The 55,394-nt window shown below is 63.4% G+C and carries 58 protein-coding genes, 2 tRNA genes and 1 pseudogene (1 of these 61 running past the window's edge); 43 read left to right on the top strand and 18 right to left on the bottom strand.

Going from position 1 to position 55,394, the window contains the following annotated elements; all coding sequences use genetic code 11:
- From cmk to P2T57_RS07830, 6 genes are all read left to right on the top strand, one after another.
- Positions 1-171, top strand: the 3' end of a protein-coding gene (cmk, locus tag P2T57_RS07855) for a (d)CMP kinase (protein WP_276301931.1). 405 nt of this gene lie to the left of the window's left edge; 171 of the gene's 576 nt are visible here — the last part of the coding sequence; its start codon lies beyond the left edge, outside the window; its stop codon occupies positions 169-171.
- Positions 172-175: 4 nt separating this feature from the next.
- The gene (locus P2T57_RS07850; RefSeq protein ID WP_276301930.1) at positions 176-1,045 is read left to right on the top strand and encodes an RNA-guided pseudouridylation complex pseudouridine synthase subunit Cbf5; all 870 of its coding nucleotides are present in this window, start codon (positions 176-178) and stop codon (positions 1,043-1,045) included.
- A gap of 59 nt (positions 1,046-1,104) precedes the next feature.
- Positions 1,105-2,184, top strand: coding sequence for a succinylglutamate desuccinylase/aspartoacylase family protein (locus P2T57_RS07845; RefSeq protein ID WP_276301929.1), 1,080 nt, complete (start codon positions 1,105-1,107; stop codon positions 2,182-2,184).
- Between the two features lie 71 nt (positions 2,185-2,255).
- A tRNA-Pro gene (locus P2T57_RS07840) sits at positions 2,256-2,326 on the top strand.
- 491 nt (positions 2,327-2,817) lie between these two features.
- Positions 2,818-4,872, top strand: coding sequence for a DUF7827 domain-containing protein (locus tag P2T57_RS07835; RefSeq protein WP_276301928.1), 2,055 nt, complete (start codon positions 2,818-2,820; stop codon positions 4,870-4,872).
- A 296-nt stretch (positions 4,873-5,168) separates the two neighbouring features.
- Positions 5,169-6,236: a beta-keto acid cleavage family enzyme gene (locus tag P2T57_RS07830; RefSeq protein ID WP_276301927.1), complete on the top strand. Its 1,068-nt coding sequence runs from the start codon at positions 5,169-5,171 to the stop codon at positions 6,234-6,236.
- 32 nt (positions 6,237-6,268) lie between these two features.
- Here P2T57_RS07830 and P2T57_RS07825 read toward each other — a convergent pair whose 3' ends face one another.
- Positions 6,269-6,799 (bottom strand): hypothetical protein, encoded by a 531-nt coding sequence (locus tag P2T57_RS07825; protein WP_276301926.1) that lies wholly within the window; start codon positions 6,797-6,799, stop codon positions 6,269-6,271.
- A gap of 207 nt (positions 6,800-7,006) precedes the next feature.
- Here P2T57_RS07825 and P2T57_RS07820 point away from each other — a divergent pair, with 207 nt between their 5' ends.
- Complete coding sequence (locus tag P2T57_RS07820; protein ID WP_276301925.1) at positions 7,007-7,705, top strand: class I SAM-dependent methyltransferase; 699 nt, start codon at positions 7,007-7,009, stop codon at positions 7,703-7,705.
- A 101-nt stretch (positions 7,706-7,806) separates the two neighbouring features.
- Here P2T57_RS07820 and ilvD read toward each other — a convergent pair whose 3' ends face one another.
- Positions 7,807-9,519, bottom strand: a complete 1,713-nt coding sequence (gene ilvD / locus P2T57_RS07815; RefSeq protein WP_276301924.1) for a dihydroxy-acid dehydratase — start codon at positions 9,517-9,519, stop codon at positions 7,807-7,809.
- Positions 9,520-9,786: 267 nt separating this feature from the next.
- On the opposite strand from ilvD, the gene P2T57_RS07810 reads away from it, so the two are divergent.
- The 3 genes from P2T57_RS07810 (at position 9,787) to P2T57_RS07800 (ending at position 13,120) form a co-directional block, all read left to right on the top strand.
- Entirely contained in the window at positions 9,787-10,746 is a 960-nt protein-coding gene (locus P2T57_RS07810) for a glycosyltransferase (protein ID WP_276301923.1), read from the top strand.
- Positions 10,747-10,812: 66 nt separating this feature from the next.
- Positions 10,813-11,778 carry a beta-ribofuranosylaminobenzene 5'-phosphate synthase family protein gene (locus tag P2T57_RS07805; RefSeq protein WP_276301922.1) on the top strand — a complete coding sequence of 322 codons (966 nt, stop codon included), beginning with the start codon at positions 10,813-10,815 and terminating at the stop codon, positions 11,776-11,778.
- A 505-nt stretch (positions 11,779-12,283) separates the two neighbouring features.
- Entirely contained in the window at positions 12,284-13,120 is an 837-nt protein-coding gene (locus P2T57_RS07800) for an RAD55 family ATPase (RefSeq protein WP_276301921.1), read from the top strand.
- 9 nt (positions 13,121-13,129) lie between these two features.
- Here P2T57_RS07800 and P2T57_RS07795 read toward each other — a convergent pair whose 3' ends face one another.
- The 4 genes from P2T57_RS07795 to P2T57_RS07780 form a co-directional block, all read right to left on the bottom strand.
- A complete protein-coding gene (locus tag P2T57_RS07795) occupies positions 13,130-13,678 on the bottom strand; it encodes a hypothetical protein (RefSeq protein WP_276301920.1) in 549 nt (182 codons plus the stop codon).
- A 112-nt stretch (positions 13,679-13,790) separates the two neighbouring features.
- Positions 13,791-14,279 carry a double winged helix-containing putative transcriptional regulator gene (locus tag P2T57_RS07790; protein WP_276301919.1) on the bottom strand — a complete coding sequence of 163 codons (489 nt, stop codon included), beginning with the start codon at positions 14,277-14,279 and terminating at the stop codon, positions 13,791-13,793.
- A 25-nt stretch (positions 14,280-14,304) separates the two neighbouring features.
- Positions 14,305-15,237 carry a methenyltetrahydromethanopterin cyclohydrolase gene (mch, locus tag P2T57_RS07785; RefSeq protein ID WP_276301918.1) on the bottom strand — a complete coding sequence of 311 codons (933 nt, stop codon included), beginning with the start codon at positions 15,235-15,237 and terminating at the stop codon, positions 14,305-14,307.
- 150 nt (positions 15,238-15,387) lie between these two features.
- Positions 15,388-15,699: an MTH1187 family thiamine-binding protein gene (locus P2T57_RS07780; RefSeq protein ID WP_276301917.1), complete on the bottom strand. Its 312-nt coding sequence runs from the start codon at positions 15,697-15,699 to the stop codon at positions 15,388-15,390.
- Between the two features lie 202 nt (positions 15,700-15,901).
- Between P2T57_RS07780 and P2T57_RS07775 the strand changes: the two genes are divergently transcribed.
- A complete protein-coding gene (locus tag P2T57_RS07775; RefSeq protein ID WP_276301916.1) occupies positions 15,902-21,949 on the top strand; it encodes a S8 family serine peptidase in 6,048 nt (2,015 codons plus the stop codon).
- Between the two features lie 478 nt (positions 21,950-22,427).
- On the opposite strand, the gene P2T57_RS07770 is transcribed toward P2T57_RS07775, so the two are convergent.
- A tRNA-Gly gene (locus P2T57_RS07770) sits at positions 22,428-22,498 on the bottom strand.
- A 398-nt stretch (positions 22,499-22,896) separates the two neighbouring features.
- On the opposite strand from P2T57_RS07770, the gene P2T57_RS07765 reads away from it, so the two are divergent.
- From P2T57_RS07765 to P2T57_RS07650, 24 genes are read left to right on the top strand one after another with little or no spacing between them, the layout of a single operon-like run.
- On the top strand, positions 22,897-23,781 hold the full coding sequence (locus tag P2T57_RS07765) for an RNA methyltransferase (RefSeq protein ID WP_276301915.1): 885 nt from the start codon (positions 22,897-22,899) through the stop codon (positions 23,779-23,781).
- Between the two features lie 4 nt (positions 23,782-23,785).
- A complete protein-coding gene (locus P2T57_RS07760; RefSeq protein WP_276301914.1) occupies positions 23,786-24,802 on the top strand; it encodes a 50S ribosomal protein L3 in 1,017 nt (338 codons plus the stop codon).
- 3 nt (positions 24,803-24,805) lie between these two features.
- Positions 24,806-25,552, top strand: a complete 747-nt coding sequence (gene rpl4p / locus P2T57_RS07755; RefSeq protein ID WP_276301913.1) for a 50S ribosomal protein L4 — start codon at positions 24,806-24,808, stop codon at positions 25,550-25,552.
- Positions 25,549-25,803, top strand: coding sequence for a 50S ribosomal protein L23 (locus tag P2T57_RS07750; RefSeq protein ID WP_276301912.1), 255 nt, complete (start codon positions 25,549-25,551; stop codon positions 25,801-25,803). Before rpl4p ends, P2T57_RS07750 begins: the two co-directional genes overlap by 4 nt.
- Before the next feature lie 3 nt (positions 25,804-25,806).
- Positions 25,807-26,526, top strand: a complete 720-nt coding sequence (locus P2T57_RS07745) for a 50S ribosomal protein L2 (protein WP_276301911.1) — start codon at positions 25,807-25,809, stop codon at positions 26,524-26,526.
- A 2-nt stretch (positions 26,527-26,528) separates the two neighbouring features.
- Positions 26,529-26,954: a 30S ribosomal protein S19 gene (locus P2T57_RS07740; RefSeq protein WP_276301910.1), complete on the top strand. Its 426-nt coding sequence runs from the start codon at positions 26,529-26,531 to the stop codon at positions 26,952-26,954.
- 3 nt (positions 26,955-26,957) lie between these two features.
- Positions 26,958-27,419 carry a 50S ribosomal protein L22 gene (locus P2T57_RS07735; RefSeq protein WP_276301909.1) on the top strand — a complete coding sequence of 154 codons (462 nt, stop codon included), beginning with the start codon at positions 26,958-26,960 and terminating at the stop codon, positions 27,417-27,419.
- The gene (locus P2T57_RS07730) at positions 27,419-28,339 is read left to right on the top strand and encodes a 30S ribosomal protein S3 (RefSeq protein ID WP_276301908.1); all 921 of its coding nucleotides are present in this window, start codon (positions 27,419-27,421) and stop codon (positions 28,337-28,339) included. The genes P2T57_RS07735 and P2T57_RS07730 overlap by 1 nt, the downstream gene beginning before the upstream one ends.
- Positions 28,339-28,554 (top strand): 50S ribosomal protein L29, encoded by a 216-nt coding sequence (rpmC, locus tag P2T57_RS07725; RefSeq protein WP_276301907.1) that lies wholly within the window; start codon positions 28,339-28,341, stop codon positions 28,552-28,554. The genes P2T57_RS07730 and rpmC overlap by 1 nt, the downstream gene beginning before the upstream one ends.
- Before the next feature lie 2 nt (positions 28,555-28,556).
- Positions 28,557-28,940: a ribonuclease P protein component 1 gene (locus tag P2T57_RS07720; RefSeq protein WP_276301906.1), complete on the top strand. Its 384-nt coding sequence runs from the start codon at positions 28,557-28,559 to the stop codon at positions 28,938-28,940.
- Positions 28,931-29,308, top strand: a complete 378-nt coding sequence (locus P2T57_RS07715) for a 30S ribosomal protein S17 (protein ID WP_276301905.1) — start codon at positions 28,931-28,933, stop codon at positions 29,306-29,308. The genes P2T57_RS07720 and P2T57_RS07715 overlap by 10 nt, the downstream gene beginning before the upstream one ends.
- On the top strand, positions 29,308-29,706 hold the full coding sequence (locus P2T57_RS07710; RefSeq protein WP_276301904.1) for a 50S ribosomal protein L14: 399 nt from the start codon (positions 29,308-29,310) through the stop codon (positions 29,704-29,706). The genes P2T57_RS07715 and P2T57_RS07710 overlap by 1 nt, the downstream gene beginning before the upstream one ends.
- Positions 29,703-30,059 (top strand): 50S ribosomal protein L24, encoded by a 357-nt coding sequence (gene rplX / locus P2T57_RS07705; RefSeq protein ID WP_276301903.1) that lies wholly within the window; start codon positions 29,703-29,705, stop codon positions 30,057-30,059. The genes P2T57_RS07710 and rplX overlap by 4 nt, the downstream gene beginning before the upstream one ends.
- A complete protein-coding gene (locus P2T57_RS07700) occupies positions 30,056-30,757 on the top strand; it encodes a 30S ribosomal protein S4e (RefSeq protein WP_276301902.1) in 702 nt (233 codons plus the stop codon). The genes rplX and P2T57_RS07700 overlap by 4 nt, the downstream gene beginning before the upstream one ends.
- Positions 30,754-31,278: a 50S ribosomal protein L5 gene (locus P2T57_RS07695; protein ID WP_276301901.1), complete on the top strand. Its 525-nt coding sequence runs from the start codon at positions 30,754-30,756 to the stop codon at positions 31,276-31,278. Before P2T57_RS07700 ends, P2T57_RS07695 begins: the two co-directional genes overlap by 4 nt.
- A complete protein-coding gene (locus P2T57_RS07690) occupies positions 31,275-31,457 on the top strand; it encodes a 30S ribosomal protein S14 (RefSeq protein ID WP_135824251.1) in 183 nt (60 codons plus the stop codon). The genes P2T57_RS07695 and P2T57_RS07690 overlap by 4 nt, the downstream gene beginning before the upstream one ends.
- 2 nt (positions 31,458-31,459) lie before the next feature.
- Positions 31,460-31,852 carry a 30S ribosomal protein S8 gene (locus P2T57_RS07685; RefSeq protein WP_276301900.1) on the top strand — a complete coding sequence of 131 codons (393 nt, stop codon included), beginning with the start codon at positions 31,460-31,462 and terminating at the stop codon, positions 31,850-31,852.
- Positions 31,853-31,856: 4 nt separating this feature from the next.
- Positions 31,857-32,393: a 50S ribosomal protein L6 gene (locus tag P2T57_RS07680; RefSeq protein ID WP_276301899.1), complete on the top strand. Its 537-nt coding sequence runs from the start codon at positions 31,857-31,859 to the stop codon at positions 32,391-32,393.
- Between the two features lie 3 nt (positions 32,394-32,396).
- Positions 32,397-33,104, top strand: a complete 708-nt coding sequence (locus tag P2T57_RS07675) for a 50S ribosomal protein L32e (protein ID WP_276301898.1) — start codon at positions 32,397-32,399, stop codon at positions 33,102-33,104.
- Positions 33,101-33,541: a 50S ribosomal protein L19e gene (locus tag P2T57_RS07670; RefSeq protein WP_276301897.1), complete on the top strand. Its 441-nt coding sequence runs from the start codon at positions 33,101-33,103 to the stop codon at positions 33,539-33,541. Before P2T57_RS07675 ends, P2T57_RS07670 begins: the two co-directional genes overlap by 4 nt.
- 2 nt (positions 33,542-33,543) lie before the next feature.
- A complete protein-coding gene (locus tag P2T57_RS07665) occupies positions 33,544-34,095 on the top strand; it encodes a 50S ribosomal protein L18 (RefSeq protein WP_276301896.1) in 552 nt (183 codons plus the stop codon).
- Positions 34,096-34,098: 3 nt separating this feature from the next.
- Positions 34,099-34,743 carry a 30S ribosomal protein S5 gene (locus tag P2T57_RS07660; RefSeq protein ID WP_276301895.1) on the top strand — a complete coding sequence of 215 codons (645 nt, stop codon included), beginning with the start codon at positions 34,099-34,101 and terminating at the stop codon, positions 34,741-34,743.
- Positions 34,743-35,207: a 50S ribosomal protein L30 gene (gene rpmD, locus P2T57_RS07655; protein WP_276301894.1), complete on the top strand. Its 465-nt coding sequence runs from the start codon at positions 34,743-34,745 to the stop codon at positions 35,205-35,207. Before P2T57_RS07660 ends, rpmD begins: the two co-directional genes overlap by 1 nt.
- 2 nt (positions 35,208-35,209) lie before the next feature.
- Complete coding sequence (locus tag P2T57_RS07650) at positions 35,210-35,698, top strand: uL15m family ribosomal protein (protein ID WP_276301893.1); 489 nt, start codon at positions 35,210-35,212, stop codon at positions 35,696-35,698.
- 193 nt (positions 35,699-35,891) lie between these two features.
- Here P2T57_RS07650 and P2T57_RS07645 read toward each other — a convergent pair whose 3' ends face one another.
- Together P2T57_RS07645 and P2T57_RS07640 are read right to left on the bottom strand one after the other, a co-directional pair.
- Complete coding sequence (locus tag P2T57_RS07645; RefSeq protein ID WP_276301892.1) at positions 35,892-36,242, bottom strand: VOC family protein; 351 nt, start codon at positions 36,240-36,242, stop codon at positions 35,892-35,894.
- A 515-nt stretch (positions 36,243-36,757) separates the two neighbouring features.
- Positions 36,758-39,484: a lamin tail domain-containing protein gene (locus P2T57_RS07640; protein ID WP_276301891.1), complete on the bottom strand. Its 2,727-nt coding sequence runs from the start codon at positions 39,482-39,484 to the stop codon at positions 36,758-36,760.
- A 184-nt stretch (positions 39,485-39,668) separates the two neighbouring features.
- On the opposite strand from P2T57_RS07640, the gene P2T57_RS07635 reads away from it, so the two are divergent.
- Both P2T57_RS07635 and P2T57_RS07630 read left to right on the top strand, forming a co-directional pair.
- Positions 39,669-39,869, top strand: coding sequence for a DUF7996 family protein (locus P2T57_RS07635; protein WP_276301890.1), 201 nt, complete (start codon positions 39,669-39,671; stop codon positions 39,867-39,869).
- Between the two features lie 91 nt (positions 39,870-39,960).
- Entirely contained in the window at positions 39,961-40,221 is a 261-nt protein-coding gene (locus P2T57_RS07630) for a DUF8006 family protein (RefSeq protein ID WP_276301889.1), read from the top strand.
- An 87-nt stretch (positions 40,222-40,308) separates the two neighbouring features.
- Here the strand turns inward: P2T57_RS07630 and P2T57_RS07625 are convergent, their stop codons facing one another.
- The 9 genes from P2T57_RS07625 to P2T57_RS07585 all read right to left on the bottom strand — a co-directional run bounded on the left by P2T57_RS07625 (position 40,309) and on the right by P2T57_RS07585 (position 48,838).
- Positions 40,309-40,458: a hypothetical protein gene (locus tag P2T57_RS07625; protein ID WP_276301888.1), complete on the bottom strand. Its 150-nt coding sequence runs from the start codon at positions 40,456-40,458 to the stop codon at positions 40,309-40,311.
- Positions 40,459-40,477: 19 nt separating this feature from the next.
- The gene (locus P2T57_RS07620) at positions 40,478-41,449 is read right to left on the bottom strand and encodes a succinylglutamate desuccinylase/aspartoacylase family protein (RefSeq protein ID WP_276301887.1); all 972 of its coding nucleotides are present in this window, start codon (positions 41,447-41,449) and stop codon (positions 40,478-40,480) included.
- A gap of 179 nt (positions 41,450-41,628) precedes the next feature.
- The gene (locus P2T57_RS07615) at positions 41,629-42,201 is read right to left on the bottom strand and encodes a DUF2238 domain-containing protein (RefSeq protein ID WP_276301886.1); all 573 of its coding nucleotides are present in this window, start codon (positions 42,199-42,201) and stop codon (positions 41,629-41,631) included.
- Between the two features lie 60 nt (positions 42,202-42,261).
- Entirely contained in the window at positions 42,262-43,875 is a 1,614-nt protein-coding gene (locus P2T57_RS07610) for a methyl-accepting chemotaxis protein (protein ID WP_276301885.1), read from the bottom strand.
- 139 nt (positions 43,876-44,014) lie between these two features.
- The gene (locus P2T57_RS07605; RefSeq protein ID WP_276301884.1) at positions 44,015-44,539 is read right to left on the bottom strand and encodes a GNAT family N-acetyltransferase; all 525 of its coding nucleotides are present in this window, start codon (positions 44,537-44,539) and stop codon (positions 44,015-44,017) included.
- Positions 44,540-44,595: 56 nt separating this feature from the next.
- The gene (locus P2T57_RS07600) at positions 44,596-46,854 is read right to left on the bottom strand and encodes an NADP-dependent malic enzyme (RefSeq protein WP_276301883.1); all 2,259 of its coding nucleotides are present in this window, start codon (positions 46,852-46,854) and stop codon (positions 44,596-44,598) included.
- An 80-nt stretch (positions 46,855-46,934) separates the two neighbouring features.
- A complete protein-coding gene (locus P2T57_RS07595; RefSeq protein WP_276301882.1) occupies positions 46,935-47,339 on the bottom strand; it encodes an HVO_A0114 family putative DNA-binding protein in 405 nt (134 codons plus the stop codon).
- 25 nt (positions 47,340-47,364) lie between these two features.
- Entirely contained in the window at positions 47,365-47,676 is a 312-nt protein-coding gene (locus P2T57_RS07590; RefSeq protein ID WP_276301881.1) for a toxin-antitoxin system TumE family protein, read from the bottom strand.
- 43 nt (positions 47,677-47,719) lie between these two features.
- Entirely contained in the window at positions 47,720-48,838 is a 1,119-nt protein-coding gene (locus tag P2T57_RS07585) for a M24 family metallopeptidase (protein WP_276301880.1), read from the bottom strand.
- 204 nt (positions 48,839-49,042) lie between these two features.
- Between P2T57_RS07585 and P2T57_RS07580 the strand changes: the two genes are divergently transcribed.
- From P2T57_RS07580 to P2T57_RS07555, 6 genes and pseudogenes are all read left to right on the top strand, one after another.
- Positions 49,043-49,696, top strand: a complete 654-nt coding sequence (locus P2T57_RS07580; protein ID WP_276301879.1) for a hypothetical protein — start codon at positions 49,043-49,045, stop codon at positions 49,694-49,696.
- Between the two features lie 309 nt (positions 49,697-50,005).
- Positions 50,006-50,482 (top strand): COX15/CtaA family protein, encoded by a 477-nt coding sequence (locus P2T57_RS07575; RefSeq protein ID WP_276301878.1) that lies wholly within the window; start codon positions 50,006-50,008, stop codon positions 50,480-50,482.
- Positions 50,483-50,578: 96 nt separating this feature from the next.
- Positions 50,579-51,376 (top strand): annotated as a pseudogene (locus P2T57_RS07570) (transporter substrate-binding domain-containing protein); the annotation flags it as partial.
- A 150-nt stretch (positions 51,377-51,526) separates the two neighbouring features.
- The gene (locus tag P2T57_RS07565) at positions 51,527-52,465 is read left to right on the top strand and encodes an amino acid ABC transporter permease (protein WP_276301876.1); all 939 of its coding nucleotides are present in this window, start codon (positions 51,527-51,529) and stop codon (positions 52,463-52,465) included.
- 131 nt (positions 52,466-52,596) lie between these two features.
- The gene (locus P2T57_RS07560) at positions 52,597-53,319 is read left to right on the top strand and encodes an amino acid ABC transporter ATP-binding protein (RefSeq protein WP_276302092.1); all 723 of its coding nucleotides are present in this window, start codon (positions 52,597-52,599) and stop codon (positions 53,317-53,319) included.
- A gap of 97 nt (positions 53,320-53,416) precedes the next feature.
- Positions 53,417-55,102 carry a Na+/H+ antiporter NhaC family protein gene (locus tag P2T57_RS07555; protein ID WP_276301875.1) on the top strand — a complete coding sequence of 562 codons (1,686 nt, stop codon included), beginning with the start codon at positions 53,417-53,419 and terminating at the stop codon, positions 55,100-55,102.
- Positions 55,103-55,394 lie beyond the last annotated feature (292 nt).

The raw sequence follows: 55,394 nt of genomic DNA, 5'->3' as shown, positions 1-55,394 counted from the left end.
CAGGAGTACTACGGCATCGACATCACCGACCTCACCATCTACGACCTCGCCATCAACACCGCCCGGTGGGACGCCGAGGCGGTCGTGGACATGCTCACCACCGCGGTCGAGGAGTACGAACCCGCCGACGACGAGGGCAAGTACCCCGTCGAACTGGACGACGAGTTCTGACCCCATGCTCCGTGGACCACCCGACGACCGTTCGCCCGCCGACCTCCTCGAGTTCGGCGTCGTGAACCTCGACAAGCCGCCCGGCCCCTCCGCCCACCAAGTCGCAGGGTGGGTCCGCGATATGGCCGAGGTCGAGCAGGCCGCCCACGCCGGAACCTTAGACCCGAAAGTCACGGGCTGTCTCCCGGTTTTGACTGGCACGGCGACCCGCCTCTCGCAGGTGTTTCTGGAGGGGAGCAAGGAGTACGTCGCGGTGCTGGAACTCCACGACAAACCCCCCGCCGACATCGAGGCCATCGTCGCCGAGTTCGAGGGGCCGCTCTACCAAAAACCGCCGAGAAAGAGCGCGGTGGCCCGCCGACTTCGCGTGCGCGAGGTCTATGAACTAGACGTGATAGAAGTGAAAGACCGCCAATCCCTCCTCCGGATTCGGTGCGAGAGCGGGACCTACATCCGGAAACTCTGCCACGACCTCGGTCTCGCGCTCGGCACCGGGGCGCACATGGGCCACTTGCGGCGGACCGCGACCGACCCCTTCGACGACGCGACGCTGGTCACGATGGAAGATTTGGCGGACGGACTGGCCAGATGGCGCGAGGACGGCGAATCCGACTGGCTACGCGAGGTCGTCCACCCCGCCGAGCGCGCCCTCTCGCACCTGCCCGAAATCACCATCGCACCGAGCGCCGCCGAGGAGGTCGCCCACGGTGCCCAAATCTACGCGCCCGGCGTCATCGACGCGGAGAGCGCCGAGGAAGGCCAATTGGTCGCGTGCTTCACGCCAGACGAGGCCGCGGTCTGTCTGGGGACGATGGTCGGCGATGCCGAGGCGGAGGAGGGTCTGGTCGTGGAGTTAGAGCGCGTGTTGGTGTAACTGCTCGGTCGCCTGCCGCCAAACTCACTTTTTTCACCGCCGCGGGTCACCTCGTTTCTATGCAACTCGGAACTGCGGACTCCGAACCCGGCGAACTCGTCACCGGTTGGCTCGACGTGACCGACCTCCCCACTGGCACCTCCGAACGCCTCCCGGTCCTCATCGCGGAGGGCGAGGACGACGGTCCGACGCTCTGGATTACGGCGTCCATCCACGGCAACGAGGTCACGGGCCTCGCTGTCGCGCAGGACGTGATGACCGACGAGTTGGCCGAGGAAATCCGGGGCACCGTGGTCTGCATCCCGAATCTCAACCCTGCGGGCCTGCGGCGTAACGCCCGGACCTCCTACTACGACGACGAGGACCCCAACCGCTACTTCCCGGACCCCGACGCCGAGACCAGTCGGCCGCCGAGCGTCCAGCAGTTGATAAACGAGCGCGTCTACGACGAGTTCGAGAAGTCGGCCGACGCCCTCGTGGACCTCCACACCGCTCACGTCGGGTCGATGCCCTTCGTGATTCGGGACAGGGTTCTCTACGGCGAGGAGCGCACCGAATCCGAGGCCCGTGAACTCGCAGACGGCCTCGAATCGCTCGTGGACGCCTTCGGGATGCCCGTCGTCAACGAGTACTCTGCACAGGAGTACACCGACCAGAACCTCCAGCGTTCGACCGCGGGCGCGGCGCTGAACAACGCCGGAATCCCCGCGTTCACCGCAGAGCTGGGTGGCCACGACGTGGTCGAGGAGGACACCCGCGCCGCAGGCGTCGAGGGAGTCCGGAACGTCATGCGCGAGTTGGGCGTCCTTCCCGGCGACCCCGACCCCGCCGCGGTCGGTCCGGACGCGCCGGTCGAGTACCCCGTCAAGCGCGCAGTCCATCCCCACACAGAGACGCCGGGCATCGCGCGCCACCGAGTTGAGGCTGGTGACGTGGTTTCGGAGGGCGAGGTCGTCGCGGACATCTGTACTCCGCATGGTGAACCGAAAGCCGCGGTTGAGTCCGACCACGACGGCTACGTACTGGGCCGGATGCACGGCGTTGCGGTCTACGAGAACGACGCGCTGGCGAGCATGGCGGTTCGGGACGACGGGGACCTCGTGGTTCCGCGAGACGCCGACGGGTTCGACTCCGAGTGACATGGCCGCTACGAAACGAAGCGCTTAACTCACGGACGTGCCTTTGTCGAATTGCACACGGAGTGCATTGCGGGACCGTGGGGTAGCGGTATCCTCAGCCGATGGGGTCGGTTGGACCTGAGTTCGAATCTCGGCGGTCCCATACCAGTTTTCCACACTTTCCTCCTCGGTGAGCGATAGGTCTCTCGTTTTGAACGTCAGCTGATACGTCTCAAGCGGAGTTGCTGTTGGAAAGGCGAACTCTGAGGAACGGGATACGAATATTTGCTTCGAGATATGTCTCAAGTACAGTCAGCCTACGTTGTCGGTGGAAAATCCATGGCTCCACGCCGGGGGACGGCGTGAAGTCCCTACCCATGGTGGCCGCGGACACAGCACGGGTTACGTAACCAGTGGGTTGCGTCCAAGTGGCACCAGACTGTTATCCGATTCGTTACTTATTCGTTCTGTTATAGACTTACCCATGACAAATAATAACACTCTGTAAAGCTATCTGAACACACAAAGCATTTAACAATAGGGTGGATTCTGTTGAGTGTACCCCTACCCAGACAGGCATTCGAGTAACGTAGCACCCCTCTCCACTGGGATACGCAAGTGAAAGACACCTGTCACCGAATAACCAAACCAACAATGACAAACGCAAAAGACAAGCTACGCAGTGTCTTCCTGTCTGCCCTGCTGGTCATGTCGGTCGTTGCCGGCGTGACTGCATCCGCAGGAAGTGCTGCTGCTGTAGCTAACCTCAGCGACGATACTATCGTCTTCCAAGGGGAGACGATTGTAGCACAGAACAGCGGTAACTGGAACGGCGATACGGTTCAGCTGTACACCTACGAGGACAACAGCGTCGGTACGTACGTCGACCAGTACGAAGCCAACGGTAGCGGTGAAATCTCGTTCTCGTCGGACGGCCTCGAAGGCAAGTACATCCTTCAGGGTCCCGACCAGAGCGGTAGCTCCGGTACCCAGTTCCAAGTCGTGCCCCAGACGTTCTCGCTGAAGAAGACGAACGTCTCCACGACGACTGACACCAACCACGTCAACCTCACGCTGGACAAGACCAACCGTGCGGGCAACTTCAGCGTCAGCATCAACTCGACGGCTGACGGGTTCACCAACCAGACGGCTACGGTCAACCGTGACAACCAGACCAACATCAACGTCTCGATTGGCTCGCTCGCCGACACGGCCGGCACGGGCAACTACACGCTGACCGTTGACGTCACGGACACCTCCGCGTCCGAGGACGTCAACCTCGAACTCACCGAGCCCGGCTCGGTCAACGCGTACTTCCCGCAGAGCGTCATCAGCGACGAGCGCGGTGACGTCATCGACATCCCGGTCGAGATGGAGAACACCGACACCGCTAACGTCACCATCGGTTCCTCCGACGTGAACTTCGTCGCCGACGTTCACGTTCAGGACGGTGACGACGACGGCTCCAACGCGACCATCCAGCTCAACACCGCTCTCAACCCCAGTAACGACAGCTTCATCACTCTCGAGGGCTCCTCGGACAGCTTCGTTACGACCACGACCAACGACAACGACAGTAACGGTGTCGTCTACCGCGCTGGCGAGAACCTCTCGTCGCCGCTCGCCTCGGGTAACTACGAGCTGAGCGTCGCCATCGAGGACACCAACGCGAACGGTAACTGGCGAGCTGTCAACGTCGCAACGCTGTCGATCAGCCAGCGTTCGACCGACACGGCCCAGTCGTGGATCGCCCCCGACTCCGCCATCACCGGTGACACCACGGTCAGCGACCTGCCCGGCGTCGTCACCGACCGCGACAACGTCGCCTCCGGCGACTACGCTGTCGTTCAGGTCAAGGCCTCCGGCCTCTACGGTGACCTCAACAAGAGCCAGCTCAGCTCGTCGGTCAGCTCCGACGGTCTCAAGCTCAGCTTCGTCGAGCAGAACCCCGGTCCGAACTCCGACCCCGTTTCGTTCTCGGGTAACAACGACGCCGTGCGCCTGTTCGAGGACGCCGAGAACAACACGTTCTACACGGCTGTTGACACCGACGCAGTCGATGAAGTCAGTGAGAACGGTCTCACGACCGGCGAGTGGAACGCCACCTTCACGGTGACGCCTGAGTTCCACTCGCTCGTCAGCGAAAACGAGACGGTCTCCACGACGTTCACCGTCGAGGACCGCTCGGCTGAAATCAACGGCGGCAACGACGTCGTCGTGCCTGTTGGCTCGGCCAACATCACGGGTACCACCAACCTCGCGCCTGGCACGGAATTCACCGTGCAGGCCAAGGCTGGCGGTTCCTTCCTGAAGTCGGCCAGCGTCGAAGTTGGTTCGGACGGCGGCTTCTCCGCCCCGCTCAACTTCAGTGACGCCAACAACGGCACCGAGTTCACCGTCTCGCTCCGCAACACCGGTGCGAGTGTCGATTACGACACCATCTCCGGTACCGTGAGCGCGGACGCTGAAGGCGACCAGCCGACCACCACGACCACCTCCTCGAACAACACGACGACCGAGGAGACCACCACGACGACCGAGGAGACGACCGAGGAGACGACCGAGGAGACCACCACCACGACCGAGGAAACCACGACCGAGGAGACCACCACCACGAGCAGTGACGGTGGCATCCCCGGCTTCGGCGTGAGTGTTGCCCTCGTCGCCCTCGTCGCCGCCGCGCTACTGGCGCTCCGCCGTAGCAACTAAACTAGCTAACTAACTACCGGACCACTCCGGTTTTTGCGGTTCCATTTTTCGGACGCTACTCGGCGAGAACCATCAGTGGGTAGTCGAGTCGCATCGCGGCTGGCGACGACAGGAGTCGAGTGGAGACGGGCTACTTCTGGAGTAACAACAGACGTCTCTAACTCAGTGGCCGGTTTCGCTGGCTCATCGTCACCTGAGATGCGTTCATCGCACACTTATCTCCGAAAGGAGCGAGTTCCGCGACGTATTTTCACTTGAGGAAATATTTAAGTATTAATACTGAAAAGAGGGGAAACATGGTTCGTCCCAATTCCGACGCCGACGACCACGGCCCCGATTCCGACGACCGGGCGCTCCACAGGAACCTCTACGACGACATCCCGTTCGACGAGTTGGAGCCTTCCGGGACGTTCACCGCGGAGGCCGCCAAGCAGTTCTTCCCGGTCCACGAGCAGGAGTCCATCGACACGATGGACAGCCCGGTCATCATCGAGTGCGCGTATCCGGGGTGGCAACCCGGCGGCGAGCATTACCCCGCGGTCCCCGACTCCAAAGGCGAGCAGATTCAGGAGTTGGTCGATAGCGTGGACGCCGGGGCCGCCGCGGTCCACGTCCACCCGCGCGACGAGGACCGCCGTCCACAGTGGAACGACAACGAACTGTTGGTGGACCTCCTCGACCCCGTGTTCGAGGAGTGCGGCGACGTGGTGACGTTCTCGCAAGGGTGGGAGGTCGCCCCGCACGCCGATTACGTCTCGGGGGTGGCCGACCTCCTCGAACGCGGCGACGGCAACAAGTACTGTCAGGGGAGCGTCATCCTGCCGCCGGGACTGTTCGGCGCGGGGGCGCTCCACTCGATGTCGTCCATCCGGGAGGCATGTCGCTACTACGAGGACAAGGGCGTCAAGCCCATCTTCCAACTCTACGACACCCACGTCCTGCGGGACATCAAACACCACCTCATCGACCAAGACGAGACAGTCTGGGAACCCCACGTCCTCTGCATCCGGGCGGGTGCCCACGACTCGCTGACCACCGAGAACGACCCGTGGTCGTACTTCAAGGTCCTCTCGGAGATATACAACGTGCGCCAGAGTATCGAAAACAGCGTGGTCGGTCTCTATCCCGGCGGTCGGAACTGGCTTCCGATGCTGATGATGGGGTTAGTCGCCGGTGCGAACGTCATCCGAGTCGGTATCGAGGACGCCTACTGGCGCTATCCCCACCGGGACGAACTAATTCAGAAGAACTCGGAAGTCGTGGAGATGGCGGTCGAACTCGCCGAGATGCTCGGCAGAGAGGTCATCACCGACCCCGACCGGGCGCGGGAGTTCCTCGGGATGGAGTACACCTCACCGCGATAGGACGGAGAGAGTCGCCTCGGTAACGCGGGGCGCTACCAAGAAATCTGGAAGGTGGTAACGTCGCCGTCGCTGGTCTGCTCGACGCGGACGAAGGCGTCGTCGCCGCTGAACTTCTCGGCGGTGGCCTTCAGCAGACCCTCGTCGAGCGACGCGGGGTAGGGGTTCTTGGCTTCCATGACGCCGCCCCGGTCGCCGGTCTTCTCGAAGTCGTAGTAGCCGATTTCGTCGCCGCGATGGGTGTTCTGGTACTGTTCGTCGAGGGCTTCGAGTCCACCCGCCACGCTGTCGATGGTCGGCGGCCAGTCAACGAGTTCCGGAATCTCGGAGCCGATTTTGGTCACGGTCTTCGGACCGACGGTATCGGCGAGTTCCTCGAAGGCGTCGATGTACGCGCCCCACGAGTACCACTCGTCCTCCTCGGGTTCCGGGAGGCCGTGGTCGTCGAGGATGTTAAGCGCGCGGTCCTTGTACGTACTCGAGAACTGGCCGACGCCTTCGACGACCGACCGCACAGTCTGTCCGCTTACTTCGCCATCAGTGCTGAATACTTTTTGCGTTGCCATACATCATGAATTATACTTATCCGACTTAACTTTATTGTTATAATCTTATCAGTCCTGAGAATAGATAACGTAGTTGTTACTCGAATTTATCGAAGCGGAAGCCAAATTGTGGCGAGTTTCACGACCCAGAAAGGGTATTTCGGCGTCCCGTTATATGATTAATTAGCTAGGATAATTTTATAATCAGAAAGCTGGGAGGTAACAAGTATGAACGGCACGGAGACGTACGCGATAGACGACGTCGCGTTCATCGGCCGGACTGTGACGGAGTACGAACACATGTTCGACCTCGACCTCTCGGCGTGGGAGGGGGAGTCAGTCCTCGACTGTCCGGGCGGTGCGTGCGCGTTCGTCTCCGAGGCGAACACGCGCGGCATCGAGGCAGTCGGCGTGGACCTGATGTACGACGTTCCGCCCGACGAGTTGCGCCAGAAGTGCGAGGAGGACATCGACCGGGCAATCGCCGGGTTCGACGGCGTGGAAGACCAGTTCGTCTGGGAGTTCTACGACGACGTGGCCGACGTGCGCGCCCACTGGAGTCAGGCCTACCAAGCGTTCATCGACGACTACGAGGACCGCTTCGACACCGGTCGGTACCTCCCGGCGAAACTCCCGGACCTGCCCTTCGAGGACGACTCGTTCTCGCTGGTGCTGTCGGCCCACTTGATGTTCCTCTACATGGACAAACTCGACCACGAGTTCCACGAGCGGTCCTTGCTGGAACTCGCCCGCGTGGCCAGCGACGAGGTTCGGGTCTACCCCCTCGAACGATTCGACGGCCACCGCTACCCCCGACTGGACGAACTGCTGGATATGCTGGCCGAGGAAGGCTACGAGACCGAGATTCGCTCCGTGCCCTTCGAGTTCCAGCGCGGGGCCGACGAACTCCTCCGAATCGAGGTGTAGACGCGGGCCGGTCTGGCAACCGTTATCCCGCCGGACCCCACCGGGAAATATTTATAATTACAAGAACAATCTTCTATTGCTCTAGAGCAATAATTTAGTTGCTACTCCTCGCTGGGTTTCACGCCCGGATTCGTCACCGCGCCGTTGGCCGCAGAGCCGAAGGTAGCGCCGTACTTGGCCAGCACGCCGTTCTGATACGCCAGTTCCGGGTCGTCGCGGGCGTCGAGACGCGACTCGATTTCCTCGTCGGCGAGGTCCACCGCGAGCGTCCGGTCGGGGATGTCGATGGTCACGTGGTCGCCGTCTTCCAGCGCGCCGATTGGCCCGCCGGAGAACGATTCGGGGGCGACGTGGCCAATCATCGGCCCGCGAGTCGCGCCCGAGAACCGGCCGTCCGTGACCATCGCCACGTCGTCCTCGTGGCCCGCGCCGACGACTGCGGCGGTGACGCCCAGCATCTCGCGCATCCCCGGTCCGCCCTGCGGCCCTTCGTTGCGGATGACGATAACGTCGCCCGACTCGATTCGACCCTCTTGGACGTACTTCATCGCGTCCTCCTCGGTCTCGAACACGCGGGCCGGTCCCTCGTGGTGGAAGTCGTCCTCGCCCGTGACCTTCAGCACGCCGCCGTCGGGCGCGAGGTTGCCCGTCAGAATCTTGATTGCGCCCTCGTCGTGGAAGGGGTCGGAAACCGGGCGGACGAACTCGGCGTCGATTGCGTCGTCCGCGGGCAGGTCGAGTTCGTCCAGTTCCTCGGAAATCGTCCGCCCCGTGACGGTCATGGCGTCGCCGTCGAACAGGTCGGCCTCCACGAGTCTGCGAATCACGACCGGGACGCCGCCCTGCTCGTAGAGGTCGAGCATGGTCTTGGTGCCGCCGGGTTGGAGGTTGGCGATTTTGGGCGTCCGGCGGGAGATTTGGTCGAACTCCTCGATGTCGAGGTCGATTCCGGCCTCGGCCGCCAGCGCCAGCAGGTGGAGGACGCCGTTGGTGGACCCGCCGATTGCGACCTGCAAGGCGATGGCGTTCTCGAACGACCGCTTGTCGAGGATGTCGGAGGGTCGTCGGTCGTCCTCGATGCACTCGGTGGCGAGTTCCCCGGCGCGCTCCGCGATTTCGTATCGCTCCTCGAACTCGGCGGGTGCCCCGGCGCTCCCGAGGGGCGCGAGGCCAAGCGCCTCCGAAATCGAGGCCATCGTGTTCGCGGTGAACATCCCGCCGCAGGAGCCAGCGCCGGGGCAGGCGTGGCGCTCCAAGTCGTCCAGTTCCTCCTCGGTCATCTCGCCCTCGGCGACTGCGCCGACGCCCTCGAAGACGTTCTGGATGGTGACCTCCCGACCGTCGTGTTCGCCCGGCACGATGGACCCGCCGTAGCAAAAGACCGAGGGCAGGTCGGTCCGAATCGCAGACATCATCATCCCCGGCAGGTTCTTGTCGCATCCCCCAATCGTCACGAGGCCGTCCATGCGCTCGCCGAACGCGACCAGTTCCACCGAGTCGGCGATGACCTCGCGGGAGACCAGCGAGGCCCGCATCCCCTCGGTCCCCATCGAGATGGCGTCCGAGATGGTGATGGTCCCGAACTCGATTGGCATCCCGTCCGCTCGGTCCACGCCGTCGTAGGCCGCGGCGGCCACGTCGTCCAGATGGACGTTGCAGGGAGTGATGTCGGCCGCCGGGTTGGCGATGCCGACCATCGGCGACGAGAGGTCGTCGTCGTCGTAGCCCATCGCGCGGAACATCGCCCGATGGGGTGCCCGTTCGACGCCTTCGGTGACCTCGCTACTTCGCAGAGTTTCGGGTTTCTCGGTCATACATCGGGATGGCGGCCGAACGGCTTAAGTTGCCGCCCTCGGACAGATGTTTCTGTCTCACCACTCGCGCTCGACCGAGTGGGACTCTCCTCGCCGCGTGCTGTCAATAGACAGTCACGCCGACAGGTCTCGGTGGGCGTTCCGCGGCCGAAATTCCGAAACGAAGGCTCCATCGTCGTAACGTGGCGAAATACCGGTCGTCGCCGGGTAAGCCGGCGAAATCCTAGAATGAGAACATACTTTTCGGGCGGCGGCCGAAGGGACGGCATGGACCAGACGGTCGCCGTCGCCCACTACCCCGAAGGCGCTGGCCACGCGACTCGGATGCTCGCCGTCGCCCAAGCCTTCGAGGACGCGGGTGCGGGGGTCGTCCTCGCCGGCGGCGGCCCCGGTTCGCGCTTCATCGAACACAACGGCTACGAGGTGTTCCGGGCCGCGCCGGTCGATTACATCGGCGACTACCAACAGGGGTCGCTCGGCCGGGTGCTGACCCGGAGCCTTCCCTACAGCGGCAAGCGCGTCTTCGACTTCGTGCGATGGCTTCGGCGAGAGGACCCCGCCGCGCTCGTCACCGACGACATGTTCGCCGCGATGGCCGCGCCGCTGACCGGGACGCCCCTCTACATCGTGACCCACAACGCGGCCTCCTACTACGACGCCGCGGTCGAACAGGTGTTCACGTGGCTTCTCAATCGCTACCAGTTGGGCGCGGCCGAGTCGTTCCTCTATCCGGCGGTCTGGCCGCCCGACGAGGGCGACCCGCCGGGCGTGACTCACGTGCCACCCATCGCGCTCGACCCGGACGAGTGCCCGCCGCCAGACGAGAGCGTCGAGGTGTTGGTCGTGCCGAGCGTCTACTCGACCAACTTCGACGTGCTGGCCGAGACGCTCCGAACCGAGGGCCACGAGGTGACGCTGGTCGGCGACGACCGGTGGGAGCCAGTTCCGGCGCTCCTGCCGTGGATTCGGTCGGCCGACGTGGTAGTCTGCTCTGGCTACTCCACCGTGATGGAGGCCGCCGTCGCCGGGACGCCCTGCGTAGTCTACCCGTTCACCGACGAGCAACACGGCGTCACGCGGGTTCTCGAACGCCGCGGCGTCGAGGGCTTTCAGGTCGAACACTCCGTCACCCACGTCGCCCGAGCGGTCCAGCATCCCCCGGAGGCCCCGACCCACGAGAACGGAATCGGTCGAGTCGCCGACCACGTTCTCGGCGAACTGGGCTGACGGCCGACCTGACCACTTTTTGCCACTATCGGAACCCGCAACACCGGGCCACCCCAACTTCGGGGCATGACTCGCGTCGCCGCCGGAGCGCGCCTCCACTTCGGCTTTCAGAACCTCTCGCTGGCCCACGAGCGACTCTACGGGTCGCTCGGTGTCGCGCTCGACTCGCCGCGAGTCGTCGTGACTGCCGACCCCGCCGACGAGGTTCGATGTGCCCACGACGCCGCCAGCGAGTACGCCCGGCAAGCGGTCGAACTCCTCGGCGTGCCGGGCGCTGACGTGACCGTCGAGGAGGCCCTGCCGCGCCACGTCGGCCTCGGGAGCGGAACCCAGTTGGCACTCACCGTCGTCTCAGCGGTGGCGAGAGCGCACGACTGCGACCCAGCGGTCCGGGAGCGCGCCCCGAAACTGGGCCGCGGCGGTCGAAGCGGCGTCGGCGTCGCCGCCTTCGAGTCGGGCGGGTTCGTTCTGGACTCGGGCCACCCGACCGAGCGGTTCACCGCCGACCGGCCTCCTCGGGGCGAGTGGTCGGTCCCAGCGGTCGCGGCCCGCCACGCAGTCCCCGAAGACTGGCGTTTCGTGGTCGTCCTTCCCGACTCGGAACCCGGCAGGAGCGGCGACGACGAGGAGGCCAGCATGCGCTCGGTGGTCGAGCGCGCCGACCCAACCCTCGCCGACGAAATCGCCGCAGTCGTGACTCGGCGTCTCCTCCCGGCCGTCGCGGAGGCCGACGCTGAGCGGTTCGGCGCGGCGGTGGCAGAGGTCGGCCGCCTCAACGGCGCGTGGTACGCCGACGAACAGGGCGGGGTCTACCGCCCGCCGGTCGGCGAGTTGGTCGCGGAGCTTTCGGAGTCGCCCGCGATAGCCGGTGCTGGGCAGTCGTCGTGGGGACCGGCGGTCTACGGCGTCACCACCGAATGCCGGGCGGACGCGGCCCGCGAAGCGGCCCACGCGGCGCTCTCGGCGGCGGGCGTCGGCGGTGAGGTGCTGGTCGCCGGGCCTCGGAATCGAGGAGCGCGAATCGATGGCTGAGGGGTGCTGTGGCTCTCGTTGGCTTGGCTTCGTCCTCTCGGAGTAGTCGGACTGGTCGTTGCGAGGTCATCGACGCTGGTGACTGACTCGCCACCTCCCTGTTCGCAACGACGCGAAACGTCCGGGCGAGATTGGTTGCGCTTTCGTATTTGAACTCTCGCGTGCGCAAGTCGGATTTTCCGCGGGGTGGCGCATTTCCGCCGACCACGGGACGCGCCGGAGTCACGCTCGGCCGCATCTCTGGTGCGGTTGCGGTGGAGTTGGTGCTGTGCGGTCGCGGTCTTCCGTTACTCAAGCGATAGTCGGTCTGCTGACTGGCTTTCCTCCGAATTCAGGAAATAAAATCCGATGTTTAGTGATTGTAATTCTATTTCAAGAGGCTATTTTATTGTCTTTGATGCGTGGATACACAGAGCCGCGGTGAGTCCCCAACGAACCTCTAGCGGATTTCTCCACACAGACGAAAGACACAAGCACCGCGGTTGCGACCACCCGAAACGAATCAATGGAGCGAGTCCCCTTCGGCGTCTCCCGACTGGACGACATCATCGGCGGTGGTGCCCCGCCCGGAAGCGTGGTCCTGCTGGCGGGCGAGGCCGGGGCCGGTGCCCGCGAGTTCTGCTACACCGCGGCGACCATCAACGGGTTGGCCCACACCGACGACGACCAGTTCGAACTTCACTACGGCGACGTGTCCGAGCGCGCCGCCGTCCCCGAGGAGATACACTACGTCTCGTTCACCGCCAGCGGGAACGAACTCAAGCAGGAAATCGAGTTCACGATGAGCGAGGACCTCGTTCGCGCGGGCGTCCGGGCCGTGGAGTTCGCCGACTTCAGCCAAGAGTACTTCCAGCTCTCGGCCATCCCCCGCGAGTGGTACACCCGCAAGACCCAGACCATCACCGACCTCGGGCAGGGGAGCGACCGGCGCGGCGTGCTGGAGGCGCTGGGCGAGTACCTCAACCAGAACGCGCCGGGGAATCTGGTCCTCATCGACTCCCTGACGGACCTCGCCCGAGCGCCGAACGAACACTTAGACTGGAGCGACATCACCCTACTCGTGAAAGGACTTCAGAAGGCCTCGCGCGCGTGGGACGGTTTGATTCTCGTGCTGGTGAATCAGGAGGCCCTGACAACCGAGGAGATGGGCAGTCTGATGGGCGCGGCGGACGGCACCATCGCTTTCGAGTGGGAGACCGGCGGGAGCGAGCGCGACCGGGTGATGTTCGTTCGGGAATTTAGGGGCGTCCTCTCGCGGTTGGAGCAGGAGGACATCATCCGGTTCGAGACCGAGATTCACGACGGCGGGTTCGACATCAGTAACGTGCGGAAGATTCGGTGAGGAGATTAATTATTCAGATATTGGCACTATCGTATGTGTGCAGTGAGGATGATTGGGAATTTTGACTTTATTATGATAGTCTGCTTGCTGATAGGTTCGTTCTAGTCGATCTAACAACATTTCTATTTCAACTTCTCTCCCTGCCAGTTCCCTTGTACAGGCTGAATCTCTATCTTCCTCTGAAGAATGAGGAATGTGGCACATATCATCGCCACGTTCTTTTAGCGTTAAAAGTACAGCTTGGTTGTAAAATCGGCTAGCTTGGGTGCGGATTAATCTTTCATCCCATCCTCTCGGAAATACGTTCCCATTGCCAGAGTAGCGAGACTCTTGTTCAGGAAGGTCTATTGAAACTTTCTTAATTGATTCTTCTAATTTCATCTCTCCTTCAAAGAATCCGACCAATATCTCTCGGAAAGATTCTGTCCGATTACCACCTTCGAAGGCCTTTCCGTGTATTGGTTCGTCGTTTACTAATTCTACAATTTTGTTACGGAGATTTGAATTGTCAACGACCACATCTTGAATCTCGTAAAAGTCTTCAGCCCAATCACTCATAATGAATCTTGACTTATGTATTGTGGTGCTAGGATAAATATGTTTGCCCAGCTGATTATAGAGTAATTGCGTAGAGTGGTAAATCAAGACAAAACTTGGATGACGGAGGTGATTACTCCACCGCGTATTCTCCGTCCACTTCCTCCGCTAATCCCAACAATACCGACCAGTCTAACAGATACTCGACACGCTCGCTCCAAATCTCCTCCCACGAGTTCGGATTCTTGTGGTGTTCCCACGTCGGCACCTCGTCCTCGAACTCCGCAAACACCTCCTCGGCAGACAGCGATTCGTCGGCACCCTCCAGAATCTCCAACAGGGCGGGCACCCCGAAGACGTTCTCCCGAAATTGCTCGCGCAGGTACTCCGGTTCGGGGTCGCGCCGAATCCGGGCGAATCCCGACGACTTCTCCTCGGCAAGCCCCAACGCTCGCAAGTAGGTCAGCCACGTCCGGGCCTCGTCCCGGCTCGTCAGGTCGGTCCGGTCGAGCATCCGGGCACAGCAGTCGTCCTCGCTACCGGGCACCAGCGGGACTGCACGCTGGGCCTCCGCGACGAACTCCAGACTCTCCGGGGGTTCGGGAACCAGTTTGAATTGCATGGTGTCTCTGCTGTCCTCCGGTCGCTCAGAGGCCGAAGCTCTCGGCCAGTAGCTCGTCGTCGCGCTCGCCGACGACGTAGGTGTCGCCGCCGACGACGTTGACGGTGGCCTGTGCGGGGGCGAAGACGCTCTCGTCTATTTCGTAGAAGTCCCAATCGACCGACTCGAAGATTTCGGCGAAGTGGGTGCCGTACTCGTCGTTGGCGGTCGAGACGATTTCCTCGAAGCGGTCGAACTCCTCGCGGACCGTGATGTGGACCTGCCCGCCGTAGGCCAGCGCGTCGTTGGTTCGGGCGATGGCGGTCTCCTCGTCGCCGGCCACGGGCGCGACCGGCGCAGAGCCGGTGACACTCACGATGTCGAGGGGGTCGTAACCCAGTTCCGAGAGGCGGAAGACGGCCATCTCTGCTGTACGCGAGGCGATGCTCACGCTCCCGGCGACGCTCGCGGTCGGGACCGCGGGCAGGAAGACGCTACTCGGTTCGACGCCGGTTAGGTCCGCGACCTGCTCGGCCACCGCCGCGGTCGGGTAGTCGTCGCTCTCGACGGCCAGCACCGCGAACTCCGACACGTCCTCGTAGCCCACGCGGGCGAATTCGTCCTCCTCGGCGACGAGCGCGCGGGCCGGGCCGCTCCCGAGGCCCTCGAAGTCCTCGGTCGTGACCTCCCATCCGGCCTTCTGGGAACACAGAAGCGCCAGCGCGGGATGGTCGCTCGTCAGTTCGACGTGTTGGAGGGGTGCGCCCGCCACCTCGTCCATTCGGGTTTGGACCGTGGCGAGACCCGCGGTCTGCATCTCCGCGAGCAGGAGACCGGCCTCGATGCCGCCGTCGAACTCGTGTCCGAAGTCGAGGACGGTCGCCCCGTTTTCGAGTTCGCGCGCTCCGATGTCTAGCTCCTCGGCGAAGTCCAGCGCCTCGTCGGCCAACTCCAAGGCGTTCCGGTTGAGACTGTCCATGGGCGACGATTGGGCGTCACCCCGTAAACAGTTTATCAGTCGATGTGGGTTCGATGCTGATTCGCGTGGTCCGCGCTCGACACGGCGGGATAAGATGCCTAAATATTTGTTTTATAATTGTGATTCTATTTTTCGAGCAAGTCTGTATTGCTATCGCTCCCGCTTGGCGTCCCGACCGAGGACCTCCTCGACCGCATCGACTTTCTCGTGCGCGCGTTGCTCGCGCGTGCGCTTGTCGTCTATCTTCAGGAAGGTACCCACGCGGTCGCCGTCCACCGCCTCGTGGGCCGCCTGCGCGGCGTCGAACAGTTCGTCCACCGAGTCGGCCTCGACGACGGTCCCCATCGGGTTGGTCTCGTAGGACACGTCGAACTCGTCCAGCGCGGCGACCGCTTTGGCGACCTCCTCGGCCATGCTGTCCTCGGTCACGGGTGCGACGCTGAGCAGTGCGATTGCCGTCATAACTGGACAGAGAGTCCGGTCGTTCTAAGGCGTTTGGTGACGACAGTCTCGTCTCCTCCCGAAGAAAATAACTGCTGTTAATCATCAGATTTGATAATTTATGATAGGATATAAATACTGTTGGTGATATTTCTCCCGCAGTAACGACATGAAAGGCAATCCGAGAGAAAAGTTACGTAATCTAACTAGAAGCGAAGCGGTGATGGCACTCGTCCTGTCTGTCTTGCTCGTCGGCAGTGCCGTCACGCCCGCTCTCGCCGTCTCGGCGACGCCCACGGCCGACGCCCCGGTCTCGGCGACCGAGACGACAGCAGTCGCACAGCAAGCACAGGAGGCCACCCACCCTGCGAGGTCCTCGAACCCGGAGGAGTCGTCTGTGGCCTCCTCGTCGGCCACGGACCGGCGATTCCCTGCGAACGGCGCTCCTCGAAGCGAGTCGCTTCCGGAGAACGCGACCACGACGGAGGTGACGCTCGTCACGGGCCAGACCGTGACCGTCGCCGAGGTCGATAACCGGACTCGCTACCACGTCGAGGCCGACGTGCCGATGCAGAGGATTTCGACCGACAACGAGACGTACATCTACCCCGAGTCGGTGGACTTCGGCACGTTCGACCGGAACCTGTTCAACGTCGATTTCCTCGTCGAGCAGAACCTCACCGACGAGGAGACCGACTCGATTCCGGTCATCGTGAGCGAGAAAGAGAAGAACACTGACGACGGCGAGTACTTCACCGCCAGCGCGGACGGAAACGTCGATGTCCTGAGCACCGCGCCTGCGGTCCACCAGAGCAAGACGCTATCGAGCGTCGGTGCGGCGGCCGGTGACGTGCCGAAGTCGAACGCTGGCCTCGCCTTCGACCAACTCGCCGCCAGCGACGACGTTGGAAAGGTCTCTCTCGACGTGAAGTACAACGTCACCCTCGACGAGGCCAACAAGCGCGTCTCGGCCGGGCAGGCCCGAACCAAGTACAACGTCTCCGGCGAGGGGATTCGGGTCGCCGTCGTGGACACGGGAATCGACCAGAGCCACCCCGACCTCAAAGGGTCCGTGGTGGCCCAAGCGGAGTTCGTTGACGACGGGACGTCGGCGGTCGGCGACGACCGGTACGGTCACGGCACCCACGTCGCGGGCATCATCGCTGGCGACGGAACCGCCAGCGGCGGAAAGTACACGGGCATCGCCCCCAAGGCGGACCTCATCGACGCCAAGGCGTGTAGCATCTATCAAGCGTGCCCGACTTCCGCCATCATCCAAGCGATGGACTACGGCGTGGACCAGAACGCCGACATCATCAGCATGAGTCTCGGCGGTCCGCCCGAGACCGTGCGCTCGAACGACCCGTACCGTGACGCAGTCCAACACGCCCGAGACAACAACGTTACTGTCGTCGTCTCGGCCGGAAACGAAGGACCGGGATACAGCACGGTCGGGTCGCCCGGTATCCACAAGAGCGCCATCACGGTCGGCGCGAGCGACAAGTACGGCAACATCGCCGAGTTCTCCTCGCGCGGTCCGACGCCCGCCGGAATGTACCTCAAACCCGACCTCGTCGCGCCCGGCGTGCGAGTGATGAGTGCCGCCTCCTCCGAGGCCGGATACGACAGCGATTACGTCAGCTACAGCGGAACCAGCATGGCGGCCCCCGTGGTGAGCGGAACCGCGGCGCTGATGCTCCAAGCACACGACGACTGGACGCCCTCGCGCGTCAAGAGCGCGATGGTCAGCACGGCCGACCCCCTCGGCTCGCAGGACGTTTACACCCAAGGCGCGGGCCGACTGAACGCCGCCGAGGCCATCGGTACGAACGTCGTGGTCGAACCCGGAACCGTGGACTTCGGGACCTACAGTAGCGACACGAACGTCTCGAAGAACCTCACCGTCAGAAACCTCGGCGAGACGGAGACGACGCTCAACACGACGGTTGCTGTCCGGAACATCGCCGGAGACAGCACCGCGAAGGTGGAACTCAACAAGACGAGTCTTACCCTCGCACCCGGCGAGAGCGCCGACGTGAAACTGATGCTCGACACCAACGTCGAGGCTGGCATCTACTCCGGTCGGGTTGAGTTCGGCGACCAGTATCAGACTATCTTCGGCTTCGTCCGCGCGAGCCAACTCACTATCCAGAAATCCGGTATCAACGGAACTTCGACCGACGGGGACGACATCTGGCTGTTCGCAGAGAACGAGGGGCCGTTCAGTACCGCCGGTATGGCCGGACTCAAGAATATTTCCGGTGACACCGCGACGTACACCATCGTCAGTCCCGGCAAATACAACGTTCTCACCGATGGCCTCAACGAGGACACGGGGCGGCCGATAGTCGTATCCAGGAAGATCAGCGTCACCGACGACACGACCATCGCGCTTGACGAGAGCAACACCGTCAAGTACACACTCGACACGTCGGCTATCGACGAGAGCGTCCGGACCCGAATGGCCGACGTGACGGTTCGAAAACCAGCCGATGAGCTGGCGTACATAATGGACCTCAGAACCGGCGCGTCGGACACGACCGCGGTTCGGTTCTCGAAGGACGCGGACCTCAACGTCAGCGTCCACCGCCTCCTCACCGCCGGCGCACCCGACAGCGCGGAGGCAACGTCTCTCGACGCGTCCTCGCTGTACTACCTCGTCAACACCGACGCCGGCGTCACGGGTCCGAAGACGACCAGCGTGGACGAGAGCCAACTGGCGAGAAAGAACGTCACGTACTACCGTGCCAACCGCTCGGCGACGTACAACGTCTCGATGACGGCGATTGGCGGGACGTGGTTCGACACGTACTACACCCACAGCGTCGAGGGGAGCATCGGTGACACCCGCGAGCAGACGATTTACCTCTCGCCGAGACCGGACGAGAGTACTGACCTCGCGGCCGACGGCGACGGAGGCCTGCAGTACCATTCGATGGAAGGCGAGGGAAGTGGCGGCGAGTGGTCGATAGAGTCGTCTCTCACTCTCGGTCCCGTCCCCGAGGCCAACGAGACGATGGCGTTCGACTTCAACCGCCATCCGTTCGTCCCTCACGTCAACGCGTTCTTCAGCGACGCCTCCAACGGGGCATGGCTGAACACCATCGTCAATCCGCAGTCGATTGGCGGACCCGAACTGTGGGGCTACCACGATAGCGCGACCGACCGGATTCGAGTCTACCGGAACGGCGACCTCGCCTTGGACGCGAAAACGACCGATGCTGGCTTCCTCGACTTCGATACGGCGAAACTCACCGATGGAGACGACGCGACCATCGAGGTCGTCTCGAACAACGACGCCACGCCGCTCTCGACCAAATCGGTCACCGACTACGGAATCACCTACACCGAAGGCGGCGACAACCGACCGCCGATGCTCGACAACACGCGCATCGAGTCGCTGAACGCGAATCACACGGTGACTCGCGACACGGTGACGTTCCGATTCCAGACTCACTGGACGAACGACCCCGACATGACCGCGGACGTGTGGATGTCGCCCGGTAACGTCACGACCACGCCCTTCGAGGACGATGCCGGATGGACGAAGGCCAGCGTCGAGCGGGTCGGCTGGGACACCTACGAGGCCACGCTCCGGGTCGAGAACCACACCGGGCGGATGAACCTCGCGCTTCGCCTCGCCGACGCAGAGGGCAACACGGTCGAGAACACGGTCTTCGACGCCTTCCGCGTCGAGAACACCAAGCCGTCGGTGAGCGTCACGGGACTCGCGGCGACGTCGAACCCCTCGACGGTCGAGGACGTGGTTCGGACGACCGGTCCGCTCCACGCGACGGCGACAGCGAGCGACTCGCCCATCGGTCTCGAACGGGCCGCGTTCTTCCTCTCGGCGAACTTCACCAGCTACGGCACGTGGCTCCCGACGACCTACCAGAGCGGCGAGTGGGTCACGTCGGCAAACCTCTCGACGGTCCCCGACGACGGGAACTACACGCTCTACGCGGTCGGCATCGACAAGGCGGGCAACTGGAAGATTCGCACCGCCGACTCGACCGTGGTCGTGGACCGGGGCGGGCCGGACATCGGCGCGACGCTGGGCCGGGAGAATTCGAGTCACGGGTCGGTCACGGTAACGTCCGACGAGGAGTTGGCCTCGAAACCGACCGCGACGGTCACACTGTCGAACGGGACCCAGCGGGACGTGTCTCTCCGGAACAACGCCACGCGAGAGTGGGCCGGTACCTTCGAACTCAGCGGTGACGGCGGCTACAACGTGACCGCGACCGGAACCGACCTGACCGGCAACACCGGAACCGGGACCTCCTCGGCGAACCTCAGCACGGTCAGCACGGAGAACAACACCGTCACGGTGAAAGTCGAAGGGTCGGGGCTGTTCATCCAGTTCGAGACGGACACGGAAGTCAAAGACACCTTCGTCACGGTCACGTCGAGTCGGTCGGAACTCGCGCCCCTCTCGCCGAACCTGAAGGGTATCAACTTCCTGAACGGACAGCTCGGGTCGAATCTGCGTAGCGCCCTCGACACCGCGATGATAGGGATTCCGGTCAACGAGTCCCAACTGCCCGAGGGCGTCTCGGCCGAGCAGGCGAACATCAGCTACTACAACGAATCGGCCGGGAACTGGGAGCTTCAGGGCACGACGATTCGGAAGGTCACGCTCCCGGACGGCACGAACGACACCTACTGGACGACCAACGTCACGCACTTCTCGACCTACGGCGCAGTCGCCGACGACCAGACCGCGCCGACGCTCGAAACCAGCGTGACGCCCGACGACACGCTCGGGTACGGCACGCCGAACGCGACCGTCGAGTTCAACTACACCGACGACATGACCGGCGTGAACGCGAGCGCGGTCGAACTCCACTTCGAGGGAACCGAAGTCACCTCGACGGACGCCGCGACCATCACGAGCAAGTACGCGACGTACAACGCCTCGCTGGACAACGGCGAGACCTACAACGCGACTGCCGTCGTCGTGGACGAGGCGGGCAACCGAGAGAACTACACGACGCAGTTCTCGGTCGAGGGCGACACGAAGCCACCGAAACTGTTCAGCGTCTCGCCCGGAAACGGCGCGGAGTTCGACGGCGGTACCTCGTCGGTCACTATCAACCTCAGTTTCACCGACGACCGGAGCGGCGTCGAACCCGGCGCGCTCCGAGCGAAATTCGACGGTGCCAACGTCCTCCAAAACGCTTCCATCGGGAACGGCACCATCGGCTACAAGGCGACTGGCCTGTCGAGCGGCGACCACAAATTCGAGGTCTACCTCGAAGACGAGGCCGGAAACGGCAAGTGGCACACCCTCACGTTCACCGTCGGAAGCGCAAGTAGCGGCGGCGGTGGTGGCGGTGGCGGTGGTGGCGGCGCAGGCGGTGCGCCCCCGCCAGCCATCCAAGAGGAGATACTCAAACAGACCGCAAGCTACGCCAAGGTCGAAATCACGAACGCGCGGTCGGGTAATCCCGGCCGGGTTTCGTTCGGCGGCGGCGGCCTCGCTGGCGGTGACGCGACCTTCCGCGGACTGACGGTCAAGCCCGACACGCGGGACGCCCAAGCCCGGTTCTTCGTGGAAGCCGAAGCGTCGTCGTCGGCACCGAGCGGCGTCTCGGCCTTCGAGGACGCGGGCCAGACGCTGGGCTACCTGACGCTGACGCCGACCTACATCCGGGACAGCAAACTCGGGACGGTCGGCGTGAAGTTCGGCGTGGACGCCTCGATGACGGACGCGCCGAAGAACGTCGCGCTCTACCAGTACGAGGAGGGCACGTGGTCGGCAGTCGAAACCAAGGTCCGCAACAAGCAGGGCGGGTCCTACCGGTTCTACGCCCCGGCGAACTCGACCGGCACCTTCGCGGTCGGTCTCGACTCGGCCTCCTTCGAGGTCAGCACGTCCTCGCTCAACGCGACCGAGGTCACGGCCGACGAGGCCGTCGCGGTGACGGCCACCGTCGAAAACGTCGGGTCCGGCGAGGGCACTCACACGGTTGAACTGACCGTGGACGGCGAAGTCGTGGCCTCCGAGGACGTGACGCTCGCGTCGGGCGAGTCGGCGTCCGTCGAGTTCGTCCGCACGTTCAGCGCGGGCGACCACGAAATCGCTGTCGGCTCTGCGACGGCCGGCACCCTCTCGGTCTCGTCCGCGACCACCGAGAAGGGCATGAGCGACGACCGAGACGAGCAGACCAAGGGCGGTAGCTCCGGTTCGGGCATCCCCGGATTCGGACTCCCCGCCGCGCTGGTGGCGCTCCTCGGCGCGCTCCTGTTGGCGCGACGACGCGAGTAACGCCACCGGAACACGGACCGGCGCGGTCCGCGATGTAGCTTTCCGCCGTTTTTCTTTCGCGTGCGTGAACGGTGTCGAAGCCGGCGACTACGCGGGCGCGTCGGTCGAGCGTAGCTAGAGGTGTGAAAATATTTGCTATAAAAATAATATTATTTCTATAACGAATGTAGGGGTTGCTATGCTTGGGGCTGAGAGACACCTCTCGGTGGGCAGGTGTTCGGAAATCGGGGGCTCCTCGTGAACGAAAATCCAATCCTTCCACATTCACAACGACACAGAAGTCGAACAATACAAGCACTGCTCGACAGTTAGCGCCTAAGAGAAGTGCGCTGGCGGGGATTCGAACCACGCCGAGACGGTCCTGCTCACTACGTTGCGCGGGCGTGCGACTCGTCTACTTCCAATCCCCGTAGAACGATTTCACCTCGCGCGGGAGCGAGCGACATGAACGTCGCTCGCCAACTTGCTTCAGTAGAAATGCGCTGGCGGGGATTTGAACCCCGGTTGCGACCATGGCAAGGTCACGTGATACCACTACACTACCAGCGCACGTGTTCGGTCTTCGTCTGCATTTCCAACAATGCCGGGCGAACAAATAAGGCTTCCGAAAGCAGACGGAATCGCCATACGGTGGCATTATTCAAGCCCCGGTTTCGAGGAGGACGCCGACGGTGCTGTCCCCGACAATTAATCTTGATTCGGGCACGCGCGACCGTCGTGAGGCGTGTGAGTCCGTGGCGGTTACGATGCTCCGCGGTTGGCTTCGTATCAGACGGCCTCGTCTCGAACGGAGTGGATGTGAGGAGGTCCCACGCTTCAAGCCGTGATTTCTGCCGGCAGGAGCTTTGTGAGGCCATCGCAATCCCGAGAGTAAAGCGGCACCCTTTTAAGACCTAAGCCGGTACGATTCGCTACAGTCTAGTGACGGGGCGTCGAAGCGGTATGGTATGACCGTCAGCGTCCTCGTTCCGTCATCCCTCGTCCGGGAAGCCGAAGACAAGCGCGAGGCGACTCGCAAAATCGGTTACGTCGCCCGCGCGGCGACGGTGTTCCGGGCCGACCGCCTCGTGGTCTTTCCGGACCCCGACGGCGAACGGCGATGGGGTGGCGGGTTCGTAAGCACCGTGCTGGAGTACGCCGCGACGCCGCCCTATCTCCGAAAGGAGGTATTCGGCAAGCGGGACGAACTGGAGTACGCGGGCGTCCTGCCGCCGCTCCGCGCTCCGTCACTGACCGGCTCCGAATCCGAGGGTTCGGGGTCGTTAAGACAGGGAATCGTGACCGAGGTCGGACCTGAAGGGCGCGTTCGGGTCAATTGCGGACTGCAACACCCGATCTCACTCGTCGTACCGCCAGAAATGGAGGTTGGCGAGGGAGAGCGCGTAACCGTCAGGATCTCTTCGCGAAGTCCGGTCCGTGCGAAACTCGTAGACGAGCCCGTTTCGGGCTTGTCGGTGATGCGCATGGACCTTCCGGCGGCCCTCGACCGCGACGACGCGGGCGTTCGAATCGGAACGTCCCGCCACGGGGTCGAGTTGACGGCCCGGCGGCTGACCGAACTGGTCGGCCGGACCGAGCGTGACGGTATGACCGTCGCATTCGGTTCACCGGGTCGCGGTCTGCCGGAGATGCTCGACCTCCCCACAGATTCGCTGGCCGATACGTGGCCAGTCGGGGAGGACGAGGCGGACGCGGAGTCCGGAGTCGAATCGGGCGCACCCGGCCGGTTTGACCTCTGGCTGAACGCGGTTCCGAATCAAGGTAGCGGGGTCGTGCGAACTGAAGAAGCGATGTTCGCCGCCCTCGCCTGCCTGAACCTCAAAGAGAAGTGATACGATGCCAGAAACAAGCAGACCACGCAAAGGTTCGCTAGGGTTCGGCCCCCGCAAGCGTGCGACCAGTGAGGTTCCGCGCTTCAACTCGTGGCCCGAAGGAGACGGCAGTCCGTCCCTGCAGGGCTTCGCGGGTTACAAGGTCGGCATGACCCACGTGGTGATGGTCAACGACGAATCCGACTCCCCGCGAGAGGGGATGGAGGAGACCGTTCCCGTCACCATCGTGGAGACGCCGCCCATGCGAGCGGTCGCTCTGCGAGCCTACGAAGACACGCCGTACGGCAAGAAGCCGCTGACGGAAGTGTGGGGCGACGACTTCCACGACGACCTCTCGCGCACGCTCGACGTGCCGGAGGACTACGACGCCGACGCCGCCAAGGACGAACTGCGCGAAGCAGTTCAGAACGGCGACGTCGCCGACCTTCGCGTCGTCACCCACACCGTTCCGGACAACATCCCCAGCGTTCCCAAGAAGAAGCCCGACGTGATGGAGACTCGCGTCGGCGGCGGGTCGCTCGACGACCGCGTCGACTTCGCGCTGGACGTACTCGCCGACGGCGGGGAACACGACATGAACGACGTGTTCCGCGCCGGCGAGTACATGGACGTGAGCGGCGTCACGAAAGGTAAAGGCACGCAGGGTCCCGTCAAGCGATGGGGCGTCCAGAAGCGAAAGGGCAAGCACGCACGGCAGGGATGGCGGCGCCGAATCGGTAACCTCGGCCCGTGGAACCCGTCCCGCGTGCGTTCGACCGTGCCCCAGCAGGGCCAGACCGGCTACCACCAGCGTACCGAACTGAACAAGCGCCTCATCGACCTCGGTGAAGGCGACGACATCAACGTCGATGGTGGCTTCGTCAACTACGGCGAAGTCGATGGCCAGTACGCGCTGGTCAAAGGTTCGGTCCCCGGCCCGGACAAGCGCCTCCTGCGCTTCCGCCCTGCCGTCCGACCGAAAGATCAGCCGCGCCTCGACCCCGAGGTGCGGTACGTAAGCACCGAATCCAACCAAGGATAAACTATGCAGGCAACAATCCGCAACCTCGACGGCGAGGAAGACGGTACGCTCGACCTGCCGGCGGTCTTCGACAAGACCGTCCGGAAGGACCTCATCAAGCGAGCCGTCCTCGCCGCGCAGGCAAACCGCAAGCAGGACTACGGCGCGGACGACTACGCTGGGATGCGAACCTCGGCGGAGTCGCCCGGTAGCGGTCGCGGGATGGCCCACGTCCCCCGGACGAACGGTCAGGCGGCCCGAGTGCCGCAGGCCGTTGGGGGTCGCAAGGCGCACCCGCCGAAAGAGGAGAAAGACCGAACGCTCGACATCAACACGAAGGAGCGAAAGAAGGCGATTCGGAGCGCCGTCGCGGCGACCACCGACGCCGACCTCGTCTCCGAGCGCGGCCACCAGTTCGACGACGACCTCGAACTGCCGCTGGTCGTCTCGGACGACTTCGAGGACCTCGTGAAGACCAAGGAGGTCGTCTCCTTCCTCGAAGCAGTCGGCCTCGACGCCGACATCGAGCGCGCCGAGGAGAACAAGTCGATTCGGGCCGGACAGGGTACGACCCGTGGGCGCAAGTACAAGACGCCCAAGTCGGTCCTGTTCGTGACCAGCGACGAACCGTCGAAGGCCGCCCGCAACCTCGCGGGTGCCGACGTGGCGACCGCCGGTGAGGTCAACGCAGAGGACCTCGCGCCCGGCGCGCATCCCGGCCGACTCACGGTCTGGACCGAGAGTGCAGTCGAGGAGGTGGCCGAGCGATGAGTTCGGTCATCGAGTATCCGTGGGTCACGGAGAAGGCGATGAACCAGATGGACTTCGACAACAAGCTCCAGTTCATCGTGGACCTCGACGCAGACAAGCCCGAAATCCGCGAGGAAATCGAGCAACAGTACGAGGTCACCATCGAGAAGGTCAACACGCAGGTCACCATGAACGGTGACAAGAAGGCCACGGTGACTCTCTCCGAGGACGACGACGCGCAGGAAGTCGCCTCCCGAATCGGGGTGTTCTGACACATGGGACGACGAATTCAAGGACAGCGACGTGGTCGCGGGACGCCGACGTTCCGCGCCCCGTCGCACCAGTACAAGGCGGACCTCACGCACAAGAAGCCCGAAGACGTCGATACCGTCTCCGGGACGGTCGTGGACATCGAACACGACCCGGCCCGAAGCGCGCCAGTCGCCGCCGTCGAGTTCGAGGACGGCGACCAGCGCCTCATCCTCGTTCCCGAGGGTGTCGGCGTCGGCGAGACCATCCAAATCGGCGTTAGCGCCGAAATCAAGGAGGGCAACACACTGCCGCTGGCCGAGATTCCGGAAGGAGTCCCGGTCTGTAACGTCGAGCGCCAGCCCGGCGACGGTGGCAAGTTCGCTCGCGCCTCCGGCGTGAGCGCGAACCTCGTCACGCACGACCGCGACGCCGCCGTCGTGGAACTGCCCAGCGGCGAGGTCAAGCGCCTCTCGCCCGACTGTCGGGCGACCATCGGCGTGGTCGCAGGTGGCGGCCGAACCGAGAAGCCGATGGTCAAGGCAGGTAACAAGCACCACAAGATGAAGGCTCGCGGCACCAAGTGGCCGAACGTGCGCGGCGTAGCGATGAACGCCGTCGACCACCCGTTCGGTGGCGGTGGCCGCCAGCACCCCGGCAAACCCAAGTCCGTTTCGCGGAACGCACCGCCCGGACGGAAGGTCGGGGACATCTCGTCCCGGCGAACGGGACGAGGAGGTAACTAGCCATGAGCGAAGGCGAATACCGAACCGGCCGTGAAGGTGAGTTCACCTACCGCGGCTACGACCTCGACGAGTTGCAGGACCTGAGCGTCGATGAAGTCGCGGAACTGCTTCCCGCTCGCCAGCGGCGAACTATCGAGCGTGGTCTGTCCGCCCAGCAGGAGAAACTGCTGGAGGAGGCCCGCGAGGCGACCGAGGAGGGGTCGGCAAACGACCCGATTCGGACGCACCTCCGGAACATGCCGATTCTGCCGGAGTTCGTGGGGAAGACGTTCGAGGTGTACACCGGTCAGAGCTTCGAGCGCGTGTACGTCGAGCCTGAGATGATCGGCCATTACCTCGGCGAATTCCAACTGACCCGAAAGTCGGTCGAACACGGACAGGCCGGTATCGGCGCGACCCGCTCCTCGAAGTTCGTGCCACTCAAGTAAACCATGGGAATCAGTTACAGCGTCGAGACCGACCCGGACACAACCGCCAAGGGGATGCTCCGGGAGCGGCACATGAGCCACAAGCACAGCAAAGCCATCGCCCGCGAAATCAAGGGCATGACCGCTGGAGAGGCCCGCGAGTACCTCCAAGCGGTCATCAACGAGGAGCAGTCGGTGCCGTTCAAGCAACATAACAGCGGCGTCGGCCACCGAAGCGACATCGACGGCTGGGACGCCGGTCGCTACCCCGAGAAGGCCAGCGAGGCCTTCCTGACCCTCATCGAGAACGTCGTCAACAACGCGGACCAGCAGGGCTTCGACGGCGAGGAGATGGAAATCATGCACGTCGCCGCCCACAAAATCGGCGAGGTGCAGGGCCGCAAGCCCCGCGCGATGGGACGAGCCAGCGCGTGGAACACGATGGAAGTAGACGTCGAACTCGTTCTTGAGGAGGTCGAAGAATAATGGCAGACGAACAAGAGTTCATTCACGACGGGCTTCAGCGGTCTCAGATCGACGAATTCTTCGCCGAGGAACTCGGCCGCGCGGGCTACGGTGGCATGGAAGTCGCCAAGACCCCGATGGGAACCCAAATCGTCCTCAAGGCCGAGAAGCCCGGTATGGTCATCGGCAAAGGCGGGAAGAACATCCGGAAGATCACCACCCAACTCGAAGAGCGGTTCGACCTCGAAGACCCGCAAATCGACGTGCAGGAAGTGGACGAGCCGGACCTGAACGCCCGCATCGTCGCCGACCGACTCGCCAACGCGCTCGAACGCGGTTGGTACTTCCGGAAGGCCGGTCACACCACCATCGACCGCATCATGGACGCCGGCGCGCTGGGTGCCGAAATCGTCCTGTCCGGTAAGGTGACTGGTGCCCGTTCCCGCGTCGAGAAGTTCAACCGCGGCTACATCAAGCACAACGGCGAACCCGCCGAGGACATCGTTGACCACGGTCAGGGCGTCGCCGTCCTCAAACTCGGCACCATCGGCGTGGACGTCAAAATCATCCCGCCGAACGCCAAGCTCCCCGACGACTTCGAAATCGAGGAGGGCGCGAGCCCCGAGGAAGTCGTCCCGGAGGCCGTCGAGGCCAACGAGCAGGCTGGCGTCGAGGAACTCCTCGAGGAGCCGACCGACGAGGAACTCGAAGACCTTCGAGCCGACGAGGAGGCGGGCGAGGAGCCTGCTGAAGTCGGCGAGGAAGACATCGACGAGGAAGTCGTCGAGGAGGTCATCGAGGACGAGAGCGCCTCGGAGGAATCCGAGGACGCCGAGTCCGACCAGTCCGTCGAGGAGGAACTCGACGAACTGGAGGAGGAAGTCGAGCAGGAAGCCGAGGACCTCATGGACGAGATGGAAGACGAGGAGGGTGAGGAATAATGGCGATTCTTCACACCGAGGAAATCCGCGACATGACGCCCGCAGAGCGGGAGTCCGAGCTGGAGGAACTCGAAACGGAACTCCTCAACGCGAAAGCAGTGAAGGCGGCCGGTGGTGCCCCCGAGGACCCCGGTCGATTCAAGGAACTTCGCCGGACCATCGCGCGAATCAAGACGGTTCAGCGCGAGGAAGGCGACTTGGACGAAGACGAATAACCATGCCACTAACACCCGAGACGCTGACGCGACACGAACTCAACGGGCTTCCCGTCCGCGTCGTGGACGCGGCGAATCCGGACCTCGTGGGAATCGAGGGCCGGGTCGTCGCCGAGACGCAGGGGACGTTGAGCGTCGCGTCTGGCTCTCGGGTGCGGCAGGTGCCAAAACAGGGCTCGAAATTCGAGTTCGCGCTCACAGATGAATCCGCCGGGGTCGAGAAGGCCTCGGGGACCGCGTCCAAACTTGCATCGGAAACTGCCGGAGTCCGCTCCGGTCAGTCTGGTGCTTGCGAGGGCGTGGCCTACGTTACGGTGGATGGCGCGCGACTGCTCTCACGACCCGAACTGCGCACCGAGAAGGCAGGTGACTCTAAATGGCAATAGGACTGAACGTATCAGAGCCGGAGGGAACCTGCTCCGACGAGAACTGTCCGTTCCACGGAACGCTTTCCGTGCGCGGCCAGACCCTCGAAGGAGAGGTTGCCTCCACCGACATGGACAAGACCGTGATCGTCGAGCGAGAGTACGACGTTCCGGTTCCGAAGTACGACCGGTACATGAAGCGCCGGTCCCGCGTTCCGGCACACCACCCGGACTGCATGGAACTGGAAGTCGGCGACACGGTTCGTATCGCTGAGACCCGACCGCTTTCGAAGACCAAGAGCCACGTCGTCGTCGAGCAGTTCGAGACGACGCGGAGCTTCGGCGCGGGCGGCACCGAACAACAGGACGAATCGGAGGGCGACGAATAATGGAAGCGCTCAAAGCCGACGTGACGCAGGGCCTCTCGAAGGGGTCCCTGCTGACGTGTGCCGACAACACCGGCGCGCGTGAACTCAAGGTCATTAGCGTCTCCGGCTACTCGGGCACCAAGAGCCGACACCCCAAGGCGGGCATCGGCGACAAAGTGACCGTCTCGGTCACGAAGGGTACCCCCGAGATGCGACGCCAAGTGCTGGAGGCCGTCATCGTCCGCCAGCGCAAGCCCATCCGCCGTCCCGACGGCACCCGCGTCAAGTTCGAAGACAACGCGGCCGTCGTCATCGACGACGTCGAGGAGCCGCGCGGGACCGAAATCAAGGGTCCCATCGCGCGGGAAGTCGCAGAGCGGTTCGGAAGTATCGCAAGCACCGCTACGATGATAGTATGACTGAGCAACCACGCAAACAGCGAAACCAGACCGAGCGCGCCTCGCTCCACGAGCGACACGAGCAGGTCAAGGCGACGCTCGCCGACGACCTCCGCGAGGAGTTCGACACCCGCAGTGTCCGCGTCAACGCGGGCGACACCGTCGAGGTCATGCGCGGGGACTTCGCCGGCGAGGAAGGCGAAGTGACCAACGTCGACCTGCGAGATGCCATCGTCCACGTCGAGGACGTCACCGTCGAGAAGGCAGACGGCGAAGAGGTCCCGCGACCGCTCGACGCGAGCAACCTTCGCGTGACCGACCTCGACCTCGAGGACGACCGACGCGAGGAGCGTCTCCGAGGTGAGAACGAATGACGAAGCACCAGAAACGACTCTCCGTTCCGAAGTCTTGGCCGGTCGAGCGAAAGACCGACACCTTCACCGTGAAGGCCGACTCCGGCCCGCACGGCGAAGATGGCGTCCCGCTCCTCATCATCCTGCGGGACGTGCTGGGATACGTCGATTCGCGGAAGGAAGCCCGCTACGCCCTCGAAAAGGGCACCGTCCTCGTCAACGGCGACGAGGGAGTTGCGGAGGACCGACCCATCGGCATGTTCGACATTCTCGCGTTCACCGAGCGCGAGGAGTACTACCGCGTCTTCCCCGACGAGGGCGGTCGGCTTGCGCTGACCGGCATCGACGCGGAGTCCGCCGACAGCAAGCTGGGCAAAATCGAAGACAAAACCAAGGTCACCGGCGGCCAGACTCAACTCAACCTCCACGACGGGCAGAACCTGCTGGTCGAGGACGCGAGTGAGTACAGCTCCGGCGACTCCATCGTCATCGCCAACGACGGCGACGACATCGTGGCGCACTTCCCCTACGAGGAGGGGAGCCTCGTGACCGCCGTTCGCGGCGCTCACGCCGGTGAAGTCGGCGAAGTCACCGACATCACCGTCACGCCCGGTAGCGGTTCGAACAACGTCGAAGTCGAGACCGACGACGGCACCTTCGAGACGGTCGAGGAGTACGTCGTGGTCATCGACGAGAACTTCACGGGTGATGACGAATGAGTGAAGCCGAGGCGGACTTCCACGAGATGCGAGAGCCGACCGTCGAGAAGGTCGTCGTCCACATGGGCGTCGGCGAAGGTGGTCGAGAACTCGCGGACGCCGAGGAAATCCTCGAAGACGTGACCGGTCAGCAGAGCGTGCGGACGCTGGCCAAGTCCACCAAGCCCGAGTTCGGCATCCGTCAGGGTGACCCCATCGGCGCGAAGGTGACGCTCCGTGACGACGACGCCGAGGAGTTCCTCCAGAAGGCGCTCCCGCTGTCGGACGTCTCAGCGCGTCAGTTCGACGAGACCGGGAACTTCAGTTTCGGTGTCGAGGAACACACCGAGTTCCCGAGTCAGGAGTACGACCCGAACATCGGCATCTACGGTCTCGACGTGACGGTCAATCTCGTCCGACCGGGCTACCGAGTCAGCAAGCGCGACAAGGTCACGCGGTCGATTCCCTCGGGTCACAAGCTGACCGCCGAGGACGCAATCGCGTACCTCGAATCCAACTTCGACGTGGAGGTCAACGAATGAGTGAAAGCGAAACAGACTCCGAGGCAACCGGAGAACACGCCGGAAAGCGCACCGGCCAGACGGACGAGTGCCAGCGGTGCGGTCGAAAGCAGGGTCTCGTCGGCAAGTACGACATCAACCTGTGTCGGCAGTGTTTCCGCGAAATCGCCCGGAGCATGGGCTTCAAGAAGTATCGATAACTATGGCAGGAAACGATCCGCTGGCCAACGCGCTCTCGGGCGTCGATAACGCCGAGAGTGTCGGCCATCTGGACCACACGGTACAGCCCGCCTCGAACGAAATCGGCAGTGTCCTTGAGGTCTTCTACGACCGCGGGTACATCGACGGCTTCGAGTTCGTCGACGACGGCAAGGCCGGTCGATTCGAGGTCGAACTGAAAGGCGCTATCAACGAGTGTGGCGCGGTCAAGCCCCGGTACTCCGCCGGAGCAGACGAGTTCGAGAAGTGGGAGAAGCGATTCCTCCCCGCCCGCGACTACGGCGCACTCGTCGTCACGACCAGCCACGGCGTCATGAGCCACTACGAGGCCCGCGAACGGGGCGTCGGTGGGCAGGTCATCGCCTACGTCTACTAGAACAATGGCACGAACAGAACTAGAAATTCCGGACGACGTAACCACGACCAAAGACCACCTCGACCTCTCCGTCGAGGGGCCGGAGGGGAGCGTCACGCGACGCCTCTGGTACCCCGACGTGTCGGTCGAAGTGGACGGCGACACCGTGGTTATCGAGAGCGAGGAGGAAGACGCCAAGACCAACGCGACCGTGGGCACGTTCGAGAGCCACGTTCGCAACATGTTCCACGGCGTGACCGAGGGCTGGGAGTACACGATGGAAGTCTTCTACTCCCACTTCCCGATGCAGGTCCGCGCCGAGAACGGCGAGGTCGTCATCGAGAACTTCCTCGGTGAGAAGGCCCCGCGACGCACCGAGATTCACGGCGACACGAGCGTCGAAGTGGACGACGAGGTTCTGCACCTGAGCGGTCCCAGCATCGAGGACGTCGGCCAGACGGCCGCCGACATCGAACAGCTGACCCGCGTTCAGGACAAGGACACCCGCGTCTTCCAAGACGGCGTCTACATCACCGAGAAGCCCCAGACTGGAGGTGTCTAACGAATGGCAGACGACGAACCACAGGAACTCGAAGACGTGAGCGGTGTCGGACCGAGCAAGGCCGACGCGCTCCGAGACGCAGGCTTCGAATCCGTAGAGGACGTCAAAGGCGCGAGCCAAGACGACCTCTCGGAAGTCGAAGGCATCGGGAACGCCCTCGCGGCCCGTATCAAGGCCGACGTTGGCGGTCTCGAAGTCGAAGAGGAGACCGAAGCCGAAATCGAAGAGGACGAGTCCGAACAAGCGGACGCCGAGGACGAGGACGTCGAGACCGAACTCCAGCCCCGCGGGCTGGTCGACAAGACGCCCGACCTCAGCGACCGCGAGGAGGAACTGCTGACCCAGCGCAAGCGCGTTGGCAAGCCGCAGTTCAACCGTCAGGACTACCACAAGAAGAAGCGGACCCCGACCTCGTGGCGACGCCCGCGCGGCAAGCTCTCGAAGCAACGCCGCGGCATCAAGGGCAAAGGCCCGACGGTCGAGGCCGGTTTCCGGACGCCCAAGGAGGTACGCGGCAAGCACCCCAGCGGTTTCGAGGAGGTCCGCGTGCACAACACGGACGACCTCGAAGGCGTGGACGGCGACACGGAAGCGGTTCGCATCGCCTCGAAAGTCGGCGCTCGCAAGCGCGAGCGTATCGAGGAACAGGCAGAGGAACAGGGCATTCGCGTCCTGAACCCGACCTACGTCGAAGTGGAGGTTGACAAATGAGCGACCTGAGCGCACAGAAGCGACTCGCCGCCGACGTGCTCGACGTGGGCCAGAACCGAGTCTGGTTCGACCCCGACGCCCAAGGTGCCATCGCGGAGGCGATTACCCGCGAGGACATCCGAGAGCTCGTCGACGATGGCTCGATTCAGTCGAAGGACAAGAAGGGCAACTCCCGCGGTCGCGCTCGCAAGCGAAAGGACAAGCGCGACTACGGTCACCAGACCGGCGCTGGCACCCGCAAGGGTAAGTCGGGCGGCCGACAACAGCGCAAAGAGGAGTGGCAACAGACGATTCGCGCACAGCGAACGAAGCTCCGCGAGCTCCGCGCCGAAGGCGAAATCACGCAGTCTCAGTACCGAGACCTGTATGACAAGGCAAAAGGCGGGGAGTTCCGTAGCGTCCAGTACCTGCTGAACTACATCGAGAGTAACTACTAACCATGGCAACAGGACCACGATACACGGTGCCGATGCGCCGTCGCCGCGAGGTCCGGACTGACTACCATCAAAGGTTGCGCCTGCTGAAATCGGGCAAGCCCCGGCTAGTCGCTCGCAAGAGCAACAAGCACGTCAGGGCGCAGCTGGTCACGATGGGTCCCAACGGCGACGAAACGGTAACGAGCGCGTACTCCGGCGACCTCGAAGACTACGGCTGGGAGGCCCCCACGGGCAATCTCCCCAGTGCGTACCTGACGGGTCTGCTGGCAGGTAAGCGAGCGCTCGACGCTGGACTCGAGGAGGCCGTCCTCGACATCGGACTCAACACCGCGACACCCGGAGGCAAAGTATTCGCAGTACAGGAAGGCGCAATCGACGCCGGCCTCGAAATCCCCCACAACGACAGCGTGCTGGCCGACTGGTCGCGCAACCGCGGCGAACACATCGCCGAGTACGCCGAGCAGTTGGACGAACCGCTCTACAGCGGGGACTTCGACGCCACAGAGCTACCCGAGCACTTCGACGAAGTGCGAGAAACGATTATGGAGGACTAACGTATGTGTGCAAACCACGACGGCTGGGAACCCCAGACCCGTCTCGGCCGTAAAGTCGCCGAGGGCGACATCGACACGATGGAGGACGCCCTCAACTCCGGGCTCCCGCTGAAGGAGCCGGAACTGGTCGACCAGCTTCTGCCGGGGCTGGAGGACGAAGTGCTGGACATCAACATGGTCCAGCGCATGACCGACTCCGGCCGCCGAGTGAAGTTCCGCTGTGTCGTCGCTATCGGCAACCGCGACGGCTACGTCGGCTACGCCGAAGGTCGAGACGACCAAGTTGGCGGTGCCATCCAGAAGGCAATCGACATCGCCAAGCTGAACCTCATCGAGGTCAACCGCGGCGCAGGTTCGTGGGAGGACCGCTCCGAGCGGCCCCACTCGCTGGCGCGTCGGACGAAGGGCAAGGCCGGAAGCGTCGAGGTCGAACTCATCCCGGCCCCGACCGGACTCGGCCTCGCCGCGACCGACACGGTTCGCAAGATTCTCGAACTCGGCGGCGTCGAGAACGCGTGGACCAAGAGCCACGGCAACACCCGAACCACGCTCAACCTCGCCAAGGCGACCTACAACGCCCTCGAAAACGCCGCGGAGTCCCGCGGCCCCCGAGGACAGGTAGACTTCGAAGAGGAGGTGGCTGACTGATGAAAGCAGTCGTCCAGATTCGCGGTGAGGTAGACATGACCGGTTCGACGCAGGACACGCTGGAGATGCTGAACCTCCACCGCGTCAATCACTGCACGCTCGTCCCGGACACGGACGCCTACCGCGGAATGATTACGAAGGTCAACGACTACACCGCCTACGGCGAGCCGAGCGCGGACGTGCTGGAGACGGTCCTGCGCAAGCGCGCCGAACCCGAGGAGGGTGACGCCGACGTGGACGACGAGTGGGTCTCGGAGAACACCGACTACGACGACGTGAGCGGCCTCGCGTCGGCGCTGGTCGACGAGGAGACCACCCTGCGCGAGCAGGGTCTCTCGCCCGTCCTCCGTCTCCACCCGCCCCGCGGCGGTCACGACGGAATCAAGCACCCCACCAAGGAAGGTGGCCAGCTCGGCAAGCACACCACCGAGCAAATCGATTCGCTCCTGAAGGCGATGCGATAACCATGACGGACAAGAAACGACGACAGCGCGGCTCCCGCACGCACGGCGGCGGTAGTCACAAGAACCGGCGCGGTGCCGGTCACCGTGGCGGCCGCGGCCGCGCGGGTCGCGCCAAACACGAGTTCCACAACTACGAACCGCTCGGCAAGCACGGCTTCAAGCGACCGGAGAAGGTCAAAGACGACGTTCTGACCGTCACGGTCCAGAAGCTCGACGAGGACGCGGCCCTGCTGGCCGCCGACGGTGACGCCGAAGAAACCGACGACGGCTACCGACTCGACGCCCGCGACATCGTGGAGGACGGCTGGGAGGCCGACGCCGTGAAGGTTCTGGGCGACGGACAGGTCCGGAACACGCTGGAAGTCACGGCCGACGCCTTCTCGGCCAGCGCGGTCGAACTCATCGAGGAGGAGGGCGGCGAGGCCGTCCTCAGCGAGCGCGCCGAGGAAGCCGAGGACGAAGACGACGAAGACGCCGACGACGAAGAGTAATCGCGGGGTTGCGGTCCCGTCTTTCTATCTTCTTTCGAGTGACCACCGACGACTGGCGAGTGGCGACTGACTAGTGGCGACTGGCCCGCGATGGCGTCGGCGTCTGGCGGTCGGCGACAGCAGTCTGTCGCGCCCGCAAAGAATGAATTGAATGTCTCTCGGACAGGATTTTGTTTTGCTACCGACGGTCGAGTTATATCTCGTCGGTCTCGTGGAGGAACGTCTGGAACTCGACGGTCCGGCCGTCGGGGTCGTCGGCGAAGAACTGGTAGATGTCGTAGCGGTCGTTCTCGTGGGGGTCCTCGCGGGCGCGCTCGCCGAGTCGGTCGTGCATCTCGTCCACGCCCGCTCGGTCGGGGGAGACGAACGTGAGGATGCCCTCGGTGTCGGCCTCCTCGCGTTCGCAGAACCCCAGCAGTTGGTTGTCGTACTTCAGAATCGTGCAGTCGGGTTGTTCGAGCCACACGTCCGCGCCGACGGTTTCGGTGTAGAACCCGACGATGCGCTCCAAATCTGTCGTGGCGAAGAAGGTAATCGCGCTCACGGGCGAACGCTCGCTGTCCGGCGAGAAAAAACCGGCGTTCAGACGATTCACGCATCGACTCGCCTGCGGTGTGAGGTCTCACGGGCGGAGAGTTTCGGCGGGGAACTGCTCGGGGTCTGTCACGGGAGAGAGCGATTATCTGACGCTGTGGGAATCATACGAATATTGAGAACTATATCGTACAATTAGCGAGCCTTTTCCTCCCGCGGTGATTCGCTCGAAACGTGGCGTGCGCGTCCCGTCGCGCCTCGAAATCCCCACACGTGGCACCTGTCATCTGCGCCGACGCACGCCACGACCAGTCAGCCAGCCGACGTTCGTCGTCCGGTTCGCTTTCCCGCAACCCCCTGCGGTAGTTCCCCCTTTCCCGCACCCTTTTCGCGGTTACTCTCCGTTCGAGGACAGTACTCTATCGAATCGGAGATTACTCTCGGCGATAACGTAGCGACGATAACGCGGACCGCAAAAGAACGAAACGGAGCGACTGAACCGAGAGCGCCGAGGAGCCGGCGGTCTCAGTAGCTGTACTGGGTGTGGAGGCTACCCGAAGCGTCGTAGAGGTAGCAGGTGTCGCCGCCGTTGTTCCAGATGTACGACCCGCCCCAGTAGAGGTCCGTGCTGGAGTCGGTGCCGTCGCCCGAGTGGAGTCGGACCGTGGCACCCGCGTCGAGCGTGAAGTTGTCCGGGAACTGGTAGCTGTTGCCCGCTTCGTCCTCGACGACCCAACCGGTCATGTCCTGACTGCTGGACCCGGTGTTCTCGAAGTCGACGTACTCGCCGTTGAGCGTCGAACCGTCCTCGCTGAGGTTCTTGACGGCGATTTGACTGTCGGTGCTACCGCCGTCGTTCGGGTAGGACTTCGTGACAGCGGTGGCACCCGACGAGTCGTAGAGGTAGGCCGTGTCGCTGTCGTTGTTCCAGATGTACGACCCGCCCCAGTAGAGGTCGGTCGAGGAGTCCGTGCCACTGCCCGAGTGGACCCGAACCGTCTCGCCAGCGCCGAGCGAGAAGCCGTCGGGGAACTGGTAGTCGTTGCCGGCCTCGTCTTCGAGGAGCCAGCCGGTCATGTCGAGACTGCTGGACCCGTCGTTTCTGATGTCCACGTACTCGTCGTTGAGCGTCGAGCCGTCGGGGTTGATGTTCGGGATGGAGACCGAGTAGTCCGACGAACCGCTGTCGGGCGTGTAGGCGTCGAACAGCGGGAAGGAGGTGTCGAGGACCGTGGTGTCGAAGACCTCTTGGCTACTGGCGACGCTGTTGGTGCTGTCCATCACTTGGTCGGCGTTGACCCGGAGGTCGGTGCCCAGACCGTTGGCGAGGCTGTTGATGTTAGCTCGCGCGTCGGCCGACGTTTCGCCACTGCCCATCAGGATGACCGCGCCGCCGTTGCTGACGAACGTGTTCAGGTTGTCGATTTCGGTGCTGGTGAACGACTCGGGCGGGGTCGTGACGATGACCGCTCGCGCGCCGTCGAGGTTCGCGCTGGAGAAGGTGTTGATACCCTCGAAGCCGATGTCTTGGCCTTCGAGGTAGCGCATGTAGTAGGCGGCGTCCTCGGCCGAGAGACCGTAGCTCGCGCCGAACTGGCCGTGTCCGCCGTCGATGAGGATGTCGCCCGAGGTGTCGGCGAGGTAGTCCACGAGGTTGGTCAGGAAGGGGTAGTTCTCGTAGGTCGAGGTGTCGGTGCTGTAGCCCTCGTTCTTCTCGTAGCCCTCGTCGATGAAGGGGCCGCCGACGACGCCGACGTTGGCGTCCTCGTCCACGGCCACGAGCGGGATGTCACCGCTGTAACTGTAGCCGCCGTCGAGGTACTGGGTGGCCGACGTTTCGGCGTAGACCGGGACCCGCGAGTCGGCGACGCCGCCCGAGGAGGTCCGAACACTTGCGGCCTTCGGGAAGAACAGGTCGTCGACCGGGTTGTCCCGAATCTCGCTGGACTTGGTGGGGTCGCTCTGTGCCCAGACCTGCGTGCCGTTCGACCGGGCGGTCTCCTCCGAATCGCGGAAGGCGCTGTGCTTGGAGAACGACGAGTCGTAGACCCGAGCGTGGCCCTGCTTGACGAGTTGGTGGTTGTAGTTGGCGTTCCGGGTGCCGTCACCGGACTTGTCGTAGTAGAGGTAGCCCAGCACGCGGCCGAAGACGTCCCGGACCGGTTCGTTGTCGTCGAAGACCAAATCGACCGTCTTACCGCCGAGTTCGTTCTGGCCGAACGTGGTGGCCTCGGCCGCTCGGTTTTCGAGGTAGGTGTTGGACTCGATGCCCTCCCACTCCTGAATCCGCTCGTACTGGCTGTTGGCGGACTTCTCGGCCGTGTCGGTGCCGAGGATGCGGATGTTCTCAGTCGTGCCGTCGTCGAACGTGACCTTCACCGTGTCGCCGTCGATGACTTCCTTGACCGAGACCGTGTAGGTCTTGTTCGGGTCGAGTCCGAGACCCTCTCGGTCGCCGAAGTACGAGAAGGAGGTGTTGAACTGGGTCGTGAGTATCTGGTAGGACGACCCGGCGTTCCGCACGTCGTCGGCAACTTGGTCGTCGTTGAATCGGAAGGCGAGGTTCAGATAGCTGGCGATGTCGTTGAGGTTCTGAGTCTCGTCGTAGTTCCCGTAGTCGGCTTGGTCGTGCAGGAACAGGTAGCCGCCGTTAGACACGAAGTCGGCCAGCGACTTGAGTTCGGAGTTGGTGAACGCCGTGCTGGGCGAGGTGATGACCGCCGCGTCAGCGCCCGAGAGGTCGCTGGCGAGCGAGGTCGTCGCGTTCACGGTGTAGCCGTTGTTCTCGGCGTACGATTCGAACTTCGAGAAGTCCGCGAGCGTGTTGTACTGGCTGTGGCCCTCGTCGTAGAGGACGGTGCCCGACCCACCGAGAGCGTCGTCCCAGACGTTGAGGACGAACTCCTCGTTGCCCTTCTGCCAGTTGGTGTCGGAGTCCGTGACCAGCATCGAACCGAACCCGACCACGTTCGAGTCGCTCGCCACGACCGGAATCGGCGTGCTGTCGGGGTAGGAAACCGCGTCACCGTTGCCGTCGTCGTCGTAGTTGTAGGCACTGTCCTCGGCCCATACAGCGACGTAAGCGTCGTTGGTCAGGGGATTTTTGTTCGCGTTCAGGAGACTCGAGGTGGAGTAGGCTTCGAGTTCCGGAATTTGACCGGACGCCGCGCGAGTCTGTCCGGTGAGTTCGATACCTGCGGCCGAACCGCCCGTCGCGGCCGCGAGTGCTGACAGGAAGGTGCGTCTCCGCATGGATAAAAACCAATACGCTTTGTACATAAATCATACCATACAGGAATATTGTTTCTATATATCGCAGAAATTTAACCAAATGGTTCGTTCGACACTGGGTAACAAATACAAACCGAACCGAGGAGTTGACCTTCTTCGAGTCCGTAGCGCCCGATATGAGCCAACGGAACGGCGGTGGTCGGTGATGGGCCGGGGCGAGAAAGTCCGGTTCGGGGCCGCGCTGGCGCTCGGCGTCGTCGTCCCCGGATTCCTGAAGTACCTGCTGACGTCTGCGGGCTACGGGCAACTCGGGACGGCCATCTGGGTCAGTGGCTACCTGACCGCGATTCTGACCATCTGGTACGTCTGGATTCGGCCGCTGGACTTGCAGGGTGCGACCACGTGACACGGAATCGGGGCGCTCGGCGAGGGACGACCCGGTTGACTGCCGCATAGCGGAACTTTAAAGGGTATTTCGGGGCGAGTTTCGAACAAGGATGACACAGTTCGTACCACTGCCCCTCATCGACGACTTCCTCATCAACTACAACGTCGGGCAGGCGTTGTTGTTGTTGTTCGTCCTGTCGGTGCTGGCGGCGATTCCGCTCGGCTCCCGAAAGGTGTTGTCGTTGAACGCCATCACGTTCGGACTGCTGTTCGTCGTCACCCCGGCGAGCCTCGCGCCCCTGCACTACAAGTTCCTCGGCATCGCCCTGCTGGTCGTCGCGCCCCTGCTGTACATCACGGCCAGTCGGTGACCGACTCGACGGCAGTTTTCACCCGCGCTCGACTTCAGAACCAACTATTCTCGCAGACGTTTCGACTCGTCGGCCAGTCGTCCGTCCTCAATCGAACAGTTCGCTGTTGAGTCCATCGGTCTTGCCGCGCCAGTAGGCCCGGAAGGCGAGGTAGCCGAACAGACCGAACAGACCGACCGTCACGGCCGTCGCTATCGGTTCCGTAGCCGGATTTCGGAGACCGAACAGCGAAGTCACTGCTCGTTCTCGCGTCCCGTCACTCCTCGCGGAGGAGCGCCACGCTCAACAGCGTCTCGCCACCGGTCACGGTGGCCTCTTGAGTCAGCGAGTAGAGGACTCCTTCCCGGTCGGTCTCGGCGACCTGCAACTGCTCGTAGGTCGTCGGGTCGTAGAGGACCCCGATGCGCTCGCCCGCTTCGACGCGCTCGCCGATTTCGCGCTCGGGGTCCGCCCGGAACAGGCCCGAGTCGTCGGCCGTGACCCGACCGAGGTGGTTGCGCGCCAGCACTCGCTCGCCGTCGGCGTCTGGGTCGCCCGGCAGGACCCCGAGGTGCCGGAAGGCGCTGAGAAGGCCCTCGACACCGGCCTCGATGGCGTCCTCCACGAGGTGCTTGTTGTGGGCCAACTCGGGCGTGATGGTCGGGATGCCCTCGCGCGTAGCGGCGACTCGCAACTTGCCGCCGAAGTCGCGCTCGGTCCACTCGGCGTCGGCGTCCTCGCCGGCCTCCTCGCCCAGAAGCAGGTCGGTGCCGAACGCCTCTGCGAGGCCGCGACACTCGTCGTCGCCCTCCATGAACACCACGTGGGTCAGCATGTCGGCGCTCCCGGTGTGGAGGTCGATAACCGCGTCGGCGTCGGCGACGTACTCCCAGAGCGTGGCGGCCATGCGCTCGTGGAGCGTCCCGTCGGCGTCGCCGGGCCAGACCCGGTTCATGTTCGGGTTGATGCTGTCGAACTCCTCGGGCGTGGTGTAAGACACGTGGTCGAAGGTCAGGGGGTCAGCGACCGGCACGGCGACGACTCGTCCCGAGAGTTCGGTGTCGGAACTCGTCAATCGGTCGTGAACCCGCCGGAGGGCCTCGGTCCCGTTGATCTCCCGGCCGTGCTGGGCCGCCTGTACGTAGACCGTCGGGCCGTCCTCCTCGCCGTCGTAGACGTGAACCGTGGTCTCGATTTCGACGCCCGACGGGAGTCGCGCGAGCGTCACGCGCTCGGTGGTGTGGTCCATGTGGGTTCGTCTCGGGCGCGGAAGTTGAACCTACCGTCCGCGACGAGGCGGGGACCGGAAACCGGTTCGGCGGAGGACCGTCGCCGAGCGACCTGTTCGCCGCCGGGGAAATGAGAATATTTCTCTAAGAACGAACGACAATTGTTAAAAGTCGGGTAAGGTTTGTCTCCCGCTGGCGCTCACTCGCCGTCGCAGGCGAAGTTTCGCAGGAGTCGGTCGCCGAACGCCAGCACCACGAGCGCCCCCAGCAGGTTGAACACCAAGTCCAGTAGGGTATCACGCCTGCTGTAGGACACCAGCAGGGGGTCGATGCCGAGGCGCTCGCTGACCGCGTGGATGACGTACTCCAGCAGTTCCCAGACGACACCGGCCACCGCGATAGCCCCGAGGACGCGAGGCCGCGGATTCTTGTCCCGGCGGTCGGCCGCGGCGTGGACCAACCCCGCCAACAGCGTCGAGGAGAGCAGGTGGGTCACGTGGTCCCACCACCACGTGTCGTCGTAGGGGCCGAGCATGCCGACCGCGTGGGCCAGCATCGCCACGGAGGCGTAGAGGCGTTGCCACGGCCGGAACTCGACGCCGTAGCGGCGTTCGAGAACGTCGGGCACGTAGGTCGCCGCGAACGCGAATACGGCGTTGACGACCGCGCCGGGGTTCCGGCGGCGGAATCCCGCGCCGAAGACGGTGACGATTCCGTACCTGACGACGCGCTCGATGGCCCGCATCGCCACGGCCCGCGTAGTCTCGGACATGCGTGTCGTCGGATAGTAACGGTCCGAGCGGGGAAATACTGTTCGTCGCCCGCCGTCTCCTCACACCACGTCGTCGATGTCCGCGGTCTCGTCCGAATCGGTTTTGAACCGGTCGACGGTCTCGTGGAGTTCGTCGGCCATCGCGCTCAACCCTTCGGCCGAGTCGGCGACTTGGTCCATCGCCGCGGCCTGCTGTTGGACGCCTGCGGATATCTCTTGCAGGGAGGCGTCGATTTCCTGACTCAGTTCGGCCGTGTCCTCCACGACGGCGCTCACTTCTTCGGCGTTCCTCGCTTGGTTTTCGACCGCATCGCTAACCTCGGTCACGCCGTCGCTGGTCTGCCGGGCCGTGTTCTGGATGTTGTCGAGTGTGTCCACGGCCGACTCGACTGCGTTCGCGCCCGCGGTCACTTTCTGGTTCATCTCTTCCATGCTGGCGACGACGGTTTCGGTCTGGGAGTGGGCCGCTTCGATGATGTCGGTAATCCGGTCGGTCGAGTCCTGCGACTCCTCGGCGAGGTTCTTGACCTCGTCGGCGACGACTGCGAACCCGTCGCCGTCCGTGCCAGCGCGGGCCGCCTCGATGTTGGCGTTGAGCGCGAGCAGATTCGTCTGGTCGGCGATGTCCGCGATGACCTCGGTGATGTTGCTCACGTCTTCCATGCTCTCTCGGAGTTCCTTGATGTCCTCCTCGATTCGGTCGGCGGAGGCGGTCGTATCCCTGATTTTTTCGACTGCTTGTGAAATATCGTGAGCGCCCTGCGAGGCCAACTCGGCGGTCCGCTCGGACTGAGCGTCTATCTCTTGGGACGCACCCGTGACCTCCTCTATCGACGCGCTCAGGCTGGTCACGTTCGACTCCGCGCGCTCGGTCTTTTCCGCCAAGTCGTCGACGCCCCGAGTAATCTTCTGACTGGACTCTTCGATTTGCTCTATCGAACTCGTTACCTCTTCGCTCGAACTACCGAGCTGTTCGCTCGACGCCGCGAGTTCCTCCGACAGCGAGGTCAACTGCTCGACGATGTTCTGGATGTTGTCGACCGCTTGGTCAAGCGACTGGTTCATCGACGTGAACTCCTCGTAGGTCTCGTGCATCTCGTCGAACTCCGCGTCGGGTTCGGGGACTGTCGGGTCGATGGTCAGGTCGCCATCAGCGAGCGATTTCAATTTCGACTGGAGGTCGGCGAGAACGCGCTGTTGGTACTCGCTCAACGCCTTCTTTCGGCGCTCTTCCGCGATACGCTCGGTTACATCCCGGTCGATTTCGAGCCCGCCCGTTATCTCGCCGTCTTCGGTGGCGAAGGGAACAACGCTTCGACTGACGGTACGCGTCCCCTCGTCAGTCTGTAGTTCCTCCTCTCGTTGCTGGACCTCCTCGCCGGTACGTAACGCTTCTTCCACTACCGCCGGGCCGTCAGAGTCTCGGAGTTCCTCCGGCGTGCGGCCGATTGCGTCCGCTCGCGTCGTCTCGAAGAGCGCGAGTGCTTGCTGGTTGAGATGCGTAATCTCTCCGTCGGCGTCGACGACCAGCGCCGCGGCTTCTAATCCATCCAAGATGTTTTGCAGAAGTACGTCCGTCTCAACGCCCGTCGCGCCCCGTGACGCCTCGTCGTGGTCCGCGTCGGTGTCGTCCGCCGATTCGACCCCGCTGAGTAGGATTGATGCCATCTTCATCGAAACCATCTCCACACGGCGCGTTATGTATGTGAACCTATATTGTAGGAACAATATACTTTTGAGAATTATCAAAATTTATAATCCAGCTCGTCGCGTGAGGCGGTTCGCCGACTCCGAAGCGGCGGTCGCGAGCGCTTCAGTCGCGCCACTCGTGAGCCAATAGACCGTACAGCACGGTATCGACGTACTCGCCGTCCAGAAAGACGTGTTCGCGTCGTCGGCCCTCTTCCTCGAATCCGAGTTTCTCCAACAGGGCACGCGAGGCGGCGTTAGTGGCGTGCGCTCCGGCGTCGAGTCTGTGGCATCGGCGCTCGTCGAAGGCGTACTCAACCGCGAGTTCGCCGGCCTCGCTCGCGTAGCCGTTTCCTTGATGTTCCGGGGCGACCCAGTAGGCCAGTTCGGCGTGGCCCGAAGACTCGTTCCAGTCGAACAGCGCGACGAATCCGACGGGGTCCTCCTCGACGCAAGCCAGCAGGTTGACGGCGTTGGACATGTATCCCTCGAAGTCCTGCTCCACTTTGTCGCGGTTCTGCGGGTGAACGCGACCCAGCAGTCGGCGAACTTCCGGGTGGTTGCGATATTTTTGGAGGAGGTCGAGGTCGTCGCGTTCGAGCGTTCGCATCGAGACGGTATCGCCGCGCAGGAAGACGGGGCCGGGCATGTCACTCCCGTCTCGGGTGCTAATTAAATGCTTTCTGAAAGGACGGGTAGCCGAGCCTACTCGTTCTGCTGGGCGTCCACGACCGCCACACCCGCCAGATTCACGATGTCCTTCACCTCGTCACCGCGCTGGATGACGTGGACCGGTTTGTCCATGCCCACCAGCATCGGGCCGATGGCGTCCGCGCCGCCGAGGCGCTGGAGGAGTTTGTAGCCGATGTTGCCCGCTTCGAGGTTCGGGAAGATCAGCAGGTTCGCGGGGTCGTCCAGTTCCGAGAACTCGTAGGTGCCCTGCAGGATGTCCTCGACGACGGCGGTGTCGGCCTGCATCTCGCCGTCCACCGGGAAGTCCACGTCGGGGTTGGCCCGCAGTTGTTCGGCGGCCTTTCGGGGCTTGCGGGTGCCCTCGTTGTCCACGCTCCCGAAGTTCGAGTACGACAGCATCGCCGCGCGGGGTTCGACGTTGAACCGGCGGGCGAGTTCCGCGGTGTGCTGGGTGATTTCGGCCAGCACGTCCTCGTCGGGGTCCTGATTGACCGTGGCGTCGGCGCAGAAGATGACTCGGTTCTTGAACGTCAGCATGTAGACGCCCGCGGCGTAGTCGGCGTCCTCGGCCGTGCCAACGACTTGCAGGGGCGGTCGGAGCGCCGAGGGGTAGTGGTGGGTCAGGCCGGTCAGCATCGCGTCGGCGTCGCCCTGTTCGACCATCACGCTGGCGAAGTAGTTGCTGTCCTTGCGCACGAGGTCCTCGGCCTCGCTCTCAGTGATGCCCTTGCGCCGCCGGAGTTGGTAGAGGCGCTTTGCGTACTCGTCGTAGTCGCCGTTCGCGGGGTCGGCGATTTCGGGGTCGAAGTCGAGTCCGAGGTCGTCTGCGGTGGCCTCGATTTTCTCGCTGTCGCCGATGAGGACCGGGTTGGCGATGCCCTCCTCCTGCATCTGGTAGGCGGCCCGAATCATCTTCTCGTCGTCGCCCTCGGCCAGCGCGACCCGCTTGGGGTCGGACTTGGCCTTGTTGAGGACCACGCGCATCATCTCGCGGGACTTGCCGAGGCGGGCCTCCAGCGTCTCGACGTACTCGTCGGTGTCCAGTTCGCTCCGAGCGACGCCCGAGTCCATCGCGGCGTCTGCGACCGCAGGAGCGACCTCGAACAGCACGCGAGGGTCGAGGGGCTTGGGGATGATGTACCCCGGTCCGAACTGGAGGGGTTGGTCGCCGTAGGCTTTGACCACGGCGTCGGGCACGTCCTGCTTGGCGAGGTCCGCGAGGGCCTCCGCGGCCGCGATTTTCATCTCCTCGTTGATTTCGGTGGCGCGAACGTCGAGCGCGCCTCGGAAAATGAAGGGGAACCCGAGGACGTTGTTCACCATGTTGGGGTAGTCCGAGCGCCCGGTGGCCATGATGACCGTATCGTCGCGGGCCTCCTTGGCCTCCTCGTAGCCGATTTCGGGGTCGGGGTTCGCCATGGCGAAGATAACCGGGTCGTCGGCCATCGACTGGACCATCTCCTGAGAGACGATACCGGCGACCGAGAGGCCGACGAACACGTCAGCACCCTCCATCGCGTCTTCGAGGCCGCCCTCCGGCACGTCACGAGCGAACTCGGCCTTGTACTCGTTGACATCGCCGTGTTCGGCCCGGTCCTCGGTGATGATGCCCGACGAGTCGCACATGATGATGTTCTCCTTGCGCGCGCCGAGACTGACGTAGAACCGGGCGGTGGCGATGGCCGAGGCCCCCGCGCCCGAGAAGACGATTTTGAGGTCTTCGAGGTCCTTGCCGTTGATTTCGGTGGCGTTGAGCAGGGCCGCCCCAGAGATGATGGCGGTCCCGTGCTGGTCGTCGTGGAAGACCGGGATGTCCATCTCCTCGCGCAGGGTCTCCTCGATTTCGAAGCACTCGGGGGCCTTGATGTCCTCCAGATTGATGCCGCCGAAGGTGGGTTCCATCGCCTTCGTGGTGCGAATTACGTCCTCGGCCTCGTCTTGGTCTAACTCGATGTCGAACACGTCGATGTCGGCGAATCGCTTGAACAGGACGCCCTTGCCCTCCATGACGGGTTTGGACGCCTGCGCACCGATGTCGCCGAGGCCGAGGACCGCGCTCCCGTTCGAGACGACGCCCACGAGGTTGCCCTTCGCGGTGTACTTGTAGGCGTCGTCGGGGTTCTCGTCAATGGCGCGACAGGGCGCGGCGACCCCCGGCGAGTAGGCGAGACTCAGGTCTCGCTGGGTGTTGGTCGGCTTGGTCGTGGAAATCTCAATTTTGCCCGGTGGCTCCTCGCGGTGATAGTCGAGTGAGTCGTCGTCTAGTCCCATAGTCGGGGCAACCGTCCCCGAGCCTAAAAAGCTACCCGAAGGCGTCGAATCGTGTTTCGACAGACGACGAAAAAGGAGGGCTACGAAAGAGCAACGTCGGTATCGTTTGCCGAGTCGGTGAAGGGTAAGTCTATCTCCAGTCCGTCGTAGGCGAGAATCGGTTTCTTCGAGCGGCCAGACCCGCCGCCCTCGAACTCGATAACTCCGACATCCTCGAGTTCAGTAAGGTTCCGGTGAACCTGTTTGTAGTCTCTATCGACTATCTCCGCGGCGTGGCGGATGCTGTCTGGTTCGTGTTCGGCGATAGCTTCGAGCAATTCCAAATTCTTCTGGCTGAGAAGCCTGCTCAATTCGGCGTACGACTCGAAGTTTAGCACCGGCTGAGCGTCTTCGAGAGAAACGTCTTCTTCGGCCGCCTCGATGCGTCGGCGCGTTCGGTCACGCAGTTGGTCGCGTTCGCCGACGGTCACTTTGAGTTTGGGCATGATAGCTGTCACCTCCGTTGGCGTTCTACACCGACTTCGGCCAGTTCCACTCATCAGGCGTCATCTCTCTGGCCTCAGCTTCGAACCTGTCGTAGAGGTCTAACATACCGGGGAAGTCGATATACTCTACTTCGCCGCGAATATGTCGTTCATGACCTTTCGTCTGTTCGTGGGCGTTGTCGTATCGAAGGACGGTATCACCGCCGACTTCTCCGAGATGGAGGCTGTAGTCCCATCCACTTGGATACTTGTCGTCCTCCGTTTTTCGAATGGTCACGTCCAGCACGTATCCAGACTCGACAGACTGCCAGTCTTCGATTACGGTGTAGCCCGCCATCCAGCAACCTATGTTATTGGGTCCATAGGTATAAAGATATGGTTCAGTTCTCTCCGTCTTCCTGCACCAACACGTCGGGGCGCTCCAGAATCGCGTCGTAGTCCCACGCATCGACCGCGGTGGTGGGCCACCTGCCCGTGTCGGTCAGGACCTCGAAGCCGTCTTCGGTCACGAGAACCGTGTCCTCGCTTTTCGCGCCCTGCACGGTCGGATTCCACGCGTAGGCCATCGGCGTCGTGACCTCGGCCGAGTCGTCCATCTCGGGGGCGGCAATCCACTCTCGGCCCGCGAACCCGGCCGCGCCGCCCTGATGGTGGCGCTCCCACTCGTCGGCGAAGCCGAGGTGTTCGTAGGCGGCCTGTATGGCCGAGAAGACGCTCTCGGGGTCGCCGGAGAGGCCCGCGATGGCTTGGGTCGCGCCGAGGGCAGTCACTTCCACGATTCGGGCGGCCTGATGGAGTTCGCCCAAGTAGTTCAGGTCGTCCTCGCTCATCTCGGACTCGAAGGCGACGGTTCGGGTCATGCTGGCGTGGAGGCCGTCGCGCTCGGTCGTGACCGAGACCAGCGCGTACTCGCCGATTTCGGCGTTCGTCGGCGTGTAGTGGCGGTACTTCCGAGCGCGGTCGGCCCCGCCGACCAGCGCGACCGGGACCTCGATGTCTCTGGCCGAGAGCGCGACCCGGAGCGCCGAGGAGACCTCTGATTCCACGTCACCGGGTTGGAGTTCCCGACAGACCGACTCGACGGCTTGAGCGGTCTCCCGGCCGAGTTCGCGGTAGGTCTCGATGTCCTCCTCGGTCAGCGGTTGGCGCAGAGGAGAGGCCTCGACTGACCCTGCGCCGGGCACGTCGAAGTCCGCCGCGACGGGTTCGGCGGTGCGGTCGGCGACGGCCTCGGCGAGCGACTGGTCGTACCAGTCGAACTCGGTGACGGGGACGTTTTCGGGTAGCTCCTCGTCCCGGAGTCGGTCGGCCTCGATGTTGTTCGTCACGACTTCGAGGTCCTCGCCGTCGTAGCCTACCGCGGCCACGCCGACGTCGCCCTCGCGGTCCACGACGTTGCTCCCGCCGGTCAGCCACGCGAAGGAGTTGGGCCGGGCGAACCAGACGGCTTCGAGGTCGTTCTCGGCGAGGTAGGCGTCGAGGCGTTCCTGCTTGGTCATGTGTGGTCGCTCGTGGGCGACGGCCTTCAAGGGGTCGGCTATCGAACTCGCCAACCAATACCTATCCCGAAGGCATGTAAAGAAATATTAATATTTTTCTACACCAGATATGTGATTGTTTTAGAATCATTTTAATTTTCTATCCGCTAATCAAGGATATCCAAAGGCATTTATGACTACTTAGGCTAAATAAACTACACACCGATGAGTAGCGGCAAGTTGGAAGACGATCTTCAGAACCTCTCGTTCGATGGAGGGAACGAGAGCTTAGAACGTACGATAACTGAAGCGCGCGAGACTCTCAATCACCAGATACAGGCGCTCAACGATATGGATACGAAGGCTGTCAAAATTCTTCGCGTAAACGTCCTCGTTATCGGCGTGCTTCTATCGGCGTTGTCGTTCGGAGCGAAATCTGATTCGTTAGCAGTAACTGACTTCTGGAGTCAGTATTTCGGTATCGGTTTGGTTCTTCTGCTTACGTCAAGCGCAACTGCGGCCCTCACGTATCGAACGACCGACTTTCGTGCAGGAGTCGATTCGGGAAACGTAATTCAAGTTCTCGACCACGACGTTACCGACGAGGAACTCCTCCGAGTCTTGACCAAGAGTTACGCCAAGTGGATTCAGTATAACACAGAGGCGAACCTCCGGAATGCGCCGTGGATAACGCTAACTACGATAACCTTAGTCGCGTCACTGACCTACTTTTCGTTGGGTGTGTATCACGTAGCTCTCGATACGGTTTCCCCGTTCCTGCTTGCCGGTACGAACTTCCTGTTGCTCGTTGTCGTCTACTTGAGCGGGTTTCCGGCGCTCGCACGCCGATATGTAGCACGTCGGCGACAACGACTGTAGTGCTACTCGTGGCACAATCTATTTACGCCTATCTACGAAAGAATAGTCAAGATGGACTCCGGATCAGACGAAGACCGCGAGCGCGAGATTTCCGAGATGGTATTCGACGGCGCACTCGTATTCAAAGGACCGACCGACGAAGTTCCACGCCAATAAACGAATATCGACCACCCTATCCCTCATCTGTTCTCGCCTTGGTCAGAACCAGTCGAACAGACCTAAGTACGACCGGCCGAAACGTCCGCTAAGGGGAGTTCCAACCGTGAAAGTCCACACAATCCAAACCTGTGCGCGAGGAGGTACCCGCTGATGGTGCGGTTCCGACATCTCGCGGCGGTCACCACCGGGCTAACGTTCACGCTCATCCTGCTGGGCGTCTACACCGCCGCGATGGGCGCAGGTCTGTCGTGTTCGGCCCAGTGGCCGCTCTGCGACGGCGGCGTCCTCCCGCAGACGTGGCCGAGTTTCGTGGAGTGGTTCCACCGACTCGTGGCGATGATTACCGGGTTCTTCATCCTCGGCACCGCCGTCGGGGCGTGGAAGTACACCGGGCAGAAGCGCATTCGGGGCGCGGCGACCCTCGCGCTGGCGGTCACGCCGATTCAGGTCGTCCTCGGCGGTGCGACCGTCTTCGTCTACACGCCGCTGGTGCAGGTGGCCCACCACACCGCGGCGCTGATAATCTTCGGCGCGCTGTTGGCGACGACGCTGTGGTCCTACGAGGCCTCGGGCGCACCCGACTCGCAGACCGCCGACGCGACCGCCGGCTATCCGAGCGACGATTAATCGAATTTAGCCGCTCTTTCCTCCGAATTTGGACGTTTCGAGCCAACGATTATATGGTATCGGGTAGACGTGATGTTCGGGGGAAAACAGATGGACATCGACAGGCGGTCGTTTGTCAAGGGAAGTGCAGGAATCGTGGGCGGACTGGCGCTGGGGGGCGTCTCCGGAGCGCAGGACGAAGAAGTGATTCAAATCGGGTCCGACATCCCGTACAAGCCCTTCGAGTACCGGACCGAAGATGGGTCGCTGGTGGGGTTCGACGTGGACCTCGCGGAGGCGATTTTCGAGGAGCTAGGCAGAGAATACGAGTTCGTCCAGACCGGGTTCGACACCATCATCCCGAGTTTGAACAACGGGAACTTCCGCATCATCATGTCGGCGATGACCATCAACGACCAGCGCGCAGAGCAGGTCGATTTCTCGGACCCGTACTTCATCGCCTACCAGACCGTGGCGATTCTGGAGGGAAGCGGTATCGAGAGCATCGAGGACCTGAGAGGCCAGACCGTCGCGGTCCAGAAGGGGACCACGGGCGAGGCCGCCGCCCAGCAGTTGCGCGACGAGTTCGAGGGCGAGTTGAACATCGACAGTTACGACCAGATTCCGGGCGCGTTCAACGCCCTGCTGAACAATCAGGCGGTCGCGGTTATCAACGACAACGCGGTCAACCTCCAGTACGCCGACGACCGAGACGCAATCGTCATGCTGGAGGGCGAGGGGCAGGCCGCCGAGGAGTTCGAGAGCGCGCCGCCCTACTACACCCTGACCGTCGAGCGCTACGGCATCGCCTTCCGGCAGGACGACGACGAGTTCCGCGAGCAGGTCAACGAGGCGCTCAACGCGGTCATCGCCAGCGGGCGCTACGCCGAGATTTACACCGAGTACTTCACCGGGTCGCCGCCGCCGAGCATCCTCGACCGGGCCGGGGCCGGCGGGACGACCACCGCAAACGGGACCGCAACCGGAAACGGCACAGCAACCGGAAACGGCACTGACACGATGGGCAACGCGACCGACACGACCACCAACGGCGGGTAATCCGGGATGGCGGAGACGTACAGCGACGAGCAGGCCGTCGAACCGACCGGCGACGATAGCCTCCTGACCGACGAGCGCGTCAAGTGGACCGGTCTCGCGGTGGCGCTGGCGTTCACCGCGGTCATCCTCGGGTTCATCGCGCTGGTCCTGCTGGAGTACGTGAACTACGACCTGCTGGTCTCGGTCGCGCCCCGGTTCGGCGTGGCGTTCCTCCGGGTGGTGGCGGTCGTGGTCGTCTCCAGCGTCCTCGCGGTCACCGCCGGGGTGTTCGTCGGTCTCGGGCGCGTCTCCCGGACCTCGGTCACACACGCCATCGCCACGGCCTACGTCCAGTTCTTCCGGGGGACGCCCCTGCTGTTCCAGTTGTTCATCATCTATCTGGGCATCCCGTCGCTGTGGCCGCCGGGCCAGTTCCCGATTTCCGAAGGCTACACCGTCGTCCCCGAGATTATCGTCGTGGACTGGACCTTCCTCACGGCCATCGTCGCCCTGACGCTGAACCACGCGGCCTACGTCGGCGAGGCCGTCAAGGGCGGCATCAACGCGGTGCCCGGCGGCCAGATGGAGGCCGCCCGGTCGCTGGGCATGTCCTACGTCGATTCGATGCGGGAGGTCGTCCTGCCCCAAGCGTGGCGCAACTCGCTGGCGGCCATCGGCAACGACCAAGTGATTCTGGTCAAGGACACGTCGCTGTTGACCGTCATCGCGTTTCCCGAAATCATCACCGTCTTCCGAGAAGTCAACTCGAACCAGTTCGACGCGTGGACGCCGATTGTGCTGGTGGCCATCACGTATCTGGCCATCACGCTCCCGCTGATGCGTCTCGTCCAGTACCTCGAAGAACGGGCCGAGTGGGGGTCCGGGCCGGGCGGCGACGAGGACGACGAGGAGTCGGGCGAGGGCGACGAACCGGGCGGACTCCTCGACCGAGGTGAGACGGCGTGAGTGACGCCGACGACTCCGCGGTGGCGACCGACGAGACTACCGGCAACGAGGCGACCAGCAACGAAACCACCAGCGACCAGACCACCGACGAGGCCGTGGTCACGACCGACGACCTCTCTGCCGGGCAACCGATGGTGGAGTTCGACGGCGTGGATAAGTTCTTCGGGACCGCCCACGTCCTCAAGGACATCGACCTCGCGGTCGAGGCCCAAGAGGTCGTCGTCATCGTCGGGCCGAGCGGAAGCGGGAAATCCACGCTCCTGCGGTGCGTGAACCGACTGGAGGAGATTCAGGACGGCGAGGTCCGAATCGGCGGCGAGGCCATCACCGCGCCCGGCGTGGACGTGAATCGCCTGCGCCAGAAGGTCGGGATGGTGTTCCAGCACTTCAACCTCTTTCCGCACAAGACGGCGCTGGAGAACGTCACGCTCGCGCCGGTCCGGGTCCGGGGCCTCTCGAAGGCCGAGGCCCGCCAGAAGGGCGAGGACCTGCTTTCGGAGGTCGGTCTCGGCGACCAGATGAACTCCTACCCCGCGGAACTCTCGGGCGGGCAGAAACAGCGCGTCGCCATCGCTCGGGCGCTGGCGATGGACCCCGAGGTGATGCTGTTCGACGAGGTGACCAGCGCCCTCGACCCCGAGTTAGTCGGCGAGGTGCTTGGCGTCATGCGCGGACTGGCCGAGGAGGGCATGACGATGCTGGTCGTGACCCACGAGATGGGATTCGCCCGCGAGGTTGGCGACCGGGTGGTGCTGATGTCGGAGGGTCGCATCGTGGAGTCCGGCCCGCCAGAGGAGTTCTTCGACCACCCGAGTACTGACCGGGCCAAGCAGTTCCTCCAGCGCGTGCTGTAGGACTGCTTAAAACCGTCGGATTTTCTGAAATTCGCGCCCGAGAGAGTTTCTTTCAGTCGAAACCCCTTTGTGTCACCGACTACCATGAGGGCGGTAGATGGCTCTAGAAAGTATCGACGCTGGCGTCTGGTCGCTCGTCCCCGCAATCTTGGCGATTACCTTGGCGTGGACGACGCGAGACGCGCTCATCGGACTGTTCGTCGGAGTAGCGAGTGCCGGGCCGGTTTACGGCGCGCTGAGGCCGGGAGCGGACGCGGTTGGGGTGCCGCCGGACCTCGTGGGAACTCCGGCGGGCAACGCACTCGGGGCGCTGTTCGGTCTCAAAGTGATTCCGACGCTGGTGGCGACCGCGCCGCTGTTCAGTAGCGCGTGGTACGTCGAGAACGTCCTGTTGGCTATCTTCGCAATCGGCGGGATGATAGGACTCATGATTCGCGCCGGGGCGATTCAGGGCGTGCTCGAGGCGCTGGCCGATTGGGCCGATTCCCCGGCAGACGCCGAGAAGGCGGCCTACATCGCAGGAATCGCGGTCCACATCGACGACTATTTCAACTGTCTGGTGGTCGGGTCGATGATGCGCCCGCTGACGGACAAGTACAACGTCTCGCGGGCCAAGTTGGCCTACTACGTCGATTCGGCGGGGAGTCCCGCCGCCCGCCTCGCGTTCTACTCGACGTGGGGCGCGGCGCTCATCGGGTTCATCGGCGGCGGCCTCACCGAGGCCCAGAAGCAGGGCGTCCTGCCCGAGGGCATGGGCGGGTTCGTCAGCGGGACCGGCGAGAGCGCGAGCGCCGTCACCGCCGAAATCTGGCCGCTGTTCTTCAACAGCCTCTTTTTCGGGTTCTACTCGTGGGTCGCGCTGGTCATCGCGGGACTGGTCGCGTGGCAGGTCTTCCCCAACATCTTCGGGATGGGTCGAGAGGAGGAGCGCGCTCGGAACGGCGGCGGGGTCGTCGGCCCCGACCAAGACCCCATGATTTCCGAGGAGATGGACGAGTACGAGATGGCCGACACTGCAACGCCCGACTGGCGGAACTTCGCCATTCCGGTGGCGACGATGATTGCGGTCGGTCTCGGCGCGATGTTCTGGCGCGGGAGTCCCGTGGTCCACGTGCCCGGCAAGCCCGAGAACCTGCTGTTCGCACTCGGCGGATACAAACTGATGGTGCCGCCGACCGGCGAGTGGGCCTTCAACATCGGCGGGGTTCGGTTGGGACTGGCGGCCACCGCGGCGCTCGTGGTCGCGTTCGTCCTCTACCGCCTCCGGGGCGACATCCCGAGCAACGACGACGCCACCGACGCGCTGGTCCGCGGGTTCAAGGGCATCTTCCTCGCGGCGCTCATCCTGACGCTGGCCTCGTCGATTCAGAACAGCGTGACGGTACTCGGCATCTCGAACTTCGTCACCGACTGGTTCCAAGGCGTTCCCGCGGGCATCATCCCGCTCCTCGTGTTCTTCGCCACCGCCGGCATCAGTTTCGCCGACGGGAGTTCGTGGTCCACCTACGGCATCATGTTCCCCATCGCCATCCCGGTAGCGTTCACCACCGGCGCGAACCTGCCCCTCGTGCTGGGCGCGGTGTTCAGCGGCGGCATCTTCGGTGACCACTCGTCGCCGATTTCGGACACGACGGTGCTGGCGTCCTCGACCTCGGGGAGCGACCACCTCGTCCACGTCCGGACCCAGATTCCCTACGCGGCCATCACCGCGACCATCGCGGGACTGCTGTTCCTGATTCTCGGGTTCGTGCTTCCGCAGGGCTTCGAGGTCATCCCGTACTGAGGACCTCAAATTCGGTTTTCCCCGGTTTCTCCTTTTTGCCCGGCGTCGGCAGACCGGCCGACGCCGAGCGCGCTCGGTGGAACTTTCCACGGGGATGTGCTCGGTGAACCACCCACCGGAGCCGCCCGGCGAAGCAACTACCAGCGAATGCCCGACCGAACAAACCTCCGGGTGGGACGAAGGGGCCGCCCGGTCGCGGTCGCTGGTCGGCCCCTATCCGTCGCAACTACGTCCGTCGGATATGCCGGCCAGCGACCGCGAGCGGGCGGGGGCTTCAAGAAGTGTTCATCAC

This window comes from Halorussus lipolyticus (assembly GCF_029338375.1).
GTDB classification, from domain to species: domain Archaea; phylum Halobacteriota; class Halobacteria; order Halobacteriales; family Haladaptataceae; genus Halorussus; species Halorussus lipolyticus.
This window is presented reverse-complemented; position numbering and strand designations above follow the sequence as displayed.

Bases quoted from the DNA above. Each gene is read 5' to 3' on its own strand.
- P2T57_RS07680 (WP_276301899.1), top strand. From the start codon at position 31,857: ATGGCACGAACAGAACTAGAAATTCCGGACGACGTAACCACGACCAAA.
- mch (WP_276301918.1), bottom strand. From the start codon at position 15,237: ATGGACAGTCTCAACCGGAACGCCTTGGAGTTGGCCGACGAGGCGCTG.
- P2T57_RS07630 (WP_276301889.1), top strand. From the start codon at position 39,961: ATGACACAGTTCGTACCACTGCCCCTCATCGACGACTTCCTCATCAAC.
- rpmD (WP_276301894.1), top strand. From the start codon at position 34,743: ATGAAAGCAGTCGTCCAGATTCGCGGTGAGGTAGACATGACCGGTTCG.
- P2T57_RS07825 (WP_276301926.1), bottom strand. From the start codon at position 6,799: ATGGCAACGCAAAAAGTATTCAGCACTGATGGCGAAGTAAGCGGACAG.
- P2T57_RS07685 (WP_276301900.1), top strand. From the start codon at position 31,460: ATGGCAGGAAACGATCCGCTGGCCAACGCGCTCTCGGGCGTCGATAAC.
- P2T57_RS07800 (WP_276301921.1), top strand. From the start codon at position 12,284: ATGGAGCGAGTCCCCTTCGGCGTCTCCCGACTGGACGACATCATCGGC.
- P2T57_RS07740 (WP_276301910.1), top strand. From the start codon at position 26,529: ATGAGCGAAGGCGAATACCGAACCGGCCGTGAAGGTGAGTTCACCTAC.
- P2T57_RS07820 (WP_276301925.1), top strand. From the start codon at position 7,007: ATGAACGGCACGGAGACGTACGCGATAGACGACGTCGCGTTCATCGGC.
- P2T57_RS07845 (WP_276301929.1), top strand. From the start codon at position 1,105: ATGCAACTCGGAACTGCGGACTCCGAACCCGGCGAACTCGTCACCGGT.
- rpmC (WP_276301907.1), top strand. From the start codon at position 28,339: ATGGCGATTCTTCACACCGAGGAAATCCGCGACATGACGCCCGCAGAG.
- P2T57_RS07575 (WP_276301878.1), top strand. From the start codon at position 50,006: ATGGTGCGGTTCCGACATCTCGCGGCGGTCACCACCGGGCTAACGTTC.
- P2T57_RS07580 (WP_276301879.1), top strand. From the start codon at position 49,043: ATGAGTAGCGGCAAGTTGGAAGACGATCTTCAGAACCTCTCGTTCGAT.
- P2T57_RS07720 (WP_276301906.1), top strand. From the start codon at position 28,557: ATGCCACTAACACCCGAGACGCTGACGCGACACGAACTCAACGGGCTT.
- P2T57_RS07690 (WP_135824251.1), top strand. From the start codon at position 31,275: ATGAGTGAAAGCGAAACAGACTCCGAGGCAACCGGAGAACACGCCGGA.
- P2T57_RS07565 (WP_276301876.1), top strand. From the start codon at position 51,527: ATGGCGGAGACGTACAGCGACGAGCAGGCCGTCGAACCGACCGGCGAC.
- P2T57_RS07765 (WP_276301915.1), top strand. From the start codon at position 22,897: ATGACCGTCAGCGTCCTCGTTCCGTCATCCCTCGTCCGGGAAGCCGAA.
- P2T57_RS07745 (WP_276301911.1), top strand. From the start codon at position 25,807: ATGGGACGACGAATTCAAGGACAGCGACGTGGTCGCGGGACGCCGACG.
- P2T57_RS07650 (WP_276301893.1), top strand. From the start codon at position 35,210: ATGACGGACAAGAAACGACGACAGCGCGGCTCCCGCACGCACGGCGGC.
- P2T57_RS07695 (WP_276301901.1), top strand. From the start codon at position 30,754: ATGAGTGAAGCCGAGGCGGACTTCCACGAGATGCGAGAGCCGACCGTC.
- P2T57_RS07605 (WP_276301884.1), bottom strand. From the start codon at position 44,539: ATGCCCGGCCCCGTCTTCCTGCGCGGCGATACCGTCTCGATGCGAACG.
- ilvD (WP_276301924.1), bottom strand. From the start codon at position 9,519: ATGACCGAGAAACCCGAAACTCTGCGAAGTAGCGAGGTCACCGAAGGC.
- P2T57_RS07590 (WP_276301881.1), bottom strand. From the start codon at position 47,676: ATGGCGGGCTACACCGTAATCGAAGACTGGCAGTCTGTCGAGTCTGGA.
- P2T57_RS07850 (WP_276301930.1), top strand. From the start codon at position 176: ATGCTCCGTGGACCACCCGACGACCGTTCGCCCGCCGACCTCCTCGAG.
- P2T57_RS07585 (WP_276301880.1), bottom strand. From the start codon at position 48,838: ATGACCAAGCAGGAACGCCTCGACGCCTACCTCGCCGAGAACGACCTC.
- P2T57_RS07665 (WP_276301896.1), top strand. From the start codon at position 33,544: ATGGCAACAGGACCACGATACACGGTGCCGATGCGCCGTCGCCGCGAG.
- P2T57_RS07615 (WP_276301886.1), bottom strand. From the start codon at position 42,201: ATGTCCGAGACTACGCGGGCCGTGGCGATGCGGGCCATCGAGCGCGTC.
- P2T57_RS07775 (WP_276301916.1), top strand. From the start codon at position 15,902: ATGGCACTCGTCCTGTCTGTCTTGCTCGTCGGCAGTGCCGTCACGCCC.
- rpl4p (WP_276301913.1), top strand. From the start codon at position 24,806: ATGCAGGCAACAATCCGCAACCTCGACGGCGAGGAAGACGGTACGCTC.
- P2T57_RS07675 (WP_276301898.1), top strand. From the start codon at position 32,397: ATGGCAGACGACGAACCACAGGAACTCGAAGACGTGAGCGGTGTCGGA.
- P2T57_RS07735 (WP_276301909.1), top strand. From the start codon at position 26,958: ATGGGAATCAGTTACAGCGTCGAGACCGACCCGGACACAACCGCCAAG.
- P2T57_RS07810 (WP_276301923.1), top strand. From the start codon at position 9,787: ATGGACCAGACGGTCGCCGTCGCCCACTACCCCGAAGGCGCTGGCCAC.
- P2T57_RS07805 (WP_276301922.1), top strand. From the start codon at position 10,813: ATGACTCGCGTCGCCGCCGGAGCGCGCCTCCACTTCGGCTTTCAGAAC.
- P2T57_RS07715 (WP_276301905.1), top strand. From the start codon at position 28,931: ATGGCAATAGGACTGAACGTATCAGAGCCGGAGGGAACCTGCTCCGAC.
- P2T57_RS07670 (WP_276301897.1), top strand. From the start codon at position 33,101: ATGAGCGACCTGAGCGCACAGAAGCGACTCGCCGCCGACGTGCTCGAC.
- P2T57_RS07560 (WP_276302092.1), top strand. From the start codon at position 52,597: ATGGTGGAGTTCGACGGCGTGGATAAGTTCTTCGGGACCGCCCACGTC.
- P2T57_RS07660 (WP_276301895.1), top strand. From the start codon at position 34,099: ATGTGTGCAAACCACGACGGCTGGGAACCCCAGACCCGTCTCGGCCGT.
- P2T57_RS07600 (WP_276301883.1), bottom strand. From the start codon at position 46,854: ATGGGACTAGACGACGACTCACTCGACTATCACCGCGAGGAGCCACCG.
- P2T57_RS07780 (WP_276301917.1), bottom strand. From the start codon at position 15,699: ATGACGGCAATCGCACTGCTCAGCGTCGCACCCGTGACCGAGGACAGC.
- P2T57_RS07635 (WP_276301890.1), top strand. From the start codon at position 39,669: ATGGGCCGGGGCGAGAAAGTCCGGTTCGGGGCCGCGCTGGCGCTCGGC.
- P2T57_RS07830 (WP_276301927.1), top strand. From the start codon at position 5,169: ATGGTTCGTCCCAATTCCGACGCCGACGACCACGGCCCCGATTCCGAC.
- P2T57_RS07620 (WP_276301887.1), bottom strand. From the start codon at position 41,449: ATGGACCACACCACCGAGCGCGTGACGCTCGCGCGACTCCCGTCGGGC.
- P2T57_RS07760 (WP_276301914.1), top strand. From the start codon at position 23,786: ATGCCAGAAACAAGCAGACCACGCAAAGGTTCGCTAGGGTTCGGCCCC.
- P2T57_RS07610 (WP_276301885.1), bottom strand. From the start codon at position 43,875: ATGAAGATGGCATCAATCCTACTCAGCGGGGTCGAATCGGCGGACGAC.
- P2T57_RS07795 (WP_276301920.1), bottom strand. From the start codon at position 13,678: ATGAGTGATTGGGCTGAAGACTTTTACGAGATTCAAGATGTGGTCGTT.
- P2T57_RS07595 (WP_276301882.1), bottom strand. From the start codon at position 47,339: ATGCCCAAACTCAAAGTGACCGTCGGCGAACGCGACCAACTGCGTGAC.
- P2T57_RS07750 (WP_276301912.1), top strand. From the start codon at position 25,549: ATGAGTTCGGTCATCGAGTATCCGTGGGTCACGGAGAAGGCGATGAAC.
- P2T57_RS07790 (WP_276301919.1), bottom strand. From the start codon at position 14,279: ATGCAATTCAAACTGGTTCCCGAACCCCCGGAGAGTCTGGAGTTCGTC.
- P2T57_RS07555 (WP_276301875.1), top strand. From the start codon at position 53,417: ATGGCTCTAGAAAGTATCGACGCTGGCGTCTGGTCGCTCGTCCCCGCA.
- rplX (WP_276301903.1), top strand. From the start codon at position 29,703: ATGACTGAGCAACCACGCAAACAGCGAAACCAGACCGAGCGCGCCTCG.
- P2T57_RS07640 (WP_276301891.1), bottom strand. From the start codon at position 39,484: ATGCGGAGACGCACCTTCCTGTCAGCACTCGCGGCCGCGACGGGCGGT.
- P2T57_RS07710 (WP_276301904.1), top strand. From the start codon at position 29,308: ATGGAAGCGCTCAAAGCCGACGTGACGCAGGGCCTCTCGAAGGGGTCC.
- P2T57_RS07700 (WP_276301902.1), top strand. From the start codon at position 30,056: ATGACGAAGCACCAGAAACGACTCTCCGTTCCGAAGTCTTGGCCGGTC.
- P2T57_RS07835 (WP_276301928.1), top strand. From the start codon at position 2,818: ATGACAAACGCAAAAGACAAGCTACGCAGTGTCTTCCTGTCTGCCCTG.
- P2T57_RS07730 (WP_276301908.1), top strand. From the start codon at position 27,419: ATGGCAGACGAACAAGAGTTCATTCACGACGGGCTTCAGCGGTCTCAG.